The organism is Bacillus sp. BF2-3, assembly GCF_008368795.1.
GTDB classification, from domain to species: domain Bacteria; phylum Bacillota; class Bacilli; order Bacillales; family Bacillaceae_G; genus Bacillus_A; species Bacillus_A cereus.
The window spans coordinates 1-57671 of the sequence record NZ_QOSA01000007.1 but is presented as its reverse complement, the minus strand read 5'-3'; the positions used below and the strand labels follow the sequence as shown (position 1 = coordinate 57671).

Below are 57671 nucleotides of genomic sequence, written 5' to 3'. Positions count from 1 at the left end.
GTTCGATTTAAAATACTTAATAATTAATGCAATGAACTCGAAGTATAAGAAATAGACGATGATACTTTCAACCAATTTATAAGACGTATACTTCTTCGCTGAAAATATGTATTGAATAAAAGTAATCGTCTCATTAATTAAAAAGATAGATAAGACAATGGATAATATAATTAGCGCTATATTTAATATCCACTGTAAAACACTCGCGATAAAATGATCAATATTGAATGATTTCATTTTCTCATTAAACTCCCCTTCGTATAAGTACATATTTATTATAGCAAAATTATAATTGAAGGTGCGTTAAATCATATTTTCGTCCTTTATTAGTGCCGGTGTGTGGGATGTTCATTGTTTTAAGGAGTCTATGAACTGTTGCACTCGATTGAACGTGGAGAAATTCCTTTAACTGCATATTTGTACAAGTCCTACTAATAAGAAGTACATAATCATGTATCGCATCCTCATGTGCTACCTTAGAGATAGCTTTACAATTTGAACAATACCACCCTTTTTTTATTTTCAACATCGGCATTATAGAACAGACCTCACATCGTACGCCGTTTAACAATTCTCCTTTTTTAATTTTAAATTGTTCGAGGATATTTTGCTGTAATGGAGTATGATTCCTTACTATTTGACAAATAAGATCGTCTACATTTTTTATAGTTTTTTTCTTATATTTGCTCTCAAACCATTTTATTTTATGAGGTAAATTTGCACTGTGTATAATTTTATTGGGGAGATTATCGTCTGAAGATTTAATAATAGTTCGTGGATTACTAATAACAACGAGTGATTCAATCGGAAAACGAGAAAACCCATTTAACCTTAACCATTTTCTAAACTGTTCCTCTTGTCTTTTCACTTGTAAAATTGGATCTGGAAACCCTTCTGGATTCCCCTCTGATATTCTAATAAGCTGGTTAAACTTTGAATCAAATAGTAACGTACCTGCTATATTTTTTATTTCGAGGAAAAGAAGAAAATATGCTGAAATGATAATCGTATCAATTTGAAAATGGTGATTTTGATCAGACAACCTTATATCGTGCAAAATACTATATGTTTCTTCTGGCAAAAAACTTAATGGATAATTGATAGCTTGTTCACCTTTGTAACCCGCTTTATGCTTCGCTAAACTTTCTGCAACCATATCCCGTTTCGGATGGTGAGCAGGTAATCTTCTAGATAACGCTTCTAATTGTCGTAAATACATCGGCATTTGTCGTTCTTTCACAATCATTTTTAGCCCTCCTCAAAATATATCAACGATTTTTCAAATATATCTATCATAACTCACAATATATCAACGATTCGACATAGAATATCGACTTACCGACAAAAACCGACACAACATACACCCATAAAATCCTATACACAGTATAACATCACATCTAAAATCGCACTGTAAGCATAATATGAATCCGCCCATTTAATTACGTCGTTTTCAAAATGAGAAATTTACATTCACCCCATGTAAAAGACCTTTTTATAAATATGAACAAATTTTAGGAATTAGTTTATCTTTTTTTAATGTTTTATTTAGAGGCAGTTTATAGTCAGGTATTAACATAAGAAACGTAGCAACTAAGTTCATATATGACGCACTGCTACTATAATCGCTAACCGTACTACTTGAAATCATAAAATAAGGAGACGATAAAACATGAACAAAAAAGCAAAAGCACTATCATCCGTACTGCTCGGATTCACATTAGCATTAACAGGGTGTGCTGGTACTAAAGCTGAAGAAAATCATGGGAAACAAAAACAAGAACAAGTTGCTAAAGAAACAAAAAAGGAAAATAAATTAACTAAAGGGCAAAAAATGGCTAATATTCTTAGCGAGACAAATTGGCAAGGTACACGAGTGTATGACAAAGATAAGAATGACTTAACAAAAGAGAATGCAAACTTCATTGGTCTTGCAAAATATGATGCGAAATCCGGCAGATATGAATTTTTTGATGCTAAAACAGGTGCAAGTCGTGGCGATAAAGGCACTTTCTTTGTCACAAATGATGGGAAGAAGAGAATATTGATTTCAGAATCAATGAAGTATCAAGCTGTCGTTGACATGACAAAACTAAATAAAAATGTATTTACTTATAAACGAATGGGGAAAGACGCTAACGGTAAAGATGTAGAAGTTTTCGTTGAACATGTTCCATATAAAGAAAAAGAACTTTCTTTCACTGATCCGGACAAGCAGCTGAACACGACTACAGGAGATATTATTAAAAACGTTGATGGAGATAAAATTTTAGGCGGTACCCTTTGGCACGGAACAAAGGTATTAGACGAAGCTGGTAACGATGTAACACAGTTTAATTCGAATTTTATAAGTTTAGCAAAATTTGATGACAAATCTAATAAATATGAGTTTTTCAATAGTGAAACAGGTCAAAGCCGCGGTGATTATGGCTACTTCGATGTTGTACACGAAAATAAAATAAGAGCCCATGTTTCAATTGGAAATAACAAATACGGTGCTGCTCTTGAACTTACTGAACTAAATAAGAATAAATTTACGTATAAAAGAACTGGTAAAGACCAAGCTGGTAAGGATATAACTATATTCGTTGAACATGAACCTTATAAAGGTGATATGAAACCACAATTTAGTTTTTAAATACGTTTGATTAAAGATCCTGTACTGAGTTGCAGGATCTTTCTTATTAAGCAAGAGAACGAAAAGACGAAAAACATGTAGCTTTTCGTCTTCACAATATTCCCACCTTATAGTTGATGATTTACAAACCCTAAAAACATACCGATACAAAATAAAATAAATCCAATTAGAATTAAGGGAAGAGTGAAGCCACCCCAAGTTGGTTTATTAGCAAACGCCCTTATTTTAAAATTAATCCTTGCTAAAGACATGATAACGATACCCGCTATTGATAAAATTGTAGTTACATAAGTCATCTATAATAATACTCCTCTTCTATATTGATTTTATATCTCTGCAAACCATCTACATAAGTGTTACAGTCCACTATTCATACATGTCATCCCAATTGTAGCAATCCAGCTTTGTGCCACATCATTTGTAAAATTCATTCTTCATTCCTAAAAAAAGACAGAACCAGACGGTTCGGTCTTTTTTGTTTTATAATAACCTCTTTTATTTTTGCTACAATACCTTTTTCTTATAAATCTTACGCTAACACAGCTTTTGATTAACTTATCCTGAAATATTATGAATTTGCGTTCAACTTATCTAAAATACCTTTATCTATTTTTGCTTGATTCACTTTAGCTATTTTAGAAACAATCCCACGGCGATCTTCCCAATCAATCAAATAATATTGATTTTTTTCCAATTCATTTTGCAAGGAAATTTTCAGTTCTCTTTCTTCCCCTTTTTTATCGTACACCTTCTCATCGTAAACATGATACGTAAGAACTTCTCCATTACTCAATTTTTCGTTTTCTACTTTAGAATCAGTCGTTACTTTTACATAATATTGTTTAGTCAAATAGTATCCATTCCCTGACTTCATATAGTAGAAAGCACCTCCTACTATAGCTAATAATACAAAAATTCTCATGATCCATTTCATATGGTAATACCTAACCTTTCTATTCTACTTGTAAGATTTATACCCGTTAAAATATAAATCTTCCTTACCTTAAGTATGCTTTAACCATAAAGATGGTACAATCCAGTTTCCTTACACCCACATTACATTTTTGTAATCCTATCATTTTACAAAAGTTTCTTAAGTTGGCCCAAAACAAAGGAACATAAAGTTTTATTCCTCCAATTGCCACACTTTTAGCAACACTTGTCCAAGTAATAGGAATTTCATTTCAATCCATTTTACGTGAAGAAGTAAATCAACGCCGATTAACTATATTAGGAATTACATTATTAATCAGCCCTCATCAATCGGGCTGCCCGGCAAATAGAGGAATAAAATTTATGACTAAGTAAAAAAGCGCCCTACTTATAGGGCGCTTTTTTTATACTTAATGACTAATACTAGCTGTTGGATATAATGTTGTTCCTCCAATTGAAACTTTTATTTCATTTGTTAATGGAACGTTTTGTTCATTAATAATTGTTCTCCACCATTCCCATGCAAGACCTGTACATTCTCTTGCTACAATTTTTATATTTTTTGAGTTCGGTGGAAGAGGGATAACTGTAGAGTAATGAGCCGTTTTGTCTTTTCCGCTACCATCCCATGTTTTATGTGTTAGTACTTCGTTACCCTTTTGGTCAAATGTGAATTCATCCCAAGATACATCAAATTGAGCAACGTAAGCACCATAATGATCAAGTGTCATTTTAGCACTTGAATATTCTGTAGTTGTCGTCTCAATATAATCTGTATTGTTATGAACAGCAGCAGTTGCATTATCTTTTAAGAAAGTACTTGTATATGAAATTGGGTATGCTGGATTTTTAAGACTTAATTCAGCATTATCTTTAATAATATTTCGGATTTCATTGAAATCTTTAGTAACAACCTTGTTATGCTCTTTCGCATCTCCGCCTAATACTACAGCAGTAAAGGTACTTTCTTCAAAAATATCTTTATACTGTCCACTTGTTTCAACGCTGTTATCCTTAAGTAAGGCTTTAAAAGCAGCTTGTACATCTTTGCTCTTAGATGTTGTTTCTAATTTTACATAAATCGTTCTACCATAAGCTACATTTGAAACCATAACAGGTGGAGCCGAATTACTTACGCCTTTTCGAGTTAACTCATCAAAAGTAACGCTATTATCAAAAAGGTCGGATGGATTGTTAGGTAGTTCAGCACTTACCGTATAAAATATTTGCTTATACGCCGCTACCATCACTTTTTTCTCTCCATTTGCAACCGCATTAAAATCAATGTTTAGACTGTTATCAAGATATTTAGCGTTAACATTAAGAGCGCTTGCGATTTGCGATTTACTATAAACCATGGATTCCGTATACTGCATTCTTGCAGGCAACGTATGTGTTGTAGAATACTTTTCATTCCAAGTAGATACTAAATCGTCTACTGCTCCAGCTACATTACCATATGTCGGATTTTGGACAGTGATTGTATTTTCTTTTCTCATGCCCGGTAAGTCTATACTAATATTCAAAGGCTTTCTCTTAGCCACTAATAAACTCGGTTGATTGTCTGCAAAAGCTTTATTTGCAAGTTGTACAGCTCCTGGATACGTGCGATTCACTACAGAATCAATAATTGAAATATCGACTGGTGACGTTGTAAGTGATTTTTTTTCGCGTTCTACTACTACAAATTTACCATTTGAATTGATACTTTCTTTCGGAACAAAACTCTCTACTTTATCACCATTTACAGCTAAAACCTCTTGATTATTATATTTAAGATTTGCTATACCAGTATCAATGCCACTAGCATTTTTGGTTACATCAGTTGCATTACTTGCTTGTGTTTCTGCGAAGGAAATAGATGAATAATTAATAGTGCATAGACTAACTAATAAACATGCAAGGAACTTTCTTCTTTTAGTGTTTTTCTTAATATTCAGAAAAATCACCCCGTTCTTTTTTTAGTAAAGTATGATAATGATTGATAAATGATTGCTAACTAATAAATTTACATAAATGCTTTTAAAAGTTCTTGAATTAACGGGATTACGCCACCTACAAATTTTAAAACTGCCATTGCGATTTCCATATTATTTCCTCCTTTTTATTGCTACGAAAATATGATTTATCTTTATGCCCTCATTATAGTGACCCCTTACACTTTTATCAATACACTCTGATATGCAATATTACATATAAAAAAAACAAGCTGAATTCTTTTAAAAAATTATACAGAGATATTTTTTCCACTTGGTACATACTTGAAAAGGTGAAGCATTCTTTTGCATTTTATGAGTAATCACATAAAAAAAGCTGCTGCCTATAAAATACAGACAGCAACTTCAACTAGAGTGTCTTGCATAATCTACGCAAGACATTTTATAACTAATAAACTGCTATTGGCCCATAAGGACCATTAATAATTTCTATTTTTGTTTCAAAAATATCTGTCAAAAGTGTTGAGTCCATAACCTCTTCTACTGTTCCAAAAGCAGCAATTTGTCCATCTTTCATAGCACAAATTTTATCCGAGTATTTAGCTGCAAAATTTATGTCATGCATAACCGTCAAAATTGTTCTTCCAAATTCATTAGCTGCACGTCTTAAATGCTCCATCATTTGAACAGAACGAGCAACATCAAGGTTGTTCAAAGGTTCGTCCAAAAGTACATATTCCGTCTCTTGGCACAGTACCATCGCTACATATGCCCTTTGTCTTTGACCACCAGAAAGCTCATCTAAATATCTATTCTCTAAACTAGTTAAATCTAAGAAATCGATATATTTAGAAATGATAACCTCATCTTCTTTAGTCAACCTTCCCTTTGAATAAGGAAAGCGCCCAAATCCAACTAATTGTCTAACTGTAAGCCTAGTTACAAAATGATTTTCTTGTCGCAATATAGTCAAAACTTTTGCTAAGTCTTTTGATTTGGATTCAGAAACATCCATATTTGCTACCTGAATTTGGCCTTCATCCATATCTAAAAGTCTGCCAATCATCAAAAGTGTCGTTGACTTTCCAGCACCATTTGGTCCAATTAAAGAAGTAAAGCCTGCTTTTGGTATTTCAATATCCAAAGGTCCTATTTTTACCTTATCAGTATAGAACTTTTTAACATTATCAATTTTTATCATAAAGCCCTCTTCCTTAAAACTATAGTTAAGAATATGATTCCACCAAATAATTCAATAATAACTGAAACTACACCTTGAGCATGGAATACATGATACATTAAAAAGTATGCGCTCGTCATTATTAAAAATCCTATAGCAAAAGCCATCGGAAAAATATATCTATGATCATAAGTTGACGCTGCCTGATAACTCAAAGTTGCCACTAAAAAGCCGTAGAAAGTAAGTGGCCCAATTAGAGCTGTTGAAATGGACATTAAAATAGCTACTAATACAAGCGTATAAATTACACTAGGTTGGTATTTAACTCCAAAAGAAGTAGCAACATCTTTTCCTAGTGATAAAACATTCAAATTCTTAGAATGAGCAAAAATTAATACCGCTACAATTATGATCATAGGAATTACAATAGGAAAATATGCAGGATCTGCATGATTAACAGAACCAAATAGTCTTGCTTGTAAAATATCAAATTCTGAAGGCGCAAGTAGTTTTCTCATGAAAGTTGACACAGAATTTAGCCCGGTACCAATAATAATTCCAACTAAAAGCATAAGTTGTAAATTCCCGTATTTACCGGAAAGTAACCATCCATAAAGTATCAAACTCATGAAGACCATAACAACAACTTGGAATAAAAATGATCCAATTCCATTAAAATTTATTAACGCACTAGCACCAAAGAAGAATACTGTACTCGTTTGAATTGCTGAATAAAGTGATTCGAAACCTAAAAGCGATGGAGTAATAATTTTATTATTCGTAATAGATTGGAAGGCAACTGTCGACAAGCTATGGCAAACCGCAGCAATAATCATTGCAACAATAGCTACTATCCTTCTCTTAACGACTGGGATAAAAGAAGGTGAATCTATCGGAACTGGATTGTTATAAACTAAAAGTCCATATGAAGAAAGAAGACCTAAAGCAATCAATGTTATCAGTAAAATCCAATAACGTCTTGCTTCCTTCTTAGACCGAAAAGCGCTAGCTGATCTACTTTCATTATGAAGGCTAGAATCGATTTCGACATTTTCTTTTTTTCTATATTCTAATGTGATCATCGTAGCCTCCTTGGTTTTCTTTGTCTCAATAAAATAGTAATAAACACGACTGCTCCCACTGTTGCAAGTATTAAAGAAACAGGTAATTCAAAAGGCTGTATAATTGTTCGAGAAATGATGTCACAGGCAGTTATTGATCCCATTCCGATCACACAAACCCAAGGTAAATTACTCCTAAGATCATCACCTCTAAACATTGAAACGATATTTGGCACAATTAATCCTAAGAAAGGTAAGTGTCCAATAACAGCTGCAACAATTCCAACTGCAACAGAGATAAGAGCAGTCCCAAAAAGAACAATTCTATTGTAATTAACTCCAAGACTTGTTGCGACATCTTCTCCTAGTCCAGCTAAAGTCAATCTATTAGCATACATAAAAATAAGAAAAGTAATGATAACAATCAGCCATAAATATTCATATCTTCCCACCTGAATGTTAGCAAATGAACCTACAAACCAAGTTTCAATACTTTGCGTCTTTTGAAAAAGGAGTCCTAAAAAAGTAGACACTGCAGAAATTACTGCTCCAAGCATCAATCCAATAATCGGAACAATTAAAGACGAACGAAGCTTAACTCTTCTTAAAAATAGAAAGAAAATCATAGTTCCTATAAAAGAAAAAATGATTGCACCAGTCATTCTTTGAACTAAAGTCGGGGCAGGAAATAATAAATACACAAAAAGCAGGCCTAAGCCTGACCATTCAATAGTCCCCGTTGTAGTAGGTTCAACAAAGCGATTCTGTGTAATGAGTTGCATGACGAGCCCTGCCATCGCCATCGCAGCTCCAGTAAGCATTAATGCAGCTGTTCTCGGAACACGAGTTATGAAAAACATCTCTGTCCCGTCCTCTTGTCCACGTATATCATAAACTCCAGTAAACAGTGATATAATCCCTAAAATTATAACAACTATAACTGCTATTATAAAAGGTTTTGTCCATATTTTATTTTGATTATAAAACTGGGGTTGAGAAATATTCTCAACCCTAGAAATCATATTTTTTGACACTGTTTCGTACTCCTTTACACTACTTAGCTAAAGTTTTTGCCATATTTCCAAATAACTCTATATAAGTTTGAATTGATTCATTCGTGTAAGTATCTTCTGGTGCATAAATAACTTGTTTTTTAGAAACAGCAGTTGTGTTTTGAAGAGCAGGTGATTTAGAAATAACATCCTTAGCAGGTGTTGACTTAGCTGCATCAGATGTTGCAGCATCACGATCTAATACGAAAATCCAATCAGGATTTGTTTGTGCAATAGCTTCAACAGAAACGTCATCACCTTTATGACCTGCAGTAGAATTTGAAACTTCTAACGCTGGAGTCCAACCGAAAATTTCATACATTGGTCCCCAAACACGACCAGAATGTGGAGCAGCAAAACCAATATTACCACCAGTAACGATAACACTCATAACTTTATCTTTTCCGTTATAAGCAGATTTTGCTTTTTCAATAGATTTATCAAAATCAGCTACTAATTGTTTAGCTTCTTTATCTTTATTAAAGATTTTTCCTAAAGTAATTGTAGAATCTTTAAGTCCTTTTACTAAGTTTTCGCCAGGCTTAGTAGCTTTCTCAGAAACATCAAAATTAAGATCAATAACTGCTGCATTTGGTACTAATTTTTTGATTTCTTCGTAATGGTCAGCAAATCTTTGACCAACAATTACAAGTTCAGGATTTGCCGCTGCAATAATTTCTAGATTTGGTTCACGGTGATTCCCAATATTTTGAACTTTTTCATCCTTTTTATATGCTGAATCAGCAGGCATGATATCCTTTGGAGCAGCCGCTAATTTAATTCCCCAATCAGATAAAGTTTCAAACGTTCTGTTATCCAAAGCAACTACATTCTTTGGGTTTACAGGGACTTTAACAGTTCCATGAGCATCAGTGATTTCAACCGTTTTTGGCTTATCACTACCATTATCTTTATTATTAGCCTTCGAAGTTTCTTTACTTGAATCTGAGCAAGCTACTAACATTAAAGTGAAAACTGCTAGAATACTCACTAATTTTAAAAGCATAGATTTTTTCATATGTATACTCCTTATAGTGTGATTTATTTCGAAAATGATGACATCCATAGATTGAATTAGAAGGTAACTTTTATTCAATTGAATCGCTATTGATAATCATTTTCATTTGAACATCCTGTTAATTAGTATAGTCATTAATTCTGTGAAAATCTTGTGAATGGTGTGAATTCATAAAATCAGGCATAGAAAGTAATATGTGACGTCGGGCGTATTGATTAGCCATAATTTCCTCTACAAAACACGCCCATTAATAGCTAATATTTTTATAATCCATTTTTTTACATCTTTTAATACTTCTCAGAAACTATTTGATTATCACATTTAACAAAAAAACGAGTAAAACTGAATGAAATAGTTTTACTCGTTTTCTATTACCTTATTTTATCATTCAATCATTGAATAGCCTCTGCCGTGTATCGTTTGAATATATCTCTCTTTCTTCTCGCACTTTAACTTTTTTCTTACATACCCAATATATAAGTCTACTACATTTGGATTTACTACTATATTATATCCCCATACTTGATTCAAAATCATTTCACGGCTCAATATTGTGTTTTTATTCTTGATTAAAAATACAAGTAAATCGTACTCCCGCTTAGTAAGCGAGAGGTTTTTGCCACCTTTTTTCACAATATTGCTAGATGCATCAACAAAGAGATCTTTAAACTGAAAAAAGTTTATCTCCTTTTGCTGGTTACAATCACTTCTCCTTAAAATTGCTTGAACCCTTGCTACTAATTCTTCTTTCGCAAATGGTTTTCTTATATAATCATCTGCTCCTGCTTGTAACCCTGCTACGCAATCCTTACTAGAAATATTGTCGGTCACAATAATAATCGGTGTCGTTTTAACAAGTCGTATTTGTCTACAAATTTCTGGTCCCGGTATACTTAATGAATCCCAATCCAATATGATAATATCCCAATCTTGTTCATATATTATATTTAAACCTTCGTTTTCATTGTGAAGTTTTAAAATGAAATAGCCTTCTTGCGTTAAACCGCTTACGATTTTCTTTGCTGAAGACCGTTCATTTTTAATCACCAACACCTGCTTCACCGATGGTTCACCTCTACTTCAATATAAATTATTTAGATAAAAAAATTATCCCGAAAAAATAATTTAAGATTTATAAATTTAAAACCCCTAAATAATCCATTAAAACAGTTTATTAGGAGAACTCTATATAATCTTACAATAGGTATGGATAAAAACACAAAACATATGAAGATTCGAATAAAGTGAAAAAATAATAAGAACTCAACAATTGGGCGTTTACTAGCAGCTATATTATCTACCTGCTTATCGTCAATAACCATTTCTTCATTTTCTATTTCAGGGATATCGTCCCATCAACTTCAGCATTCTATAAAACCACAAACAAAAAGAACCATAACCTCGCCAACCTGGCAAAGTTATGGTTCATATCATACAAAATAAAAAAACCACCAAATATGTATTGGTGGAGACGGTGGGAGTCGAACCCACGTCCAAAAATATCGGCACTTAAGCTTCTACGAGTGTAGTCGATATATTAGCATTTCGCGAACTCTTCGGCCTATCGACAGGCTTCCAAGTTGCTAGTCTGGTTGTTCTCTTCCTTTGTCCTCAGACGGCGAACTCCGGCGTAGTCCACTTAGTTTGAGTCCCTTACCCTACCACATGGACGATGGAGGGAGGAACCTTTAGTGCAATTAAGCAGCTAAAGAAAGATTGTTTTGTTTGCCAATTATAGGCTTTGACGTTTTAACGAGGCCGATCCCCTCGACTCGCAACCTAAGCTCGAACTATCCCTGTCGAATCCGTAACGTCCCCATGATAAAAATGGAGCATACGAAGAAAATATCGTGATAGCTACTAAGAGCTGTTTTTCAATGTGCAACAACCTTACATAAATTATTATAACATACGCGCTCCATTTTACAAATGTAAATATCTGTATTACATCTTTTGGCGATCACGGAACGCGCGTGCAATTTCACGTTTAGCTTCTTTCTCTTTTAAATCGTGACGTTTATCGTATTGCTTCTTACCTTTTGCTAAACCAAGTGCCATCTTTGCAAATCCATTTTTCAAATAAATTCTAAGTGGAACTAATGCGTAACCTGTTTCTTTCGCAGCGCCCGCTAGTTTATCAATTTCTTTTTTATGCAGAAGTAATTTTCTCGTACGAAGTGGATCATGGTTGAAACGATTCCCTTGTTCGTACGTATTAATGTGCATATTATGAACCCATACTTCACCATTATGTACACGTGCAAACGCATCTTTCAAGTTTACGCGTCCAGCGCGAATCGACTTAATTTCCGTTCCTTGAAGGACAAGCCCTGCTTCGTATGTTTCTTCGATGAAATAATCATGAAATGCTTTTTTATTCTGTGCAATAACCTTACCTGTACCCTTTGGCATATAACGTCCCTCCTCTATTTTTACTATTGTAACAAATGTTACTAAAAAGCGAAAGTGGCTCGCTCAGAATCTTTGGACATTGGAACTCCCGACAGAGAAGCGCTTTTTGCTTCGTCCGAGGGAGTGAAATGGCCAACAGATTCTAGCCACTGTAGCTAGATTCCATCAAAAAGCGAAAGTGGCTCGTTCAGAATGTGAGATGGATGGAGCTTCTGACCTTGAGGCGCTCTTTGCCTCTCGGGAAGAAGTGAAGCCGCCGAACATTCTAGCCACTGTAGCTGGATTCCGATAAAAAGCGAAAGTGGCTCGCTCTCAAGCCACGAAGAAAAAAGAAAACGGCCCCGCTTTTCATCAAAGCGAAGCCACTCTTTTCTTACTTACGCTTTTTCTTTTTCTTCTTGAATCCTGGTACGTTTTCGAAGAATGCTTTTTTCTTCTTACCGTTACCATCTTTTTTTCCCGGCTGGCTAGCAGAAGCGGATGCAGATGCAGATCCTCTTCCTTTTCCTTTACCACCACGGTCAAATTTTCTACCTGTGCCACGTTCACCGCCGCGCTCATTACTGCGCTCGCTACGTCCACCGCGTTTCTTTCTGCCTGTTCTTGGCTGCTCGATAACGACTGGACGATCTTTGAACTTACGGCGAGGTGTGCCTTTCATGCCAACGATTTCAAAGTCGATTGCACGCTCGTCTTTGTTTACGTTAATAACGCGAATTGTAATTTCGTCACCGATGCGGAATACGTTTCCTGTACGTTCTCCGATCATAGCGAAATGTTGCTCGTCATAACGGTAGTAATCATCCGTTAAATAACTAACGTGTACAAGACCTTCAATTGTATTTGGAAGCTCTACGAATAAACCGAAGTTTGTTACAGAGCTAATCATACCGTCATACTCTTCACCGATCTTATCAACCATATACTCTGCTTTTTTCATCTCATCTGTTTCACGCTCTGCTTCAACAGCACGACGTTCCATATTAGAAGAATGCTCTGCAATCTCAGGTAATTTTTCACGCCATTTTGCTTGCGTTTCGTTGTCGACTTTACCGTTAATAATGTATTCACGAATTAATCTATGAACGATTGTATCTGGGTAACGACGAATTGGTGATGTGAAGTGTGTGTAGAACTCAGTTGATAAACCGAAATGTCCTAAACTATCCGCATCGTAACGAGCTTGCTTCATAGAACGAAGCATAACTGTTGAAATAACTACTTCTTCTGGCTGTCCTTGAACCATTTCAAGAATTTGTTGTAGCGCGCGAGGATGCACTTCATTCGCACGTCCTTTTACGGCATATCCGAAGTTCGTTACAAACTCGAAGAAACGCTCTAGCTTATCTTCTTTCGGATCTTCATGGACACGGTACATAAACGGTACGTTCATCCAGTGGAAGTGCTCTGCTACTGTTTCATTCGCAACAAGCATAAATTCTTCAATTAACTTCTCTGATACAGAACGATCGCGCATAACAACATCAGTCGGTTTTCCTTCTTCATCTACTAATACTTTCGCTTCTTTAAAGTCAAAGTCAATTGCACCACGGCGCATACGTTTTTCACGTAGAATTTGTGCCAATTGCCCCATCTCTTTAAACATCGGTACTAATGGCTCATAACGCTTAATTAACTCTTCGTCCTCATCTTCTAAAATGCTTCTTACGTCAGCATACGTCATACGCTCTGTCGTTTTAATCACACTTTGGAAAATCTCGTGTTTAACAACATCACCTAAGTTGTTGATTTCCATTTCACAAGATAATGTCAGACGGTCTACTTTCGGATTTAATGAACAAATACCGTTAGATAGACGGTGTGGAATCATCGGAATTACACGGTCAACAAGATACACACTCGTCGCTCTTTCCGCTGCTTCAACATCAATTGGAGAACCTTCTTGAACGTAATGACTTACGTCCGCAATGTGAACGCCAAGCTTGTAGTTACCGTTCTCGAGCTTCGTTACTGTAACAGCATCATCTAAATCTTTCGCGTCTGCACCGTCAATTGTTACGATCATTTGATCACGTAGGTCACGGCGATCTTTTAAATCTTCTTCTGAAATCGTTTCTGGTACACTGTTTGCATGTTCCATCACTTCTTCAGGGAACGCTAAAGGCAAGTGATGTTTATGAATGACAGATAAAATATCTACTCCTGGATCATTTTTATGACCTAGAATTTGAATAACTTCACCTTCTGCACTTAAACGATTCTCTGGATAGCTCGTAATTTTCACAACTACTTTATGACCTTCTACAGCGCCCATAGATGCACTTTTCAATACGAAAATGTCACTCGTCCAGCGCTTATTGTCAGGTATAACAAATCCAAAGTTTTTCGATTCTGTATATGTACCAACTAGCTCTTTCGTTCCACGTTCTAAAATGCGTACAATTGAACCTTCTTGACGCGAACCACTCGATTGAGAACTAAGGCGTGCTAATACTGTATCGCCATGAAGTGCACCGTTTAATTCTGTAGGCGGGATGAAAAGATCATCGTCTCCTGTTTTCTTCTCATCTGGTACAACGAATGCAAAACCACGTGCATGTCCAATTAACTTACCGCGTATTAAATTCATCTTTTCAGGAAGACCGTAACGGTTGCTACGAGTACGAATAACAAGTCCCTTTTCTTCCATCGTTACAAGTGCCTTTACGAAATCTTTAAAGCCCTCAGAACCTTCAATCCCAAATGCCTCTTCTAACTCTTGTATCGTTAGCGGTTTATACGCTTCTTCTCTCATAAATAATAACAACTTATCAATATGTTCTTGTATGATTTCTTCCAAGCAAAAATACCTCCTTTAAAACCTTATATTATTTAGTGTATCCGAAAGATAGGGGATGTATAAAGTGAAACTTCAATACTCCCCTTATGATTTTTACAGTTTTCACAAAAAATTCCTTATGAAAAAAAGAGGCAACTAGATCTTACCAATCTAGTTGCTCCAAGAAGTTATATACATCCTCATGTAGCTCGTCACGTTGTTTATCAAGTGTAATGACATGCGTAGAGTCTTCATACCATTTAATGTCTTTTAACGTAGATTCTACACCGTTATAAATAATGTTAGCACTATCTGTATTAATCATTTCGTCATGACGTGCTTGTACAACAAATGTTGGTGCATAAATCATATCCACATTGTTACGTACGTCAGCAATTAATTGTTGTAATGCTTTTAATGTATTCATCGGTGTCTTTTGGAATTCCAACATTTCTTGTTCAATTTGTTCTGGTGATTTTTGCTCACGTTTTTTATATTCGCGGGCATATGCCAATATACCTTGGTACATCGTTTCTTCGCTCTTAATATACATCGGTGCACACATTGGTACTACACCTAAAACCGGTACTGTATAACCTAATTTTAAAGAAAATACGCCGCCAAGTGACAATCCAACAACAGCAATTTTCTCAAAACCTTTATCTTTTAAAAGCTGATATGCCTCCGTTACATCTTGCCACCAATCTGTAGGCCCTGTATGAACAAGCTCTTCTGGTGGTACACCGTGCCCTTTATAAATTGGCGCATGACAAGTATAGCCCTTCTTTTCTAAGAAACGCCCTAACATACGTACATCAGCTGAGTTCCCTGTGAATCCATGTAGTAATAAAACAGCGCGGTCTCCACCCTCAAATGTAAATGGTTTCGGAGATGCTAATTTCATCATGTATTTCTCCTCTTTCTCTTCTGTAATCTAGTCGTATTCTTTCTATATCTAGTGTACCATATTTGTATTTCTATAATCTAATTAGAAACATCTTTCAAATAGCAAAACAAAAAAAGAAGAACCATTAGTACCATTCACTAACGCTTCTTCTTTCAATTCTATAAATTGAAGTACGTAACACCAATTGTTAATACAAAGAACAATACAGCTAAAACAATTGTAATACGGTTTAATACCGCTTCAATTCCACGTGCCTTTTGCTTACCAAATAATTGCTCCGCACCGCCTGAAATTGCACCTGAAAGGCCTGAGCTATTACTAGATTGCATAAGTACCATAACAATCATTAAAATCGATACAATAATAAGTAAAACTGATAATAACGTATGCACTTGGCGTACCTCCTACAAAGATTCAGTTATTGTAACTGTAGCATAAATTCTATAGAAAAGCGAGAGCTATAGAGGCGCTCTCGCTTTTCTTCTATTACATAAACATCATCGCAAATAACGGTCCAAGTAAACATGTCAAAATTGCTGTTAATGTCATTGTTACCGATCCAATAACACCTTCATGTTCGTTATTTTTCATCGCTCTCATCACGCCCATAATATGAGAAGCACATCCAAATCCGATACCTTTACCAACTGAGTTTGTAACACGGCTCCATTTTAATAAAAGGGGTCCTGTAATCGTTCCAGTAATACCTGCGATAACAACGAAAGCTGCTGTTAAGGAAGGTACACCACCGACTTGCTCTGAAACACTCATCGCAACTGGCATTGTCACCGATTTTGGTAATGACGATAAGATTAAGCTTTTATCCGTTCCCATAAGTGAAGCAATCGCAAAATCACTAGCGATTGCAACTGTTGTACCTACTAATACCCCGCCAGCAATCGGTACAACATATTTTTGCAGAACATGACGTTGTTTATAAAGAGGAATTGCAAATGCTACAACACCGGGTCCAAGTAGCTTTGCAATCCAGCCACCACCACTTTCCATATAATGTTGATATGGTATATCAAGCACGATAAATAGGAAAGCCATTAATCCAGTTGCTACAAGCATTGGAATGGTGAATGGTGTTGGAAATAATTTATAGATTTTTTTAGATAATTGATATAATAGCACCGTAAAAAGAACCCAACCGACTCCGATTAATATTTGGCTCATCGCGACTCTCTTTCCTTCCTATTCGCAAGATATTGTCCTGTATGTCCTGCGACAATAATAATTAAAAATGTACTCGCTACAACTGTAATGAAAAGAGAAATTCCTTTACTCATAAAAAAAGCACCGTAATTCATTAGGCCAAGCGTTGGCGGAATTAATAAAAACGGCATAATAGCAACGAGTGTTTCTGCTCCTAAATCGAACCATTTCACTGGAAGAACTTTTAGGCTAAGTAAAACAAGTAAGAGGAACATCCCAATCAAACTTCCTGGAATTGGAATATTTAACATTTCTTGCACCCAAGTTCCAACCATATAAAACACGTAAAGAGCAGCAATTTGGACAAGAATCTTTGTAAATTTCATGTTCATCATCCCTCATGTTTATACGATCTTCTGTTAATATCTTTATCATAGTATAAATTGTAAAAAGCTGCAATTTATCAACTTGACAGCAAAAACAGCCTATGTTATACGCTTACAACCTTGATACGACTGCATTTCTAAACGAAAATTATGTCAAAAACCTTGACCTAATATAAAAAGTTTTTATTTTCTGAATTTAAAAGACTATTATTTCAATAAAATAATCTTTTTATTCTTAAACTTACATATATATAAAGTGAAACTTTAATCAATGAGATTCCCCTCATCCTTATTGATTATTAGCCCTCACCAAGCTGGTTTGTACGGGATAAACAAGATAGGTGGTGAACATATGCCCAAAAAAGTTCTCATTTTTTGTGATCCTGGGATTGATGATACGATGGCTCTCCTCTTAGCATTCTTTATCGATGAAATAGAAATCGTCGGTATCGTTGCTGATTACGGCAATGTTCCAAAAAAAATGGCCGTAGAAAATGCTCATTTTTTTAATAACGAAACAAAGAATAGAAATATCAAGATATTCGGTGGTTCAGAACGTCCCCTTACTGGTGCCCCACCTGCGTTTTTTACGGATGTACATGGGAAACAGGGGCTTGGGCCAATTATTCCAAAGGTGAATGTGACTAACGGAGAAATGGAGAATTTTTTTGAAGTCATTCCTCTTATTGAACAGTATAAAGATGAATTAATTATTGTGAGTTTAGGAAGACTTACCTCCCTAGCAATTTTGTTTATCATGTGCAAACAGTTAATGAAACAAATTAAATCTTACTATGTAATGGGCGGTGCCTTTTTACATCCTGGTAATGTTACCCCTATTTCCGAAGCAAACTTTTATGGCGATCCTACTGCCGCTAATATAGTCCTTCAATCCACAGCTAACATGTACATATACCCATTAAACGTCACTCAATACTCCATCATTACACCAGAAATGGCAGAGTACATTGAGGCAAAAGGAAAAGCTCCACTTGTCAAAACGTTATTTGATCATTATTACTACGGATATTATAAAGACGCCCTACCACATTTAAAGGGGAGCCCCTTCCATGACACAATACCAATACTCGCTTTACTTGATAACTCTATGTTTACCTATCACAAGTCACCTATCGTTGTCATGACAGAATCTTATGCACAGGGGGCAAGCATTGGAGAATTTCGCTCTTTAGGAGAATCTAAACCATTTATTGATTGGCCGAGTCATCAAATAGCAATTGATTTTGATTATAACCGCTTCTTCAAACATTTCATGTCACTTATGACGGGTGAACAATTTTAGCATAAAAAAACAGACCGTGATTTCTCACGGTCTGTCGTTTATTTTCTACAATTATCGTTTGATGTTATAGAAAGATTTTACACCATCGTAAACAGCTACTTCGCCTAGCTCGTCTTCGATACGTAATAATTGGTTGTACTTAGCAATACGGTCAGTACGGCTCATAGAACCAGTTTTGATTTGGCCAGCGTTAGTTGCTACTGCGATGTCAGCGATTGTAGCATCTTCAGTTTCACCAGAACGGTGAGATACAACTGCTGTGTAACCAGCACGTTTAGCCATTTCGATAGCTTCGAAAGTCTCAGTTAAAGTACCGATTTGGTTAACTTTAATTAAGATTGAGTTAGAGATACCTTTTTCGATACCTTCAGCAAGTTTTTGAGTGTTAGTTACGAATAAATCGTCACCAACTAATTGTACTTTATCACCGATACGCTCAGTTAATAATTTGTGACCATCCCAGTCGTTTTCGTCTAAACCATCTTCGATAGAGATGATTGGGAAGTCTTTGCAAAGCTCTTCATAGAAATCAACCATTTCTGCAGAAGTTAAGCCAGTACGGCCTTCGCCTGCAAGGTCATATTTACCAGTTTCTTTGTTATAGAACTCAGAAGAAGCAACGTCCATTCCTAAGAATACGTTCTCGCCAGCTTTGTAACCAGCTTTTTCGATAGCTTCGATGATTACTTCTAGAGCTTCACGGTTAGAACCAAGGTTTGGAGCGAATCCACCTTCGTCACCTACTGCAGTGTTAAGACCTTTGTCATGTAATACAGCTTTAAGTGCATGGAATACTTCAGCACCCATACGGATTGATTCTTTGAATGTTGGAGCACCAACTGGTAAGATCATGAACTCTTGGAAGTCAACGTTGTTATCAGCGTGAGAACCACCGTTGATGATGTTCATCATTGGAGTTGGTAATTGTTTTGCATTGAATCCACCAAGGTAACGGTATAATGGAAGACCTACGAAGTCAGCTGCTGCGTGAGCTACTGCCATAGATACACCAAGGATAGCGTTAGCGCCTAGTTTACCTTTGTTTGGAGTGCCATCTAATTCGATCATAGCACGGTCAATACCAGCTTGGTCAGTTACATCGAAACCAGCGATTTCTGGAGCGATAATTTCGTTAACGTTGTTTACTGCGTTAACAACACCTTTACCAAGGTAACGAGATTTGTCACCGTCACGTAATTCTACTGCTTCGTGCTCACCAGTAGATGCACCACTTGGTACGATAGCGCGTCCGAAAGCGCCGCTTTCTGTGTAAACTTCTACTTCTACAGTTGGGTTACCACGAGAGTCAAGGACTTCGCGAGCATAAACATCAATAATTGTTGACATAATAAATTCTCTCCTTTTTATATAAGCAAATTATTTAATAATTGTTTTACCTGTCATTTCTTTCGGTTGCTCAACACCAAGAAGTGTAAGCATTGTTGGAGCGATATCACCTAAGATACCATCTTCACGTAATTCTACGTCGTTCTTAGTAACGATGAAAGGAACCGGGTTAGTTGTATGAGCTGTCATTGGCTCTCCTTCAGAAGTTAATTCTTCATCCGCATTACCATGGTCAGCAGTAATAAGTGCTACACCATCTTTTGCAAGAATCGCTTCTACAACTTTTCCTAAACATTCGTCAGTTGCTTCTACTGCTTTAATTGTTGGTTCCATCATCCCAGAATGGCCAACCATATCACAGTTCGCAAAGTTAAGAATGATAACATCATGTTTATCATTTTCGATTTCATTTACTAAAGCGTCCGTTACTTCGTAAATGCTCATTTCAGGTTTCAAGTCATACGTTGCAACCTTTGGTGAGTTAATTAAGATACGCTCTTCTCCTGGGAATTCAGCCTCACGACCACCGCTAAAGAAGAATGTAACGTGCGGATACTTTTCAGTTTCCGCGATGCGAAGTTGCTTTAATCCCGCTTGCGCAACAACTTCACCTAAAGTGTTATCAAGGTTCATTGGCTTGAATGCCACGTAACCATCTACAGTTTCACTGAAGTGTGTCATACATACGAATTCTGGAATGTGAGGTACTTTTTCACCACGATCGAACTCACGGAAGTCTTCGTTTGTAAATACACGAGCAATTTGAATTGCACGGTCTGGACGGAAGTTATAGAAGATAACTGCATCATCATCATTGATTGTTGCAACTGGCGTGTTATCTTCGTTAACAATTACAGACGGCAATACGAATTCATCATAGATACCGTTCGCATAAGAGTCTTCTACACACTCTTCTGCTGATTTATAAGTAGGGCCTTCACCATTCACCATAGCACGGTAACATTTTTCTACGCGATCCCAACGCTTGTCACGGTCCATGGAGTAATAACGACCAGAGATAGTCGCGAATTGTCCTACTCGTGTTTCTTTAATTACTTCATTTGTTGCATCGATATAGCTTTGTGCTGTTTTTGGTCCAACATCGCGGCCATCTAAGAATGCATGAATGTATACTTTCTCAACGCCTTCTTTAGCTGCTAAGCGAAGAAGAGCAAACATATGGTTCATGTGACTGTGCACACCACCGTCAGAAAGTAAACCGAATAAATGAAGTGCAGTACCTTTTTCTTTTACGCTTTTAATTGCACTTTGGAACGTTTCGTTCTTATCGAACTCACCTTCACGAATTGCAACGTTAACGCGTGTTAAGCTTTGATATACAATGCGGCCAGCACCGATATTTAAGTGACCAACCTCAGAGTTACCCATTTGACCTTCTGGAAGACCTACTGCCTCGCCACAAGCTGTAAGCGTTGTGTGAGGGAATTTGTTCCAGTAACCATCAAAATTAGGTTTCTTAGCTTGTGCTACAGCATTCCCGTAAGTTTCTTCACGAAGTCCGAAACCGTCAAGAATGATTAAAGCTGTTGGCTTTCTCATTTTACCGCCCCCAGAAGACCTAAGAACGAAGCAGGCTCTAAGCTAGCACCGCCAACTAAAGCGCCGTCGATGTCAGATTGTGCCATATACTCTTTAATGTTTTCTGGTTTTACGCTACCGCCGTATTGGATACGAACAGCTTCTGCAGCTTCTGGAGAAACAGCTTCTGCAACAACTTTACGGATGTGCGCACATACTTCGTTTGCATCTGCAGAAGAAGAAGATTTACCTGTACCGATAGCCCAGATTGGCTCATAAGCGATAACAGTTGCTTTAACTTGCTCTTCTGTTAAACCTGCAAGTGCTTTTGTCACTTGACCTGCTACTAGATCAAATGTTTTTCCGCTTTCGCGCTCTTCTAAAGTCTCACCACAACATACGATTGGTGTTAAACCATGTTCAAATGCTGCGATAGTCTTTTTGTTTACTGACTCATCTGTTTCAGCAAACATTTCACGACGCTCAGAGTGGCCAAGTACTACATAGCCAACTTTTAAGTCGCTAAGTGCTACTGGGCTAATTTCGCCAGTGAATGCACCATTTTTTTCGAAGTGCATGTTTTGTGCACCTACTTGTAAGTCAGTTCCTTCAGTTGCTGCTACAAGGCGCTCTAAGAATAGAGCTGGAGAGCAAACTACTGCATCAACAGCTGAAGCTGCTGGGATTTGACCTTTAACTTCCTCTACGAAGCTAACTGCTTCTGATAGAGTTTTATTCATTTTCCAGTTACCTGCGATAATTGGTTTACGCATGCTTTGCACCGTCCTTTTTCTTTGGCTGCTACTTATTTGTCGTTAAGACAAACTACACCTGGAAGCTCTTTACCTTCCATGAATTCTAATGACGCACCGCCGCCAGTAGAAATGTGGCTCATTTTATCAGCCATACCGAATTTTTCAACAGCTGCTGCAGAGTCACCACCGCCGATAACAGAGTATGTATCTTCTGCATCTGCTAATGCTTGTCCTACTGCTTTTGTACCTTCTGCGAATGGAGTCATTTCGAATACACCCATTGGTCCATTCCATACAACAAGCTTAGAATTTTTAATTACATCTGCATAAATTTCACGTGTTTTAGGACCGATGTCCACGCCTTCCCAGTTAGAAGGGATAGAGTCGATACCAACGATTTTAGTTGTTGCAGTTTCAGAGAATTCCTCAGTGATTACAACATCAACTGGCATGTAGAAGTTTACGCCTTTTTCTTTTGCAAGTTGCATAAATTCTTTAGCTAGTTCGATCTTGTCGTCTTCACATAGAGATAGACCAATTTCATGACCTAAAGCTTTAACGAATGTGTAAGCAAGTCCACCACCGATGATTAAGTTATCTACTTTGTCTAATAGATGACGAATTACACCGATTTTATCTTTTACTTTCGCACCACCGATAATAGCTGTAAATGGACGTTCTGGGTTAGAAAGTGCTTTACCAAGTACATCTAACTCTTTTTCCATTAATAGACCAGATACTGCTGGTAGGTAGTCTGCGATACCTGCTGTAGAAGCGTGAGCACGGTGAGCTGCACCGAATGCATCGTTTACGAAGATGTCAGCAAGTGCTGCAAATTCTTTCGCAAGTTCTGCATCGTTCTTTTCTTCGCCCGCATAGAAACGTACGTTTTCAAGAACTAATACGTCGCCTTCGTTCATTGCTGCAACCATTTCTTGTGCAACTGGTCCGAATGCTTCGTCCGCTTTTTTAACGTCTTTACCAAGAAGCTCACCTAAACGTGCTGCTACTGGAGTTAAACGCATTTCTTCTACTACTTGACCTTTTGGACGGCCTAAGTGACTTGCTAAAATAACTTTCGCACCTTGCTCTACTAAATATTGAATTGTAGGAAGAGCTGCACGGATACGAGTTTCATCTGTAATTTTGCCTTCTTTCATAGGTACGTTGAAATCAACGCGGCAAAATACACGCTTACCTTTTAAATCTACGTCACGAATTGATTTTTTGTTCATTGGATTTCCCTCCGACTACTAGTTAGGATTGACAAAACCCACTCAAAAGCTTAACACATTTGCTTTTAAAACGAAAGAAGAGAGAGAGGGAACAAACCCTCTCCCTCGTTTTGTCATTGATAACTTATATAATTAAGAATTAAAGACCTTTTGAAGTCATGTAAGCTGCTAGGTCTACTACGCGGTTAGAGTAACCAGTTTCGTTATCGTACCAAGAAAGTACTTTAACCATGTTACCTTCCATTACCATTGTAGATAATGCATCGATTGTAGAAGAAGCTGTACATCCGTTATAGTCGATAGATACTAATGGCTCTTCGCTGTATCCAAGGATACCTTTTAATTCGCCTTCAGCTGCTGCTTTGAATGCTGCATTTACTTCTTCAACTGTTACTTCTTTGTCAAGTTCAACAACTAGGTCAACTAGAGAAACGTTAGCAGTTGGAACACGTACAGCGCCACCGTTTAATTTGCCTTTAAGTTCTGGTAATACTAATGCTACAGCTTTAGCTGCACCAGTAGATGTTGGGATCATGTTTTCAGCTGCTGCACGAGCACGACGTAAATCTTTGTGTGGTAAGTCTAAGATTTGTTGGTCGTTAGTGTAAGAGTGAATTGTTGTCATCATTCCGCGTTTTACGCCGAATTTTTCGTTTAATACTTTAGCGAATGGAGCTAGACAGTTTGTAGTACAAGAAGCGTTAGATACTACGTTGTGGTTAGCTGCATCGTATTGTTCGTGGTTAACACCCATAACTACAGTGATATCTTCGTCAGAAGCTGGAGCTGAGATGATAACTTTCTTAACTGATCCACCTAAGTGTTTCTCAGCGTCTGATTTTTTAGTGAAACGGCCAGTAGATTCTACTACTACTTCTACTCCGTAGTCGCTCCATGGTAATTGAGCTGGGTCACGCTCAGCGATAACTTTAATTTCTTTACCGTTAACAACGATGCTGTTTTCGTTAGCAGATACTTCTGCATTTAAAGTTCCGTGAACTGTGTCATATTTTAAAAGGTGAGCTAATGTTTTAGCATCTGTTAAGTCGTTGATTGCTACTACTTCTACCTCAGAGTTGTTAAGAGCTGCGCGGAATACGTTACGTCCGATACGTCCAAATCCATTAATACCAATTTTAGTCATTTGAATTTCCTCCTTGGGGGATTATATTAAAGGGTAAAACCCTTTGTTAACTGTTTTGCTGCACCTTCATCTGTAATTAGAATTGAAGTGTGCCCTTGTTTAATTACAGCCTGTATTGCTTTTGCCTTTGAAGAACCTCCAGCGACTGCAACAACGTGAGATACATTTTGTAAATCCTCTAGTTGCATACCAACTGTTCTTACTTTATGAACAACATTTCCTTCTTCATTAAAGTAGTAACCGAAAGCTTCGCCAACTGCTTCGCTTGCCTGAATCTTTAACCAATCTGCTTCTGAAGTACTTCTGCGACGTGCCATTGTTAACGCATCACCTATTCCATGAATGACGATATTGGAAGATCGAATCAACTCAAGAACTTCTTTCACGGAAGGCTCTGTCACAATAGACGCATATGCTTCGCTACTAACATGGTCTGGAACATACAATAAGCGATAATTACTCATCGTATTTTGTGCCATCTTGGCACAAATGGTATTGGCTTCTAATTCGACGCCTTCTCCAATTCCACCACGTGCTGGGACAAATAGCATATGTAAATCTTTGCAATCAAGTTGCATCATGTCCGCAGCAGCAGCTAGCGTAGTTCCTCCAGCCACAGCAACGATATTATTCGCTGTCAGACGGTCTTTTATACAAGTCACACAAGCACGGCCCATCTCCAGTTTGACCCAAGGTGATTCATCACTATCACCAGGGACAACGAAAACTTCATCCAAGTCTAATGTTTCCTTAAGTTGCTTTTCTAAAACCTTTAACCCGGAAATTTCTTTCATAAAGTCTTCCAAAGCAAGAACTAAAGCTGTTCCTTCTTCTGTCAAAGTCATTCCAGAAGAAGCGACGTGAACTAAGTTTTGTTCTTTCAAAACTTGAACTTCACTTCGCAATACTCGTTCTGTCATACCGAGACTTGCTGATAAGTTTCTTCTTCCAATCGGCTGCATGAGCCTAATGTATTGAAGAATTTGCATTCTCGTTTGCATAACAGGTAGCAGATCAGGTAATAATTTTTTTGTGTTCTGAATCCATGAGCGCATATCTTTTCTCCTCACTACATCGGTTCATTTTTCCTTCGTGGTCACTTTACGTCCCGTAGTGACATTTTGTGTCCCACATAGGTTAAAAAAATAATCCCTGCTACGTGTATTATTGTAACAGGAGATAGAAACTTATTCAACTCTTAACTGCATTCTTTATATAGTTTATTATGACACCTTTGTGAATGTTACCATATTCTACTTGTTTTCCGTCCATTTCTACAACCGGAATCATTAAGTGATATTTTTCTAAAAGGTCATTATCTTCATATATATCTATTTCCTCGATTTGAAAAGAATATTCACATTGTACTTCCTTTAAAACTTGTTTCGCCTTCACGCAAAGGCCACAATCTTTTTTAGTATACAGTACAACTTTCATCTTCTTCACCTATCCGATCGTTTTTCGTAATGACGAAGCTGGGATATGCATTTGTTCTCTATACTTCGCCACTGTTCTTCGAGAAATAACAATTTCATGCTCTTCTTCTAATAATTTTGAAATCTTTTGATCTGAAAGTGGCTTTTTCTTATCCTCTGCCCCAATTAGCGTTTGAATAAATTGTTTTACACGTTTTGTAGAAACTGCTTCATCTTCAGTCGTCGAAACGGCATTGCTAAAGAACGATTTCATCTCAAATAAACCGTGTGGTGTTTGAACATATTTATTTCGCGTCGCACGACTAATTGTCGATTCATGCACACTTAACTCTTCCGCTACCTCTTTTAAAGCGAGAGGTCTTAAATACTCTGGACCTTTCCAGAAGAAATCACGTTGTTTTTCCATAATAATAGTCATTACTTGCAGCAATGTCTGTTTTCTCTGCTTCAAACTACGCATAATCCACTGCACATGCTGATACTTTTCTGATACGTAAGATGCTACTTCACTTTCACTATTATTAAGAAGCGCACTATATTCAGAATGAATTTCAATTCTCGGCATATTTCTCTCATTCATTTGTAAAACGAGGCGATCGCCATCTTTTTTCACCGCCATATCAGGCACAATATAAAGTGGTTTATCTGAAGAAAACGCAAGACCTGGTTTTGGTTGTAATGACGTTATACAATTTACCGCACTCTGTAATTCCTCATTACTACATTTCAACACTTGAACGAGCTTTCGCCAATCTTTCTTCACAAAATAAGCGAAATGATCTTCTACAACCTCTTCTGCTAATCCATTCCGTCTTTGTAAGCGCTTCAATTGCAAGGTTAAACATTCCTGAATATTACGCGCCCCTACCCCTGCTGGTTCCAGTGATTGGACAAGCTCTACAGAGCGGTCGACTACATGAATATGCGCAGAAAGGAGCTCTGCTAACTCTTCATTCGTTTCTTGTAAATATCCATTTCCATCCATGTTCATAATAATGAAAGAAGCTACTTTTCGCTCTTCTTCATCTATTTTATAATACTGTATTTGATTTAATAAATGTTGCTGAATCGTTGTAGAATCCACACTGTAGATCTCCATCTGATTCTCGACTTGTTTGCTGGTACTTTTACTGTTGTTAGAGCTCTTTTTCTTCTCCCTCTCAAAACCACCTAACTCAATAAGGGGATTCTCTAACGATTGCTCATACAAAAACTCCGATAATTCTTGTACATTATACTGGAGCATTGTAATCGCTTGCCTTAACTCTTGTGTCATTGCCAAACGTAAGCTTTGTTCTTGTAAAAGACTTGCCTTCAAACTAATCTCCCCCTTGTTTCTATTGTACAATAAGTTTGGTAAAAGGAGAATCCTCACGCAGACACCCATTCCAAAATATTATTAATTTATATGTATTAATGAGATTTACAACTTACAACCGAAATTTGAATAATATTGAAAGAAAATAATAAGGTTAAAAATTATCATCAAGTACTAATAGTAAATCTTATTACCAGATATAACAAGAGGGAAATAAAAAAAGTCCTAACCTACAAAACGTAAGTTAGGACTTTTTGACGCGCCCAGAGGGATTCGAACCCCCGGCAGACGTGGTACCGGAAACCACCGCTCTATCCGACTGAGCTATGGGCGCATGATTATAGAAAACACTTCATTTTCTTCTCATAATAATAGCAATAAAATCCATCTAAATCAATAAAAATATCCCCATAATACCTTATACACCTTAGCTAAAAGCATATAAAATCTATTCCACCCCTAAATTTTCCAATCATAAATTCAGCCCAACTCACAAATTATAATCTTTGAATTGATATTCCAAAGGGGGCTTCATTCAATGACTGTAATTACAAAATTAAAGCAAACTGTCTCTGGATTAAAAAGTGCACAAGCTAGCTTAGAGGGATTCGCTCTTGATACGGATAACCAACAAGCGAAGCAACTTTTCCAAACAGCTGCGCAGCAAACACAAACGATTATCGATTCTTTAAACCCACGCGTTGAAGAAGTCCAACAAGAAGAACCACAATACTCACAGCAATAACAAATCAGTCTTGCTGTGAAATAGAAAAAGGATGATATGCAGTCATCCTTTTTCTATCACATTACATATTGTAATAGAAATGGAATGATAATTATGCGAAAACTCGGCCTCATAACCGCATTATTTGCACTTCTATTTAGCTCTTTTACCGGATGTGATAATAGTCCTTTAGATAAAAAAGTGAAAGAAGAAGCAAAACGAACGGAGAAAGAAAAAGGTCCAAAGTTAACAAAGACGAGTACGGAATCCTTTAATCAATCTATATCACAAGGAGCGAAAAAAAGAGCTCTCGCTATGGATGAAATTATAAAAAGCACAGCAGTGAATTCAAATTTAGATCTCTACATAGCAGTTACACCTGAGCATCACGAAAGGTTTGGATTAAAACCTCTTCGTAAAAAGCTTCAAAAGCAGCTAAGTGATGAGCATCCTACTTTCGATGTTCGTGTCAGTACAGATAAAAAAATCTTTATGTTACTCGAAAAACTCGAAAGAAAAATTAAGGAAAAAGAAGTATCTAAAGATGAAATTAATAAACAATTAAAATTCATTGGTAAAAAAATGGAGTCTAACACTTAACGCTTTTTAAAAGAAAAGGAAGGATTGCAATGGCTAGTAAAGATAAAAACTTAACCCCTGTACAACAGGAGTATAAAAAATTCGAACAAGAACGCGAACCGAAACGACCTGTCTTAAAAAATTGTATAAAAGCCTTTTTCGTCGGTGGTTTTATTTGCTTCATCGGACAACTCATTTCTACTTTTTATATCACATATTTTGATTTCACTGAACGCTCAGCAGGCAATCCAACAGTCGCAACTCTCATTTTCATCTCCATGTTACTAACTGGATTTGGTATATACGATCGTTTTGGACAGTTTGCCGGAGCAGGTACAGCTGTACCTGTTACTGGATTTGGTAACTCTGTTATTGCCGCATGTATTGAGCATCGAACGGAAGGATTTGTCCTTGGCGTTGGCGGCAATATGTTTAAACTAGCTGGTTCTGTTATTTTATTTGGTGTATTTTCCGCTTTCGTCATCGCACTTATTAAAACTATTCTCGTTCAATGGGGAGGGCTATAAATGTTACAAGGACACCGAACGTGGGTATTTGAAAACAAACCAGTCATTATCTCAACAGGGGTTGTCGGTGGACCATTTGAAGCAAAGGGGAACATCCCAGAAGACTTCGATATCCTTCATGAAGATTTATGGCTTGGACAAGATTCCTATGAAAAAGCACATAAAATTTTATTCGAAGAAGCTTGTAGCCGCGCTACTGAAAAAGCAGAACTTCGTAAAGACGATATTCAATTCGTACTCGCAGGAGATTTAATTAATCAAATCACTCCAACAAGCTTTGCTTGCCGCACACTTGGCACTCCTTATCTCGGACTATTCGGGGCTTGCTCTACTTCTATGGAAGGTTTAGCACTTGGGGCAAGTATCGTAAATGCAAAAGGTGCAAAATATTTATTAACTGGAGCTTCAAGCCATAATACGGCTGTAGAAAAACAATTCCGCTACCCTACCGAATACGGCGGACAAAAGCCGCCTACTGCACAGTGGACAGTAACCGGAGCAGGAGCCGCTATTTTAAGCGATACTGGACACGGTCCAAGAGTAACCTCTGCAACAATCGGACGAGTGATTGATATGGGATTAACGGATCCGTTTAATATGGGAGGCGCAATGGCTCCAGCTGCAGTTGATACAATTGAAGCCCATTTACGTGAACGCCAAATTGATGCCTCTTACTACGATTTAATCGTAACAGGCGATCTCGGACATGTAGGACGCGAAATTGCTTATGACTTACTACATAAACACGGAACGAAAGTAACGAGCGAACAATTTCAAGATTGCGGAATTATCATTTACAGAGAAGGACAACCTGTCATAGCTGGTGCTAGCGGGCCTGGATGTTCCGCAACAGTCGTGTATGGTCATTTATTAAACCGAATGAAAAGAGGAGAGTTCAAAAAAATACTTGTCGTTGCGACAGGCGCTTTACTATCTCCACTTACATTCCAACAAGAAGAAACAATTCCATGTATCGCTCATGCCGTTTCGATTGAATTTGGAGGTGCAACGCAATGATTTTTTTCTGGGCTTTCGTCATTGGCGGACTCATATGTGTAATCGGCCAACTTATGTTTGATGTCGGCAAACTAACACCCGCTCATACAATGGCAACACTCGTTGTTGCTGGAGCTATATTAGATGGATTTAATTTGTATGAGCCATTAATTGATTTCGCTGGAGCCGGGGCAACTGTACCTATTACAAGCTTTGGTAATGCCCTCGTTCATGGCGCAATGGAAGAAGCTGCAAAACATGGCATCGTTGGCGTTATTACCGGCATGTTTAAAGTAACGAGCGCCGGTGTATCAGCAGCTATTATTTTCGGCTTCATTGGAGCATTATTATTCAAACCGAAAGGATAAGAGGTGTTTATATGACTGTTATCGCTAGCGTAAAAACTTGCCTTGCTAGTGTAAGGGGCGCTCAAGCAAGTTTAAGCTCCCTTTCATTAAATTCACAAGACGAAGAATCAAAACGCGTATTTCATGAATGTATGTTAGAAATGGACAGCGTCATCGCTGATTTAAAGGATAGAATTTCAGTATTAGAACGTGAAGAACCTCAATATAAAGGGTTTTAAGTAGACTGGAGGAAACGACTATGTCTCACCTGCCGGAATGGACACTTGTCATTCTTCGCTCTGTATTCATATTAATTATTTTATTCGCTATTACGAAATGGTTAGGGAAAAGACAAATCTCTCAGCTTTCCTTTTTTGAATACATAGCCGGAATGACGATTGGTGACATCGCTGCCCAAGTATCTACAGGGCTCGATTCAAAATTTTTTCACGGTGTCTTTGCAATACTCATTTTCGCTGTGGTACCTTTTTTAACAGGAATCCTCTCTTTAAAGAACAAAACAGCTCGGGACTTCTTTGAAGGAAAATCTACCGTATTAATAAAAGACGGAAAGATACTCGAAGATAATTTAAAGAAAGAAAAATATACGAGTGACGAATTACTGGAACTTCTCCGTGGAAAAAGTGCGTTCAGCGTAGCTGAAGTCGAATTTGCTGTCTTAGAACCGAGCGGAGAATTAAATGTATTATTAAAGAAAGATTCTCAGCCACTTACAGCAAAAGACATCGGTTTAAAAGTACCAAACGAGAAAGAACCACAAACTGTTATTATGGATGGAAATGTACTAGATGAACCTCTTTCAGCAAGCGGACATAACCGCGCTTGGCTACATTCAGAATTAGAAAAAATCGGTGTTGTTATTGAAAATGTCTTCCTCGGTCAAGTGGATTCATACGGACAACTTACTATCGACATTTACAATGACAAACTCCAAATGCCTTCTCCTCAAAATAAACCTTTATTATTAGCATCTTTAAAAAAATGTCATGCTGATCTTGAACTATTTTCCCTAGAAACAAAGTCGAAGTCAGCAAGCGAAATGTATAGTAAAAACGCGAAACAAATCGAAAAGATTTTAAATAAAGTAACCTATCTTTTAAAAGACTAATTATCGAAAGAACGCTTAAGTTAAAAGGCGTTCTTTTCTTTTTTCTCCAGTTTTCGTAACGTTTAAATTTATGTAATTCGGTTATGATGTTGAAGATACATAAGCAGGGAATTTCGAAAACATAGCGAATATTTCATGGTACAACTACATATTTTTTTGATTTAAAGTGGTTTCGTTTGACCTTTATTGACCATAATTGTATTATAAGACTAAGAAAGCTTTATAAGGAGGAAATAACAGATGAATTTAATTCCTACAGTAATTGAACAAACAAATCGTGGAGAACGCGCTTACGATATTTACTCTCGACTATTAAAAGACCGCATCATTATGCTTGGTAGTGCAATTGATGACAACGTAGCTAACTCAATCGTTTCCCAGCTTTTATTCTTGGAATCTCAAGATCCAGAAAAAGATATTCACATCTACATCAACAGCCCTGGTGGTTCTATCACAGCGGGTATGGCAATCTATGATACAATGCAGTTTATTAAACCACAAGTATCAACAATCTGTATCGGTATGGCTGCATCTATGGGTGCATTCTTACTTGCAGCAGGTGAAAAAGGAAAACGTTATGCACTTCCAAACAGTGAAGTAATGATTCACCAACCACTTGGTGGAGCACAAGGTCAAGCGACTGAAATCGAAATCGCTGCAAAACGTATCCTATTCTTACGTGAAAAACTAAACCAAATTCTTGCTGACCGCACTGGTCAACCACTTGAAGTACTACAACGCGACACAGACCGCGACAACTTCATGACAGCAGAAAAAGCTTTAGAATACGGTTTAATCGATAAGATCTTTACAAATCGTTAATACTTAAAAGCGAAAGCGGCTCGTTCAGAATCGCAGGGCGATGGAGCCCTGATTCCGAGGCGCTTTTTGCCTCGAATGAAGGGGCGAAACAACCGGAGATTCTAGCCGCTGGAGCTGGATATAACTAAAAGCGGAAGCGCCCTATAATTGGGCGCTTCTTTTATATATTGTTCCCCGCTCACATACCCCATCCAGTATCCCTCTAAATATATCAACGATTTTTCAATTATATCGAACAAAACTTAAATTATATCAACGATTTTTTTAATATATCAACGGTTCGACACAACATATCGATTTACCGACAATCTCCGACAAGGACAAACCAGCTAAATACCCCTCCCCGCTAATCCGCACAAACAACAAAACAAAAAGCTATCGCATATACGCGATAGCTTCTTATTGTACATATGCAGCTAATGCTTCTAAAGCCTCTTCTGCATCTGAACCTTCTGTTGTAATTGTTATCATGCTTCCAGTTCCAATTGCTAAGCTCATAATCCCCATTATGCTCTTTGCATTTACTGTCTTTCCATCTTTCTCGATGAAGATATCTGCATGAAAGCGATTTGCCTCTTGTACAAACAACGCAGCCGGACGTGCTTGTAAACCGTTTTTTAATGAAACCTGAACTCGTTTTTGAACCACAGCTCCATTTCCCCTTTAACCTCTTATTTTTTTACTAACGTTTCCCCCGCGCGTAATTTCTCTGCGATTTCATCGATTTTACGCAAACGATGATTAATACCCGACTTACTAATCTTCCCCCCGGATACCATCTCACCTAACTCTTTCAATGTTACATCTTGATAATCTCTTCGTAATTGTGCAATCTCTTGTAATTTATCCGGCAAAATATCAAGACCAACTGTCTCATCAATATAACGAATATTTTCAATCTGTCTTAGTGCTGCACCAATTGTTTTATTTAAATTAGCTGTTTCGCAGTTCACTAAACGATTTACAGAATTACGCATATCACGTACGATTCGAATATCTTCAAATCTTAAAAGTGCATTATGAGCACCTATAATATTTAAAAACTCTGTAATTTTTTCTGCTTCTTTCAAATACGTAATGTACCCTTTTCTTCTTTCCAACGTCTTACTATTTAAATCAAATCCGTTCATCAGTTCACATATAGCATCATTATGTTCCTTATATAACGAAAAGATTTCTAAATGATAAGATGATGTTTCTGGGTTATTTACTGAACCACCTGCTAAAAATGCGCCACGTAAGTACGATCGTTTACAACATTTCTTCTCAATCAATTCTTGTGATATATTTCGAATAAATGAAAAGTCATCTCGAACGATATGAAGATCAGCTAATATTTCGCGAGACTTCTCAACAAGCCGCACAATATATACATTATTTTTCTTCAAGCGCATTTTTTTACGGACAAGCAATTCTACCGTCACGTCATATCCTTTTTTCAAAAGCGTATAAATCCTTCTTGCAATTGCCGCATTTTCCGTTTGAATATCGATAGATAGACGACGGTTTGAAAAAGAAAGCGACCCGTTCATTCGAAGTAACGCTGATAATTCTGCTTTCTCACAGCATTCCTTCATCTCAAGATTCGTCAACTCTTTCTTTGTTTCTGATGCAAATGACACAGTCAACACCTCCTTATACGATTATTATGGAACAAAATTCTTGTCCTATATGAATGAGGAGCGCTACCTCAAACGAGGCAACGCATATTTATAACAATGAATATAAAATGGACGCTAACTTTAACGTATCATGCCTTACAACATGATCATCATACTTCGCTAATCCCTCTTGAATAACATCAATATTATTTTCAACAAAACGTTCTTCATCCACTACAACTGGTGTAGACATTTCTTCCTCATATGACTTGCGTAATTCACAAGGAATCTCACGGTTATTTACAATTGCAGTATTGATAAATGGTTGCCCTAAATGATCGTGTAACGCCTGTACATGATCAAAAGCAGTATATCCCATCGTTTCACCCGCTTGTGTCATAACGTTACATACATATACCTTCTTCGCCTTTGCAGCAAGAACAGCGTCTCCAATTTTGTTAACAACTAAATTGGGCAATATACTCGTATACAAACTTCCAGGACCGAAAACAAGTAAATCAGCTCGTTTAATCTCAGCCAACGTTTCATGCAATGGCTCTACATCTTCTGGAGTTAAAAAGACACGATTAATCTTCTTTCCGTAATAAGGAATCTTTGATTCACCTGTTACAATTTCCCCATCTTCAAGTTCCGCATGAAGTACCGCACTTTGATTCGCTGCTGGTAATACACGTCCTCTGACATTTAATACTTTACTTGTTTCTGTAATTGCATGGAAAAAGTCTCCTGTAATCGAGGTCATACCTGCCAACAATAGATTTCCTAACGCATGACCTTTCAGTCCGTCTCCTGTTGTGAAACGGTGCTGAAATAAAGCTTCCACCAGTGGCTCTACATCCGATAACGCAACAAGTACGTTACGGATGTCACCTGGAGGTGGAATTTCTAGCTCATCACGTAATCTACCCGAACTGCCACCATCATCAGCAATTGTAACAACTGCTGTAATATCAACAGGATATTGCTTTAATCCCCTTAATAAAACAGAGAGTCCAGTTCCGCCTCCCATGATGACAATTTTAGGCTTTCTCTCTTTTTTCATCCCTTAATGGCCCTTTCTCTTCTCCACATCACGATGAGATACATGAACACTATACTCTGGTTTCAAATGTTTCCCAAGGTATTCTGTAAGCGTAACAGAACGATGCTGTCCACCTGTACATCCAATTGCAATTACAAGTTGACTTTTGCCTTCTCTTTTATAATGAGGCAGCATGAAAGTAATCAGATCCGTCAACTTCTCTAAAAACTTATGTGTCTCATTAAATTTCAGTACATACGAAGAAACTTCTTCATCTAGTCCTGTTAATGGCTTCATATGTGGAATGTAATATGGATTTGGTAAAAAACGAACATCAAATACTAAATCTGCATCAATTGGAATACCGTACTTAAATCCAAATGACATAACATTTACACGAAATGCTTGCTCAGTTTCTGTTGAGAACAAGTGAACAATTTTTTCACGTAATTCTTTCGGTTTTAAATCCGATGTATCAAGCACAATATTCGCTCGTGCCTTCATATCTGTTAATAAATTACGCTCTGCTTCGATTCCCTTTAACGGCAAACCAGTTGGTGCAAGTGGATGCGAACGTCTCGTTTCTTTATAACGAGTTACAAGCGTACTATCTTTCGCATCTAAAAATAAAATATGAGGAATAATCCATGTACGTTCTGATAAATCATCAAGTGCTCCCCATAAATGTTCGAAAAACTCGCGGCCACGTAAATCAATACCAAGTGCCACTTTATTCATTTTCCCTTTTGAATCCGCCATAAGCTCAATAAACTTTGGCAATAACATCGGTGGTAAATTATCCACACAAAAATATCCTAAATCTTCAAAACTTTGTAAAGCTACTGTTTTTCCGGCTCCAGACATCCCTGTAATAATTACCATTTTTATATCATTATTCTCTGTCATTGTATCCTCTCCTTGACGGTTTAACTCGGATCTAATCGATATGAAAGCAACTCAAAATCTGGGGTATATACAAATGTACCGTAGATTATGCCATTTCCTTTAATTAAATAATCAATAATGTGATAATCTCCTGGCGCCATTGCTAAATCATCAATTTTATCAAATGTATGCCAACCAATGATGCCTTCTTCGCTCTCTAGTTTGTTTTCTCCTGCAAAATCTGTCGCTAAAAAGGAGAACATCATCCATTCAGAAACAACTTTATCACCTTCTTGGATGACAAAGGTGAAGACCCCCTTTAACGCTGGGTTTTTCAAATAAATACCTGTTTCTTCACGATACTCGCGAACAACGGAATCTCTTACAGTCTCACCACGCTCCATTTTCCCGCCTGGTGCAACCCACCAATTTCGGCGAGGTTTTTGGAGTAAGAGTACTTCATTATCTCTAATTAACACACAGTTTGTCACTCTTTGCATGTTTCTTCACCTCAGCTACTTGCAGTAAAATTTCTCACTGCATACTTCTTTCATTATACTATCAAAAACAGTTTGCTACAACGAAGGAGCCAGTCCTCTTTCGCTAAGCATATGCTACTCAGCAATTTTAAAAAAGCTTTCTATAACAAGCAATGTAAATGCTTATACTTTGAATGAATAGCATGAAAAATCCCCTTAACGATTTTTATCGCCAAGGGGATTAAAGCCCTTATTTCTTACCGAAATAAGTAACAATCGCAAATCCTAAAATAAAGGTAATGATTGAACTTATAATTGAAAATCCACCAGTCGGAATCCCAGGGAATACAATTACAATCGAACCGATTACAAGTCCAATAATTGCCGCAAATGTCATACTTTTATAACGATCTAATAAAAAACTAATGCCTTTACTACTTACAACAAATCCAACCATAACACCAGCACCGATAACCACGATTAAAGGTAAGTTAAGTGTAGTTAAAGCGTTAATTGCTGTTGGATACACACCAATAATTAATAAAATAAACGATCCACTAATTCCAGGAAGCAGCATGGCCATGCTAGCCATCCATCCTGCGAAAAATAAACCAATTGCATTTAAAATTGTTAACGTCGTAATTGGATCTGCTGCCTTATCTGGTTTAAAGAAAGCTGTAATCGCAACAAGAATTGCTGCAACTATTAATAAAACGATGTGCTTACCTTTAAACGACGACTTTGCATCAGCTTCCCTCATTAACATCGGTAATATACTAATAATTAAACCGAGGAAGAAAAATTGAGTCGGTTCATAATGATTTGCAAGTAAATATTTAATAACGTGACTTAACGTTAAAAATGCCGCTGCCACACCAGCTGCAAGTGGAATTAAAAATCCTAAATGTTTTTTCCATTCACGACTAAAGAATCCACTAATTGCCGCAAGCAATTGTTCATAAATCCCTAACACAACAGCGATTGTACCGCCGCTCACACCAGGAATTAAATCACTAACGCCCATACAAAATCCACGATATATATTACGCCATTCCATACTGAATAAATTCCTCATTTCTTATAGTGATTTTTTCCGTAAAGTCCAGTATATCAATAAGAAAGCTTATAATCCTTATATTTTTTGACAAAACTTTTACATTTTCACACAAAAAAAGAAGAAAGCTCCTGTCGGTAGCTTTCTTCTCACAAGGTATATTATCCCTTATTTTTCTGATACAGTTTTTAATTCCTCTAATAATTCTTCTACGTAATGTTGTGCACTTTGCGCTGCAATACTACCGTCACCTGTTGCAGTTACAATTTGACGAAGCATTTTTTCACGAACATCACCAGCTGCGAAAATACCAGGAATTTTCGTTTCCATACGCTCGTTCGTTTCAAGGTAACCATTTTCATTTGTAATACCTAGTTCAACAAATGGTTTTGATAAAGGTAACATACCGATGTATACGAATACGCCGTCAGTTTTGACTTCTTTCTCTTCTCCACTATTTACGTCCACAAGTGTTACACTTCCTACTTTACCACTTGCTTCGTTGATTTCTTTTATCGTGTGGTTCCAAATGAAATCTACTTTTTCGTTTTGGAAAGCACGGTCTTGTAAAATTTTCTGTGCACGAAGCGTGTCACGACGGTGAACGATCGTTACTTTTGATGCGAAGCGCGTTAAGAACACACCCTCTTCAACAGCAGAATCTCCGCCGCCAATTACGATAAGTTCTTTTCCTTTAAAGAATGCTCCGTCACATACTGCACAATATGATACACCGCGGCCGCCAAGTTCTGTTTCACCCGGTACACCAATTTTTTTATACTCTGCACCGCTTGCAACGATAATTGCACGTGCTTTATATTCTTTTTTACCAGCAATAATTGTTTTGTATTCCTTACCATCGATGACTTCTTTCACATCACCGTATGCATATTCAGCACCAAATTTCTTCGCATGCTCGAACATTTTATTTGATAAATCTGGTCCTAAAATAGACTCATAACCTGGGTAGTTTTCTACATCTTCCGTGTTTGCCATTTGGCCACCTGGAATACCACGCTCAAGCATTAATGTGCTTAAATTTGCACGAGATGTATATACTGCAGCTGTCATACCAGCTGGTCCTGCACCAATAATAACGACATCATAAATTTTTTCTTCTGACACACTATTCACTCCTATCCATTCCTACACAATTAAGTTACCCTCATTATACTGTTAGCATCATTTTTTTCCCAATGATTTGCTTATCTTATGTGTGCGTACGCTTAACAGCTTGCACATACTTTCGGACAGTCGCTACAGATACATTATATACATCTCCAAGCTCCGACTGTGTCATTTTATTTCCTTGTTCGCCGCGTACAATGTATTCAATCGCAGCTGACCAGCCGTACACATTTGTAAATATGTCTCCAGATGTATATAAACGTATGAACGTACAAAACCAAAAGTGTAAACACTCTTCAATTAATTCATCATCTTTTTTCGTATAATTGTATAATGCATCCGCGATTCTCGCGCACTGCTCAAATTGCTGTAAATCAGCTGGAATACTCTTATGACTATTAAGTAAAAAGAAGTACTTTGCAAGTTGTGATACGATGGGAACACCGTTCTTCGCTTGCGTTATATCAAAGAAGAATCCCACCTTCTCCGGCGTTGACAATTCATTCATTAAATATAAAGCTAGCATTTGTTCTTCTAGCGTCGCACTTTGCTGAAATGATTTTCGTAATTCTTCAAATAACACGTTTTGTCCTTCATCTGCTAAATTCAGCGCATTCCACGGTTCTTTTCCCTTTTTATCAGGATGCAATTCCACGACATATTGCCACATTTTTTCAGCTAGTTGCTGATCTTTCACCATATAAGCAGAATATGCAAACCAATAATAAAAACTAACGTCTCCCTCATATCCTTGACGCTTTAATAGTTTGAACCATTTATATGCATGCTCGAAATAACCAATTGTTGCAAGTGTAGTTCCCAGTTTCAAACGATGTTCAAATGAAATTGGATATACTGAAACTAGCTGTCCCGCTAATGCTTCTACTTGTTTATGCTCTCCAATTGAATATAGAAAAATAAGTGTATTACAAAGCGCATGTATATTACCAGGATTTTTCTCTAAAATCATTTCTGTTAACTTCAGCGCTTTGTCTACATTACCCGATTGAAAATGTGCAATGGCTAAATTATTATGACCTGACCAAAATTCCGGATAATCTTTCGTAACAATTTCTAATGTAGCAATTGCTTCTTCTAATTGTCCATTACGAATATAACGATTCGCTTCTTCCTGCATAACAATTAAATCATCTTCATCTTCAATCTCTTCCGCACCCATTGCTTCTTCTTCCATAATCTCTAGAAGTTCTAATGTATCTTCTACGAATTCCTTCTCTTTTGCAACTTCTAAATAGCGATCCGCATATTTCTTCGCCTGTTGAAATAACCCCATATATGCATAATTATTTGCAATAAAATAATAGCACTGTTCAAGTTCAGGATTAGATCTAACTAACTTTAAGAAGGTTTGATTCGACTCTTGATATTCACCAGCCTCAGATAATACTGTTGCTAATTGACATAAAATAAACGGCTCCTTCTCACTTTGTGCCGCTCTTCGAAAATATTTAATTGCATCTTGCAATTTTTGTCCTTTGTAAGCTCTCATCCCTTTTTTATAAAAGAAGTCCGCTAATTGATTAAAAGAGATAACTTGTCCGTTCTCCTTATATATCCTTTGATTTTTCCCCATATATCCTCCAGTTTTTTGTTTTCTTCGTTCACACATTCTTCTATCTATAAGTATAAACGATTCCGTAAAAAACAAAACAGTATATTATACTCAATTATTTCCTTTTTATTCATAAAAAAAGAGGAGAAATGTTACATTTTCACCATGAACCTTCTCTGGCGGTCATTTGCTCTTTCGTATAAATAATACGCATTGGATTTCCACCTACGAAAGCACCGCTCGGTACATCTCTATGAACAAGTGTGCCAGCTGAAACAGTCGCACCGTCTCCAATTTTCACACCTGGTAATATTGTTACATTCGCTCCAATCATCACTTCATTTCCAATGACGATTTCTCCAAGTCGATATTCACGAATTAAATATTCATGTGCTAAAAGCGTTGTGTTATAGCCAATAATCGAATTCTCTCCCACAGTTATCTTTTCTGGGAACATAATATCCGGCATTACCATAAGCGCAAATGATGTTTTCTTTCCTACTTTCATCCGTAAAAAAGTGCGGTACAACCAATTCTTCACAGATAAACATGGCGTGTAACGTGCAATTTGGATAATAATAAAGTTTTTCATTACCTTCCAAAAAGACACTGTTTTATACACATTCCATAATGAATTTTCTCCTGAAACAGGATAGCGCGTTGTCCGTCGCACTTAGCTCGCTCCTCTACTAACTTACTTGGACCTTTATGAACGGTTCATATTAGACAAAATCGGTAGCAAATCACTCATTTTATCTAGCATAAAGTCCGGCTTGTAAGCCTCTAAATACGCTCTACCTTTCAACGTCCATGAAACCGCAGCTGTTTTCGTCCCCGCATTTTGACCACCGACAATATCATGATGATTATCCCCAACCATCAATGCTTCTTCTGGTTTTGCATCTAATAATTCAAGCGCTTTTTGAAGTGGCTCTGGATGTGGTTTCACATGCTCTACATCATCAATTGTCACGACAACATCAAAAAATTCATCAAGCTTTGACAACTGTAATCCCATCTCAACGGTTTGTCTCGCTTTCGTTGTAACAATACCAACTTTATAACCTTGCTTCTTCAACTCTCGAACTGTTTCATATACAGTTTCATATTCTTCTACTAATTCATCATGATGATCATGGTTAAATTCGCGATAACTTGTAATCATCTCTTCAACCTTACTTTCATCAATCTTACTGAAAGTATCATGCAAAGATGGACCGATAAATGGCAATACATCTTCACGCTTATATTGATTTGGATAATATGTATTTAAAGTATGTAAAAAAGAAGAAATAATAAGTTCGTTTGTATTAATTAAAGTTCCATCTAAATCAAATAAAACTGTATTTATTCTCATCGCCTTAGTCCTTTCGCCTTCCTGAATATGAAAGAAGCAGCATCTTATAATAAGATGCTACTTGTCTCTAATTTTCTAAATATCTTTTATCAGCTTGCCCCATTTTTCGTCTCACAATAATGAAAATAATAGAAATAACAACAAGTCCAATTGACATTACTTGTGCAATACGAAGTGGTCCTAGCATTAAACTATCTGTACGTAAGCCTTCTACGAAGAAGCGTCCTACTGAATACCAAATTAAATATGTGAAGAATAACTCCCCGCGACGTAAATTCACTTTTCTTAATGCAAGTAGTAAAATTACGCCTGCAAAATTCCATAATGATTCATATAAAAACGTCGGATGATAGTACACACCCTCAATATACATTTGATTAATAATAAAATCCGGTAAATGAAGACCTTCTAAAAACTGTCTCGTTACTTCATCACCATGCGCCTCTTGGTTCATAAAGTTTCCCCATCGGCCAATTGCTTGTCCTAGTAAAATACTTGGTGCAGCAATATCAGCCAACTTCCAGAAAGAAAGTCCGCGTCGTTTCGCAAAAAGAACACCTGTAATAACAGCCCCGATTAAACCACCATGAATCGCCAAACCACCTTGACGAATATTAATAATTTGACTCGGGTTTTGTGCGTAATATTCCCATTCAAAAATAACATAGTACATTCTCGCAAAAAGAATAGCGATCGGTACTGCAATTAATACAAGGTCAACAAATGTATCTTTTGGAATACCTAGCCTTTCTCCCTCGCGAGTTGCCAGCCAAAGACCTAATAGCACACCTGTACCGATAATAATCCCGTACCAATACACAGGAAACGGCCCAAGTTGGATAGCTACACGGTCAAGCTGTGGTACAGAAGCTAACAGCATATGTATATGACCTCCCTCTCCAAAGTTTACTCCTGATTTCCTAACTCAATTGCACTCATTAATCGTTCAGAGAACTGCTGTGCTGCATTGACTCCCATACGTTTTAAACGGAAGTTCATCGCTGCTACTTCAATAATAACAGCCAAGTTTCGACCAGGACGAACTGGAAGTGTAATCTTCGTAAGCTCTGTATCAATAATTTTCATCTTCTCTTCATCAAGACCTAAGCGATCGTAATTTTTCTTTTGATCCCAAATTTCAAGATTAATAACAAGTGTAATACGCTTATAATTTCGTACTGCCCCTGCACCGAATAACGTCATAACGTTAATAATACCTAGACCACGAATTTCTAATAAATGCTCGATTAAATCTGGTGAGCTTCCGACTAACATGTCTTCATCTTCTTGACGAATTTCTACACTATCATCCGCAACAAGACGGTGACCACGCTTTACAAGCTCAAGAGCTGTCTCACTTTTACCAACACCACTTTGACCTGTAATTAAAACACCAACACCGTAAATATCTACTAACACACCATGAACAGCAGTTGTTGGTGCTAACTTACCTTCTAAATAGTTGGTTAAACGACTTGATAATCTAGTTGTCGTTTGAGAAGAACGTAATAAAGGCATACCTGATTCACGTGATGCTTGTAATAACTCATCTGGTACATCTTGATTACGAGTTACAATAATACATGGCGTCTCCTCAGTACAAAGCGCTTTCATTCTCTCTTGTTTTTGCTCTGACGTTAACGTGTCAAAGAACGTAAGCTCCGTCTTTCCAAGAAGCTGCACACGATCTGCTGGATAATATGTAAAAAATCCTGCCATTTCAATTCCAGGTCGTGATAAATCACTTGTATCAATCGGACGATGAATGCCTTCTTCACCACTGATTAACTCCAATTGAAATTGTTCAATTAAATCTTTTGTCCTTACTTTCGGCATATGTATAAACCTCCACTCCGCTGCGGGTTCAGTCTCGTTTGATGTAAAATTCCATTCTATCGGATATTGTACCATTTTTTTCTGGAAACAAGAAATACGGTTTCTAATAAATAGAAAAAAACATTTCATACGAATAATGAAATGTTTTTCTTTTTGTCACTTTCTCTTTTTTCCATATAGAGGTTCAACAATTGCCTTTTCAATTATCATATTAAAAATTGAAATACAAATTGCCGCAACAATCGCTACACCAAATCCTGATATATTAAAAGCATCTCCTAATAATGAATCTGCTATTTTTAACGTAATCGCATTAATAACAATTAAGAAGAAGCCGAAAGTTACAACAGTAATTGGTAGCGTAATTAAAATTAAAAATGGCTTTACGAACACATTTAAAACCGCCAATATAATACTCGCAATAATTGCAGTTTGTATATTTGCTACGTAAAATGCATCTGGTGCAATCCCTTTTAAAAGTCCCGATACAGCGATTAACACAACGCTATTTACAAGAAGTGATACAATCCATCTCATTTCGTCACACATCCTTTTAAACATATATATTTCATCATACGCTAATAGATAATAAACGCAAGTATGATACAAACACTTATATCAACTTATTCTATCTTTCATGCTTGTATACCTACTAACACTTCCTCACAAAATAAGGACCACACCACCTATGTTCATGAGTTTTTACAAAGGTCCAAGTGAAATCTTTATCTACGATATAGATATCACCTTTATACGCATCGTCTGTCTCACACAATATATCATCCATATGTAATAAACTCGCATCCTTTATTAACAGTACCTCATCACAGTGTTGATAGAAAATGTAGCAATCCTTTTTCACTTCATTATGAAACGCGTTTTCTCCTTCTTTACCCTCTAAACACTTCTTTTTCTCATAACTAAATATGTGCCATAGATAACCACATGCATACTTATCTCCATAAAGAAAAATATCTTCTTTTTCTTTATCACTTAAATGATTTGCAAAGTGATCCTCCCAGCACTTTCGAAAATATACACCCCAACTTTGAAACTCTCTTACCTTCATATGTTTCTTCCTTAACACCTCTAAAAACTCCATCTTCTCCCCCTATACAATAAAAACCGAGCGTCATTTCCACTCGGTTTTCATCAATAAACTTATTGCGATAACTCTACTTCTTTTATTTTCTCTTTCATTCTTGCTTTATCACGATTTAAAATCTCTTTTAAATACTTACCTGTGTATGAGCGTTCTTCTTTCACTACTTGCTCTGGCGTTCCGGAAGCAACGATTTGTCCACCTTTATCTCCGCCCTCTGGTCCAAGGTCAACGATATAATCAGCTGTTTTAATTACATCTAAATTATGTTCAATTACAAGTACCGTCTCACCGCTCTCAACCAGACGTTGCAGCACTTCTAGAAGACGTGCAATATCATGCGCATGCAAACCAGTCGTTGGCTCATCTAAAATGTATAACGTACGACCTGTAGAACGACGGTGTAATTCAGAAGCTAATTTCACACGCTGTGCTTCCCCACCAGATAATGTTGTTGCTGGTTGACCTAATTTCATATAACCAAGCCCAACATCTACAAGCGTTTGAAGTTTACGCTTAATTTTAGGAATATTGGCGAAGAATTCTACTCCATCTTCAATTGTCATCCCTAACACTTCAGAAATATTCTTATCTTTATATTTCACTTCTAACGTTTCACGATTATATCGTTTACCATGACAAACTTCACACGGAACATACACATCTGGTAGGAAATGCATTTCGATTTTAATAATTCCATCACCACGGCACGCTTCACAACGGCCACCTTTTACATTAAAGCTGAAACGTCCTTTTTGATATCCGCGCACTTTCGCTTCATTCGTTTGTGCAAACACATCACGAATATCATCGAATACACCTGTGTACGTCGCTGGATTAGAACGTGGTGTACGACCAATTGGTGATTGATCAATATCAATTACCTTATCTAAATGTTCAAGACCTTTAATCTCTTTATGAGTACCTGGCTTCGCTTTCGCTTTATATAACTTTTGAGCTAGCGATTTATATAGTACTTCATTAATCATCGTACTTTTACCAGAACCAGATACCCCTGTTACCGCTACAAACGTACCGAGTGGGAATGACATTTTCGCATTCTTTAAGTTATTCTCTTTTGCGCCGACAATCTCTACTTTACGTCCATCACCTTTACGTCTTTCAAGTGGAACTGGAATAAACTCTTTACCACTTAAATACTTCCCTGTTAATGAATTCTCATCTTGCATAACTTCAGCCGGCGTCCCCGCTGAAACGACCTGTCCACCGTGAATACCTGCACCAGGCCCTATATCAAGTAAATAGTCAGCAGCCATCATCGTATCTTCATCATGTTCAACAACGATTAACGTATTACCTAAATCGCGCATTTCTTGCAATGTACGAATAAGACGATCGTTATCACGCTGGTGTAAACCAATTGAAGGCTCATCAAGAATATAAAGTACGCCAGTTAGACGAGAACCAATTTGCGTCGCTAAACGAATACGCTGCGCCTCACCACCTGATAAAGTTCCTGCGGCACGACTTAACGTTAAATAATCTAAACCAACGTTCACTAAGAACCCAACGCGCTCCTGAATTTCTCTTAAAATTAAATGAGCTATTTTTTGTTGCTTCTCCGTTAGCTCTACATTCGAGAAGAATTCTTGTACTTCTTGAACTGAATACTTCGTTACGTCAGCAATCGTTTTATTGCCAACAAATACAGCTAAACTCTCAGGCTTTAAGCGTCCACCTTTACACTTTGGACAAGCTTGTTCTGCCATATACTTTTCCATTTGCTCACGAATGTAATCGGAACTCGTTTCACGATAACGACGTTCAATGTTTGGAATAACACCTTCAAATAAAATCTCATTTTCCTTTACTTGACCAAATTCATTTACATAGCGGAAATAAACTTTCTCTTCCCCGCTTCCGTACAACACTTTATCAAATAAATCTTTCGGTATATTTTTTACAGGCACATCCATATCAACGCCGTAATGATTACATACAGATTGTAAAAGTTGTGGGTAATATTGTGAACTTGTTGGTTCCCAAGGCGCAATCGCATGTTCATTTAATGATAAATCCCAGTTAGGAATAACAAGCTCTAAATCTACCTCTAGCTTTGAACCAAGTCCATCACAAGAAGGACATGCTCCGAACGGACTATTGAATGAGAACATACGCGGCTCTAATTCTCCAATTGAAAAACCACAATGCGGACAAGCGTGATGTTCGCTAAACAGAAGTTCCTCTTCTCCCATAACATCGATTAACACTCGTCCCCCGCCAAGCTTTAATGCACTTTCAAGTGAATCAGCAAGACGGCTTGCGATTCCTTCTTTTACAACAATACGGTCAATTACAACTTCAATGGAATGCTTCTTGTTTTTATCTAACGCAATATCTTCAGATACATCAAGCATTTCACCGTCAACGCGAACACGAACATATCCTTGCTTCTTAATATCTTCAAGTACTTTTACATGCGCACCTTTACGCCCAGAAACGATAGGCGCTAACACTTGTAATTTCGTACGTTCAGGATATTCAAGAACGCGGTCTACCATCTGCTCTACTGTTTGTGACGTAATTTCAATGCCATGATTCGGACAAATTGGCGTACCAATTCGTGCAAATAATAAACGTAAGTAATCATAAATCTCCGTTACCGTTCCGACAGTTGAACGTGGGTTACGACTCGTCGTTTTTTGATCGATTGAAATTGCTGGTGACAATCCTTCAATCGTGTCCACATCCGGCTTATCCATTTGTCCTAAAAACTGGCGCGCATACGCAGATAACGATTCTACGTATCTGCGCTGCCCTTCTGCATAAATCGTATCAAATGCTAATGATGATTTCCCCGAACCAGACAATCCCGTTACAACGACAAGCTGATTTCTCGGAATGGTTACATCAATATTTTTTAAGTTATGTGCTCTAGCACCTTTTACAACGATAAAATCCTTGCTCTTACTCACTTTTTTCACCCTTCCGCTTTTAATTCTAATAGTAAATCTCTTAGTTCAGCTGCACGCTCGAAGTCTAACGCTTTTGCTGCTTCTTTCATCTCTGCTTCCATCTTCGCAATTGTCTTTTCGCGCTCTTTTTTCGTCATTTTCTTAGCAGGAGTTGCTTCGTATGTTTCTGTCTCTTCAGCAGCTGTCGTTGCACGGATAACATCACGAACGCCTTTTTGAATCGTTTTCGGCGTAATACCATGCTCTTCATTGTAAGCTTCTTGTATACTACGACGACGCTTCGTTTCTTCAATCGCAATTCCCATAGATTTCGTTATACGATCTGCATACATAATAACGCGGCCGTTTTCATTACGCGCGGCACGACCGATTGTTTGAATTAATGAACGTTCTGAACGCAAGAACCCTTCCTTATCAGCATCTAAAATAGCTACAAGTGATACTTCCGGAATATCTAATCCTTCTCGCAATAAGTTAATGCCGACAAGTACATCAAATTTACCGAGGCGAAGATCGCGGATAATTTCAATACGTTCTAACGTTTTAATTTCAGAGTGAAGATAGTTAACTTTAATTCCTACATCTTTTAAGTAATCCGTTAAATCCTCTGACATTTTCTTCGTTAAAGTCGTAATTAATACACGTTCATTTTTTGCAATACGATCTTGAATCTCTCCTAATAAATCGTCAATTTGCCCTTCAATTGGTCGTATATCAATTGGTGGATCTAAAAGCCCTGTTGGACGAATAATTTGTTCTATTACTTCTGGCGACTGCTCTAACTCATACGGTCCTGGCGTTGCTGAAACATAAATAACTTGATTCGTTTTCTCTTCAAACTCATCGAATGTGAGCGGTCTATTATCTAAAGCTGACGGCAGACGGAATCCATGATCCACAAGCACTTGCTTACGCGCTTGGTCCCCGTTATACATCGCTCTTACTTGCGGTACTGATACGTGCGATTCATCCATAACGATTAAGAAATCTTTCGGGAAATAGTCTAATAGCGTATACGGCGTTGCCCCCGCTGGACGAAGTGTTAAATGACGGGAGTAGTTTTCAATACCTGAACAAAATCCCATCTCGCGCATCATTTCTAAATCATAACGTGTACGCTGTTCTATACGCTGCGCTTCTAACAACTTGCCGTTTTCATTTAATTCCTTTAAACGCTCTTCTAATTCTTTTTCGATATTTTCAATAGCGACCTTCATCTTTTCTTCACGTGTAACGAAGTGAGATGCTGGGAAGATTGCTACATGCTCACGTTCTGCTAATACTTCACCTGTTAACGCATTTACTTCACGAATACGATCTATTTCATCACCGAAAAATTCGATTCGAATACAATGCTCATCAAGTGATGCCGGGAAGATTTCAACTACATCTCCTCGCACACGGAATGTACCACGCTTGAAATCAATATCATTACGTCCATACTGTACATCAACAAGTTCACGAAGCAATTGATTACGGTCTTTTTCCATACCAACTCGAAGCGAAACAACTAGCTCGCGGTATTCTTCTGGAGAACCTAAGCCATATATACAAGAAACACTCGCAACAATAATTACATCGTCCCGTTCAAATAATGCAGACGTTGCCGAGTGACGCAATTTATCAATTTCATCATTAACCTGCGCATCTTTTTCAATAAACGTATCTGTTTGTGGTACATACGCTTCTGGCTGATAATAATCGTAGTAACTAACAAAATATTCAACTGCATTATTCGGGAAAAAGTCTTTCAACTCACTATATAACTGCCCTGCTAACGTTTTATTATGAGCCATAACAAGTGTTGGCTTTTGCACTTCTTTAATGACATTTGAAATCGTAAATGTCTTACCCGTTCCTGTTGCTCCAAGCAACACTTGCTTTTTCTTTCCACTATTAATTCCCTCTACAAGCTTCTCTATAGCTACCGGCTGATCACCTTGCGGGGAATACGCTGAGACAATTTCAAATTGACATTCCAAAAAAATCCGACCTCCTCATAAAAAATCTGTATTATTATTTTACCACGAATACCTATAAAAAACCTAAAAAAACGAACAGATATTCGGTAAAGTTTTCGACAATATACACATAGAAAAAGGAAGGAGTAAATACTGCCTTCCTCTACTAACTCTATTTTTTTGATACATATAATAAGTCATATCCATTGCGTCCATCTTCATTCGTACAATCTGTTAACCGATAAGTACTTTCTGATTCGCGCTGCTCTTTAACAATACTTTTACAACTATCTTTATGTAATCCTTTATGGTCACCAGCAAACTTGTCTTGTCTACTATCTAACACATAAAGGATATCTTTCCCACTATGCTCTAACGTTTGAAAAACCGGGTCACCTTCATCGGTATACTGTACAATTCTTATTTTATCAACTTCCCCTTGATCAACGTTCATAACGAACTGTTCGAATTTATCTAGATTGGAAGTTCCTACTCCCTTTACAATGACATCATTCTTCTTATCAATTGTAGTGCTAGATGGTGAACATGCTACTAAACTAAAGAGAAATAGACATATACAGCTGATTCTTTTTTCTATTGTCATCCTCTCCTATAAAAATTATTTGTATACCAGAAAAGCTACTTTCAACTATGAAAGTAGCTTTTCTTTTCCTTTCTCCTTCTTCGGAAAAATCACATATGAAAATGAAATTGCTGTATCAACTAAAAATACAATCGCCCACACTTGGCTCACGCGACTTGCAGCTTTATTTAAAACGATTCCCGATTCTAACCAATTACCCCATTGTTCAAATGGAATAAATCCATACGCGAAGAAAAAGAATATGTGCACACCAACGAATAAAACAAGATGTAATACCCAATTTTTTATTTCCTGCTTTGCATAGGCCATGCCTGTTAATTCTACCTGTTCTTCAATAATAGGCGCCGGTTCATTACGCCATTTCGCAACTGATTTTTGTGCAAATATATCAAGCTTCTTCAAATCCTTTTTCCCGTAGAAAACTGCATACAATAAAATAATTACAGTAATAATTTGAAAGTTAGAGAACTTTCCTGTTTGATAATAGTCCACTACTCCTAAAGTTAAAATAAACACTTCATTTACGAGGAGTACAATTCCCATAATAAAACTCGCCTTTTTCAAACGGAATCCGTAGCGAAGTAAAAAGAAACCGATAGCTGATAACCAAAATACAATTTCTGCCCCAATTAAAAAATACCAACGATATTCTGCGAGTATGCTCATTTATCCTTCTCCCTTTCATCATAAATACGAAAAGCCTCATCCATATACACTAAAAGTTCTTCTTCAATTGGATACATGCTCATTTTCTGTGAATCTTCCTTCGATTTTCTAACTTCCCATAACTTATCTAAAAACGCTTCATCACCATTGGCCATTTCTAAACACTTCTGCATTAATCTCTTCATTGCCCCTTGTACCTCATCACTAGCAGCTTCTTTACCGTCTTTCATAAAAGTGCGTAATTGCTTTAATAAATCTACCCATTCTAAAACATTCGGATCTTCCTTACTCATGTTTGGTAAATTATGAAGCAATTTTTGTTCTTCCTTTGAAAATACTTCATTTTGAAATATTTCACGTATACGAGGAGACTGCTTCGAAAGCTGAATCAGTTCAAACATAACTTTCCAATCGAGTTCTCCCTCCACATCTACCGAATAAACAACTGCTTGTAAAACACTCTCCATTCGATTAAATTTCTTTTGTTCTTCCTGTACAAACCGAAGTTGTTTTTCAAGCGAATTTTTTAAATCCAGCTCACCTTTTACTAACATATTCGCAGTTTCTTTTAATGAAAATCCCATTTCTTTTAAAAATAAAATTTGTTGCAAACGAATAACGTCATTTTCACTATATAACCGATGTCCACCCTCTGTTTTTCCGCTCGGCTTTAATAAATCTATTTGATCATAATAACGTAGTGTACGTACTGTAACCCCTGTTTCTCTCGTCAATTCTTGTATTGAAATCACTACCATCACCTCTTCCCTTTCATTATAAAAGATGACGTTACGTAACTTTCAAGCTTTTTGTAAAAAAAATACAAAAAGCTGTTTATACAAAATGTATAAACAGCTTTTATGGAAATAACCCCTTTTGTATGGCGCGCCCACAAAATAAAATAAGTGCTCCAACAACAACACTCGTTGCCGTTTTATGATAATGGGCTAATAATAATAAATAATACGATAAACCTACAGTACCAATCATAATACAAATACTCGGCACTGGATTACGAGAAAAGTTTTGCATTCCCCAAAGAAGCGAAAATATAGCTGTAGCGACACATAACACCGGTAATCCCATCCCAGTTCCCCTTTTTCTATCTATTATTCCTTGTTGCTAACACGCTCGTTGATGCGATACTAATTAATAAATCAAAACCAATCCTTATATATTTAAACGTTTACTCTAATTGAAATCTCTCAAGCTTATCATTTATTTTCTTTCTCCTTACTCCAGCGTAAATATTTCCTCCACCTTCACTCCAAAATATTTGGCAATTTTTAAAGATAACTCTAGACTCGGATTGTAATGATGATTTTCAATCGCCACTATCGTCTGCCGCGTCACCTGCATCACCTTTGCCATTTCAACTTGTGTTATATGATTTTGCTTTCTTAACTCTTTTATTTTATTTTTCACACCCATAGGATCCACCTTCAAAAGTAAAGATATCTTTACTTAAATTATAAATATTTTCCAGTTATAAGTAAAGATATCTTTACAAATTTTAGAAAAATGTTTCATTGAACATCTACTCTAACAAAGTACAAGAGTAATTCAATTTATATCAGCGATTTTCTAAATATATCAGTGCAACTTGAAATATATCAGCGATTTCCCAAATATATCAGCGCAACTCCATTTATATCGGCGATTTTCCAAATATATCGACATCCGTAGCGCTACTATAATCATAAGAAAAAGCTGTCCCCAAATACCTTCGGGAACAGCTTTCTCCTCTACTACATAAATCCTAACGCATATACAAGAACGTATCCAAGAACCGATAAGCAAACCGAGCCAATCAGCCCCGCCACAAATGCTTTACTTCCTAATTTACGGAACGTTTTAAACTCTACATTTAAACCGAGCCCTGCCATCGCCATTGCGATAAGCATGTAAGCAAGAACAACAATGTATCCCGCAACAACTTCTGGAATAATCCCGAGCGAATGCACTGCACTCATCGCTAAGAACCCGAAAATGAACCATGGTATTGGAAGTTCGCGCCATGATCTTTTTCCCTCGCTACCTTCACTCTTACCAAACCATAATCCGATTAAAATCGCTACTGGTACAAGCATTGCAACGCGCGTTAGTTTCACGATAACTGCGATATCTACAGCCGTGCTTCCTCCTGGCGCCGCAGCCGCAATTACGTGAGCAATTTCATGCAGTGTCGCCCCTGAGAACACTCCATATCCGTATGGAGATAGGCCAAGCACTGGATATAATAACGTATAAATAAGCGTAAATATTGTACCTAAAATTGCAATGATCGCCGCTCCAACTGCTGTTTCGTCATCTTTTGCTTTCACTTGCGGTGCAATTGCCACAACCGCGGCCGCGCCGCAAATTGCCGTACCGCATGCTGTTAAAATCCCAAGTTTCTTTTCTACTTTAAATACTTTCGTTAGTCCGTATACAACAAAAATAGTAAATGTAATAACAACCGCCGCGATGACCAATACTTTCGGCCCCGCCTTCGCAATATCAACAAGATTTAATCGCATTCCAAGTAAGATGATCCCAAAGCGCAGTAACTTCTTGCTCGCAAAGTTCGTTCCTGCAATCGCATCATGAGGAACTCCAATTGCAGCGCGCCAAACCATCCCAATTAGAATAGCAATTACTAATTGTCCCATAATATTTAAAAATGGAAGCTCTGCTAAATATTTCGCGGCAATTGCGATTAATAATGTAATCCCAATTCCTTGCGAAAATCCAAAGCCCTTCTTCTTTTGTATAACAAGTGTTTGTTCCACCTTGTACCACCCCAATAATCGTATTGGAACATGCATGTTCTTTCTACTTACATTATAAGAGAGTTTCTATAATAAGTTTAATACCAATACCAAATCTCTATCATCAGAAATACTTATGATAAGATGAAAGAAAAACGAAAGGAGCTTTGCAAATGAACGTAGACATTTTAAAAATTTTTGTTACTGTCGTTGAACAGAAACACTTCTCTCGTGCAGCGGAATTATTAAATCTTTCACAGCCTGGCGTAAGTATGCATATACGCAACTTAGAAAACGAATTTGGAACTACACTCATTCAGCGATCTCCGAAACATGTCCAAGTCACGGAAGCTGGAAATATATTATATATTCATGCAAAGCAAATGCTCTCTCTTTACGAAGATGCTAAGCAAGAAATTAATGAACTACATAACGTTGTAACAGGAACACTTCGCATCGGTGCTAGTTTTACAATTGGCGAATACTTACTTCCAAAAATACTCGCTAACTATGCGAATGAAAATCCACGCGTCGAAGTGCATACCTTTATCTCAAATACAGAAGAAGTTTTGCAAAGTCTTCGCTCTAATCAAATTGATATCGGCTTAGTGGAAGGGCAAGTCGTATACGCTGATGTTAACGTTGAAACATTTATGCAAGATGAAATGAAGCTCGTCGTTCCGCCAAATCATCCACTACTCCGCACAAAGGAAATAAATGAAAGCACACTCCAAGATCAAGTATGGGTACTAAGAGAAAGTGGTTCTGGTACACGCGCTTATAGTGACCGCTTTATTCATCAACACCATTTAAAAATGAAACGATTCTTTACATTCAGTAGTATCCAAAGTGTAAAGGAAGCTGTTAGTGCCGGTCTTGGCATCGCTATACTTTCTGATTGGACTGTACGGAAAGAGCTACTAGCAAAAGAACTATTCCACGTCGAAGTTCCAAATGAACAACTAATCCGTCCGTTTTCCATCGTACGCGGTAAATATTTCATTCCATCTAAAGCCATTCAAGTGTTCTTAAATCATGTAGATTCTTTTGCGAAAAAACAGAGTTGACCCTCACATTAGTGTGAAGGTTTACAATACATGTAGAAGGAGTGAAACGCATTGCGAATTGGAGAATTATCAAAAGAAACTGGCGTTAGTGAAAGATCACTAAGACATTACGAAGAAAAGGGCTTACTCCCTTCTAAGCGCCTCGCAAATGGTTACCGTGATTTTGATGAAAGTGCCATCGAAAAAGTGGAGCTTATTCAAATGTACTTACAAATTGGCTTAAATTTAGAAGAGACGGCAAGGATGCTGCGCTGCCTTGAAATTGAACCGCACCTGTACGACAATCCGTGTAGCAGTATCCTTACGCTTTACGAAGATAAACTCAATGAAGTAACAAAGCAAATCACATTACTTTCCAACATCCAAGCGAATTTGCAAAAACACGTTTCACTCCTAAAACAAGCAAAAGAAAAGGAATGATTACATGTTTGTTATACATGGCAGTTCAAGACAAAACGGAAATACAGAAGCTTTAACACATATGATGATAGAGGACATTGAAACAGAACAAATTTATTTGCGTGATCATACCGTCTATCCTATTACAGACCAACGTCATGATGCAGAAGGATTCCAATCCGTAAATGATGACTATGAGCAGTTAACCAAACGCATGCTAGAGCACGACACGATTATCTTTGCTACACCATTATATTGGTACGGAATGAGTGGACATATGAAAAACTTTGTTGATCGCTGGTCACAAAGCTTGCGCGATACATCTCTTCATTTCAAAGAAAAAATGAAAGGCAAAAAAATGTATGTTGTCATCGTTGGCGGGGATAATCCAAAGCTAAAAGCATTACCGCTTATTGCTCAATTCCAATATATCTTTGATTTTGTTGGTTCTTCATTTGAAGGTTATGTTATTGGAGATGCGAATGGACTGGATGAAATTAAAAACGATGCTGAGGCGCTGGCAAAAGCAAAATTGTATAATAATAAATTCAAAAATAGCGAACAGAAATAAGTTTGACAAACCCTTTTGTATGCGCATACAATAAAAGTAATATTATGAAAGGAAGGTACTTTGACCAATGAAGTTCTAATTCTCTTATTTATTTCATCCATCACAAATAGTGAACAAAAATGATGAAAACTAGCAGGGGATTAGTCTGTCCATTTGTCGATACTTTCTTTCGAAACGATCATGTAAAAAATCGTTTATTTATGTACGATTTTTTACATACAAGGGCGACATTTATCCTCTCTAGTGAAACTAGGGAGGTTTTTTTATGACTATTTTATTCGCACGTAATATTGAAAAGAGCTTTGGTGATCGCACACTATTTACATTACCATCACTGGAAATTCAAGCACAGGATCGCATAGGAATTGTCGGAGTCAACGGAGCTGGTAAATCTACGTTATTGCAAATATTAAGTAAAGAAATAGAAGCTGATAGAGGCATAGTAACTCATCATAGTTCTATCGCCATCATTCCTCAGCTCAGCGAAGAACTACCGGAAACCGCTTCTTCTCTCGCAAAAGGAAAATGGAGTATTTCAAACGTTACCGACGCAATGAGCGGCGGTGAACGAATGCGACTAAAGATTGCGCATGCTCTCGAACAAAATGCAGGCATTTTATTCGCTGATGAACCAACAAGCCACTTAGATATGGTCGGTACAGAGCAATTAGAAAAGGCACTTTCATCTTATAAAGGGGCACTTGTTTTAATATCGCATGACCGTGAATTTCTAGATAATATATGTACCAAAATTATTGAAATTGAAGACGGTATTATTCAAGAGTACAAAGGTAATTATTCAAACTATCGAAAACAAAAAGAACGTGAACGAATACAAAAACAAGCAGAATATGAGCAATATATACAAGAAAAAAATCGTTTAGAACAGTCCATTCTACAAAGAAAGCAACGTGCTTCTAACATGAAAAAAATCCCAACACGGTTCAGTTCATCTGAATCTAGACTTTATAGGTTAAGTGGGGCTCATGGCCAAGAACAGGTTAGTAAAGCAGCGAAAGCATTAGAGACACGTCTCGAAAAACTAGAAAAGAAGGAAAAGCCAAAGGATCTTTCTCAAGCTCAATTTGACGTGCAATACCATACACCCATTCATAGTAAGGTGGCAGTACAATTCAATAAAGCAACAAAGAAAATAGGCGACCGTATACTATTTAAAAATATGAATGGAACTATTGCCCCTGGTGCAAAGCTTGCCGTTTTAGGGGCAAATGGTAGCGGCAAAACCACTTTGTTCAACATGCTTCTCACAAACGAGCGTGGCATGCAGCTATCGAAAAGTTGTAAAATTGGATACTTCGAACAAACATTATCTATTTTAAAAACAGATAAAACCATTTTAGAAAATGTTCTAGAAGAAACAAACTATACAGAAGCATTCGTTCGCACAATACTTGCACGACTTCTATTCCGCCGTGAGGATGTTCATAAACCTGTGCACGTTCTAAGCGGGGGTGAACGAATGAAGGTTGCACTCGCAAAAGTATTTTTAGGAAACTATAATATGCTTCTGCTAGATGAACCGACAAACTATTTAGACTTAGCAACGCAAGAAGAATTAGAAACCATGTTACAAGAATATCCTGGCACAATACTTTTCATTAGCCATGACCGTGCCTTTATTCGCTCTGTTGCAGACCATATTCTACAAGTAGATGAGAGTGAACCTAGAGTATTCCACGGTAATTACGAGCAACACACAAAAAGAACCACCGGAGATTCTGTAAACGTTACTGAGCAAGAGTTGTTACGATTACAAACAAAATTAACAGAAGTCATCGGCCGAATTTCCATACCAAATCATCACAATGATATCTCATCTCTCGAACAAGAATACGAAACATTATTAGTTAAAATCCGGAAATGTAAAGAAGCACTCTAATGTCTTCCCTATATATCGACGGGACCTTCCGCATTTCCCAAGAAATATGGAATCTTCGACATAGAATACAAAAAGCCGTGCATTGAAGTGACCCCTAAAAG

General features: G+C 37.2%; 60 protein-coding genes, 1 tRNA gene and 1 other RNA gene (1 of these 62 running past the window's edge). 14 read left to right on the top strand and 48 right to left on the bottom strand.

The window, feature by feature from the left end; all coding sequences use genetic code 11:
* Both psiE and DN401_RS07770 read right to left on the bottom strand, forming a co-directional pair.
* Positions 1 to 237 carry the 5' portion of a phosphate-starvation-inducible protein PsiE gene (gene psiE, locus DN401_RS07775; RefSeq protein ID WP_000834704.1) on the bottom strand. It extends 168 nt beyond the left edge of the window, so the window shows 237 of its 405 coding nt (coding positions 1-237); it begins with the start codon at positions 235 to 237; its stop codon lies off the left edge, out of view.
* Positions 238 to 286: 49 nt separating this feature from the next.
* A complete protein-coding gene (locus DN401_RS07770) occupies positions 287 to 1246 on the bottom strand; it encodes a nuclease-related domain-containing protein (protein WP_000635763.1) in 960 nt (319 codons plus the stop codon).
* A gap of 423 nt (positions 1247 to 1669) precedes the next feature.
* Between DN401_RS07770 and DN401_RS07765 the strand changes: the two genes are divergently transcribed.
* Positions 1670 to 2635, top strand: coding sequence for a DUF4822 domain-containing protein (locus DN401_RS07765; protein WP_001034141.1), 966 nt, complete (start codon positions 1670 to 1672; stop codon positions 2633 to 2635).
* A 107-nt stretch (positions 2636 to 2742) separates the two neighbouring features.
* On the opposite strand, the gene DN401_RS07760 is transcribed toward DN401_RS07765, so the two are convergent.
* The 15 genes from DN401_RS07760 to DN401_RS07685 all read right to left on the bottom strand — a co-directional run bounded on the left by DN401_RS07760 (position 2743) and on the right by DN401_RS07685 (position 17458).
* The gene (locus tag DN401_RS07760) at positions 2743 to 2931 is read right to left on the bottom strand and encodes a hypothetical protein (protein WP_149287650.1); all 189 of its coding nucleotides are present in this window, start codon (positions 2929 to 2931) and stop codon (positions 2743 to 2745) included.
* Between the two features lie 272 nt (positions 2932 to 3203).
* Entirely contained in the window at positions 3204 to 3569 is a 366-nt protein-coding gene (locus DN401_RS07755; RefSeq protein WP_002164645.1) for a YxeA family protein, read from the bottom strand.
* A 409-nt stretch (positions 3570 to 3978) separates the two neighbouring features.
* Positions 3979 to 5517, bottom strand: coding sequence for an anthrolysin O/cereolysin O family cholesterol-dependent cytolysin Alo (gene alo, locus DN401_RS07750; RefSeq protein ID WP_000576727.1), 1539 nt, complete (start codon positions 5515 to 5517; stop codon positions 3979 to 3981).
* Positions 5518 to 5953: 436 nt separating this feature from the next.
* Positions 5954 to 6706: an iron ABC transporter ATP-binding protein gene (locus DN401_RS07745; RefSeq protein WP_000590071.1), complete on the bottom strand. Its 753-nt coding sequence runs from the start codon at positions 6704 to 6706 to the stop codon at positions 5954 to 5956.
* Complete coding sequence (locus DN401_RS07740) at positions 6703 to 7767, bottom strand: iron chelate uptake ABC transporter family permease subunit (protein WP_000631245.1); 1065 nt, start codon at positions 7765 to 7767, stop codon at positions 6703 to 6705. The genes DN401_RS07745 and DN401_RS07740 overlap by 4 nt, the downstream gene beginning before the upstream one ends.
* On the bottom strand, positions 7764 to 8780 hold the full coding sequence (locus tag DN401_RS07735; protein WP_000042077.1) for an ABC transporter permease: 1017 nt from the start codon (positions 8778 to 8780) through the stop codon (positions 7764 to 7766). Before DN401_RS07735 ends, DN401_RS07740 begins: the two co-directional genes overlap by 4 nt.
* A 19-nt stretch (positions 8781 to 8799) precedes the next feature.
* Positions 8800 to 9816 carry a siderophore ABC transporter substrate-binding protein gene (locus DN401_RS07730; RefSeq protein WP_000749448.1) on the bottom strand — a complete coding sequence of 339 codons (1017 nt, stop codon included), beginning with the start codon at positions 9814 to 9816 and terminating at the stop codon, positions 8800 to 8802.
* Positions 9817 to 10200: 384 nt separating this feature from the next.
* Positions 10201 to 10878 (bottom strand): response regulator transcription factor, encoded by a 678-nt coding sequence (locus tag DN401_RS07725; RefSeq protein WP_000815812.1) that lies wholly within the window; start codon positions 10876 to 10878, stop codon positions 10201 to 10203.
* Positions 10879 to 11279: 401 nt separating this feature from the next.
* Positions 11280 to 11634: a transfer-messenger RNA gene (ssrA, locus tag DN401_RS07720) on the bottom strand.
* A 126-nt stretch (positions 11635 to 11760) separates the two neighbouring features.
* Positions 11761 to 12228 carry an SsrA-binding protein gene (gene smpB / locus DN401_RS07715; RefSeq protein WP_001123919.1) on the bottom strand — a complete coding sequence of 156 codons (468 nt, stop codon included), beginning with the start codon at positions 12226 to 12228 and terminating at the stop codon, positions 11761 to 11763.
* A gap of 373 nt (positions 12229 to 12601) precedes the next feature.
* Entirely contained in the window at positions 12602 to 15028 is a 2427-nt protein-coding gene (gene rnr / locus DN401_RS07705; protein WP_000391087.1) for a ribonuclease R, read from the bottom strand.
* A gap of 142 nt (positions 15029 to 15170) precedes the next feature.
* Positions 15171 to 15911 (bottom strand): carboxylesterase, encoded by a 741-nt coding sequence (estA, locus tag DN401_RS07700; RefSeq protein WP_000761986.1) that lies wholly within the window; start codon positions 15909 to 15911, stop codon positions 15171 to 15173.
* Between the two features lie 161 nt (positions 15912 to 16072).
* Positions 16073 to 16306, bottom strand: coding sequence for a preprotein translocase subunit SecG (gene secG / locus DN401_RS07695; protein WP_000557264.1), 234 nt, complete (start codon positions 16304 to 16306; stop codon positions 16073 to 16075).
* Positions 16307 to 16400: 94 nt separating this feature from the next.
* Positions 16401 to 17093: an LrgB family protein gene (locus DN401_RS07690; protein ID WP_000078309.1), complete on the bottom strand. Its 693-nt coding sequence runs from the start codon at positions 17091 to 17093 to the stop codon at positions 16401 to 16403.
* The gene (locus tag DN401_RS07685) at positions 17090 to 17458 is read right to left on the bottom strand and encodes a CidA/LrgA family holin-like protein (protein ID WP_000673222.1); all 369 of its coding nucleotides are present in this window, start codon (positions 17456 to 17458) and stop codon (positions 17090 to 17092) included. The genes DN401_RS07690 and DN401_RS07685 overlap by 4 nt, the downstream gene beginning before the upstream one ends.
* Positions 17459 to 17810: 352 nt before the next feature.
* Here DN401_RS07685 and DN401_RS07680 point away from each other — a divergent pair, with 352 nt between their 5' ends.
* The gene (locus DN401_RS07680) at positions 17811 to 18761 is read left to right on the top strand and encodes a nucleoside hydrolase (RefSeq protein ID WP_001125051.1); all 951 of its coding nucleotides are present in this window, start codon (positions 17811 to 17813) and stop codon (positions 18759 to 18761) included.
* A gap of 51 nt (positions 18762 to 18812) precedes the next feature.
* On the opposite strand, the gene eno is transcribed toward DN401_RS07680, so the two are convergent.
* The 9 genes from eno to DN401_RS07635 all read right to left on the bottom strand — a co-directional run bounded on the left by eno (position 18813) and on the right by DN401_RS07635 (position 27869).
* The gene (eno, locus tag DN401_RS07675; protein WP_000103955.1) at positions 18813 to 20108 is read right to left on the bottom strand and encodes a phosphopyruvate hydratase; all 1296 of its coding nucleotides are present in this window, start codon (positions 20106 to 20108) and stop codon (positions 18813 to 18815) included.
* Between the two features lie 30 nt (positions 20109 to 20138).
* Positions 20139 to 21668 (bottom strand): 2,3-bisphosphoglycerate-independent phosphoglycerate mutase, encoded by a 1530-nt coding sequence (gene gpmI, locus DN401_RS07670; RefSeq protein ID WP_149287649.1) that lies wholly within the window; start codon positions 21666 to 21668, stop codon positions 20139 to 20141.
* The gene (tpiA, locus tag DN401_RS07665; RefSeq protein ID WP_001231038.1) at positions 21665 to 22420 is read right to left on the bottom strand and encodes a triose-phosphate isomerase; all 756 of its coding nucleotides are present in this window, start codon (positions 22418 to 22420) and stop codon (positions 21665 to 21667) included. Before tpiA ends, gpmI begins: the two co-directional genes overlap by 4 nt.
* Positions 22421 to 22452: 32 nt before the next feature.
* Entirely contained in the window at positions 22453 to 23637 is a 1185-nt protein-coding gene (locus DN401_RS07660; protein WP_001036350.1) for a phosphoglycerate kinase, read from the bottom strand.
* Positions 23638 to 23776: 139 nt separating this feature from the next.
* The gene (gene gap, locus DN401_RS07655) at positions 23777 to 24781 is read right to left on the bottom strand and encodes a type I glyceraldehyde-3-phosphate dehydrogenase (RefSeq protein WP_000161236.1); all 1005 of its coding nucleotides are present in this window, start codon (positions 24779 to 24781) and stop codon (positions 23777 to 23779) included.
* 26 nt (positions 24782 to 24807) lie between these two features.
* Positions 24808 to 25836 carry a gapA transcriptional regulator CggR gene (cggR, locus tag DN401_RS07650; RefSeq protein WP_001258185.1) on the bottom strand — a complete coding sequence of 343 codons (1029 nt, stop codon included), beginning with the start codon at positions 25834 to 25836 and terminating at the stop codon, positions 24808 to 24810.
* A gap of 136 nt (positions 25837 to 25972) precedes the next feature.
* Positions 25973 to 26218 carry a glutaredoxin family protein gene (locus DN401_RS07645; protein ID WP_000869726.1) on the bottom strand — a complete coding sequence of 82 codons (246 nt, stop codon included), beginning with the start codon at positions 26216 to 26218 and terminating at the stop codon, positions 25973 to 25975.
* Between the two features lie 9 nt (positions 26219 to 26227).
* The gene (gene rpoN, locus DN401_RS07640) at positions 26228 to 27535 is read right to left on the bottom strand and encodes an RNA polymerase factor sigma-54 (protein ID WP_000647955.1); all 1308 of its coding nucleotides are present in this window, start codon (positions 27533 to 27535) and stop codon (positions 26228 to 26230) included.
* A 258-nt stretch (positions 27536 to 27793) separates the two neighbouring features.
* Positions 27794 to 27869: transfer RNA gene (locus DN401_RS07635), tRNA-Arg, on the bottom strand.
* A 204-nt stretch (positions 27870 to 28073) separates the two neighbouring features.
* On the opposite strand from DN401_RS07635, the gene DN401_RS07630 reads away from it, so the two are divergent.
* The 8 genes from DN401_RS07630 to clpP all read left to right on the top strand — a co-directional run bounded on the left by DN401_RS07630 (position 28074) and on the right by clpP (position 32659).
* A complete protein-coding gene (locus DN401_RS07630) occupies positions 28074 to 28280 on the top strand; it encodes a DUF1657 domain-containing protein (RefSeq protein ID WP_000216166.1) in 207 nt (68 codons plus the stop codon).
* Between the two features lie 93 nt (positions 28281 to 28373).
* Entirely contained in the window at positions 28374 to 28859 is a 486-nt protein-coding gene (locus DN401_RS07625) for a YhcN/YlaJ family sporulation lipoprotein (protein WP_001228545.1), read from the top strand.
* A 29-nt stretch (positions 28860 to 28888) separates the two neighbouring features.
* Positions 28889 to 29365 (top strand): stage V sporulation protein AC, encoded by a 477-nt coding sequence (gene spoVAC, locus DN401_RS07620; protein ID WP_000146953.1) that lies wholly within the window; start codon positions 28889 to 28891, stop codon positions 29363 to 29365.
* On the top strand, positions 29366 to 30382 hold the full coding sequence (spoVAD, locus tag DN401_RS07615) for a stage V sporulation protein AD (RefSeq protein ID WP_000938970.1): 1017 nt from the start codon (positions 29366 to 29368) through the stop codon (positions 30380 to 30382).
* Positions 30379 to 30729, top strand: coding sequence for a stage V sporulation protein AE (gene spoVAE, locus DN401_RS07610; RefSeq protein WP_000575919.1), 351 nt, complete (start codon positions 30379 to 30381; stop codon positions 30727 to 30729). The genes spoVAD and spoVAE overlap by 4 nt, the downstream gene beginning before the upstream one ends.
* A gap of 11 nt (positions 30730 to 30740) precedes the next feature.
* On the top strand, positions 30741 to 30947 hold the full coding sequence (locus DN401_RS07605) for a DUF1657 domain-containing protein (protein WP_000215909.1): 207 nt from the start codon (positions 30741 to 30743) through the stop codon (positions 30945 to 30947).
* Positions 30948 to 30967: 20 nt separating this feature from the next.
* On the top strand, positions 30968 to 31837 hold the full coding sequence (locus tag DN401_RS07600; protein WP_000018922.1) for a DUF421 domain-containing protein: 870 nt from the start codon (positions 30968 to 30970) through the stop codon (positions 31835 to 31837).
* Positions 31838 to 32077: 240 nt separating this feature from the next.
* A complete protein-coding gene (clpP, locus tag DN401_RS07595) occupies positions 32078 to 32659 on the top strand; it encodes an ATP-dependent Clp endopeptidase proteolytic subunit ClpP (RefSeq protein ID WP_001049162.1) in 582 nt (193 codons plus the stop codon).
* A gap of 399 nt (positions 32660 to 33058) precedes the next feature.
* On the opposite strand, the gene DN401_RS07590 is transcribed toward clpP, so the two are convergent.
* The 22 genes from DN401_RS07590 to DN401_RS07485 form a co-directional block, all read right to left on the bottom strand.
* Positions 33059 to 33307, bottom strand: coding sequence for an HPr family phosphocarrier protein (locus DN401_RS07590; RefSeq protein WP_000250307.1), 249 nt, complete (start codon positions 33305 to 33307; stop codon positions 33059 to 33061).
* A 23-nt stretch (positions 33308 to 33330) separates the two neighbouring features.
* Entirely contained in the window at positions 33331 to 34281 is a 951-nt protein-coding gene (gene whiA / locus DN401_RS07585) for a DNA-binding protein WhiA (RefSeq protein WP_000006558.1), read from the bottom strand.
* A gap of 88 nt (positions 34282 to 34369) precedes the next feature.
* Positions 34370 to 35323 (bottom strand): gluconeogenesis factor YvcK family protein, encoded by a 954-nt coding sequence (locus DN401_RS07580; protein ID WP_000712188.1) that lies wholly within the window; start codon positions 35321 to 35323, stop codon positions 34370 to 34372.
* Positions 35324 to 35326: 3 nt separating this feature from the next.
* Entirely contained in the window at positions 35327 to 36208 is an 882-nt protein-coding gene (gene rapZ, locus DN401_RS07575; RefSeq protein WP_000138459.1) for an RNase adapter RapZ, read from the bottom strand.
* 20 nt (positions 36209 to 36228) lie between these two features.
* Positions 36229 to 36687 (bottom strand): NUDIX hydrolase, encoded by a 459-nt coding sequence (locus tag DN401_RS07570; RefSeq protein ID WP_001190080.1) that lies wholly within the window; start codon positions 36685 to 36687, stop codon positions 36229 to 36231.
* Between the two features lie 229 nt (positions 36688 to 36916).
* Positions 36917 to 37723, bottom strand: a complete 807-nt coding sequence (locus tag DN401_RS07565) for a DUF368 domain-containing protein (protein WP_000455196.1) — start codon at positions 37721 to 37723, stop codon at positions 36917 to 36919.
* A gap of 165 nt (positions 37724 to 37888) precedes the next feature.
* Entirely contained in the window at positions 37889 to 38845 is a 957-nt protein-coding gene (trxB, locus tag DN401_RS07560; protein ID WP_001288078.1) for a thioredoxin-disulfide reductase, read from the bottom strand.
* An 85-nt stretch (positions 38846 to 38930) separates the two neighbouring features.
* Positions 38931 to 40442, bottom strand: coding sequence for a tetratricopeptide repeat protein (locus tag DN401_RS07555; protein ID WP_000517741.1), 1512 nt, complete (start codon positions 40440 to 40442; stop codon positions 38931 to 38933).
* A 139-nt stretch (positions 40443 to 40581) separates the two neighbouring features.
* On the bottom strand, positions 40582 to 41094 hold the full coding sequence (locus DN401_RS07550) for an acyltransferase (protein ID WP_001255055.1): 513 nt from the start codon (positions 41092 to 41094) through the stop codon (positions 40582 to 40584).
* Positions 41095 to 41127: 33 nt separating this feature from the next.
* Positions 41128 to 41778 carry a pyrophosphatase PpaX gene (ppaX, locus tag DN401_RS07545; protein WP_001222403.1) on the bottom strand — a complete coding sequence of 217 codons (651 nt, stop codon included), beginning with the start codon at positions 41776 to 41778 and terminating at the stop codon, positions 41128 to 41130.
* Between the two features lie 67 nt (positions 41779 to 41845).
* On the bottom strand, positions 41846 to 42658 hold the full coding sequence (gene lgt, locus DN401_RS07540) for a prolipoprotein diacylglyceryl transferase (protein ID WP_000922849.1): 813 nt from the start codon (positions 42656 to 42658) through the stop codon (positions 41846 to 41848).
* 26 nt (positions 42659 to 42684) lie between these two features.
* Positions 42685 to 43614: an HPr(Ser) kinase/phosphatase gene (gene hprK / locus DN401_RS07535; protein ID WP_001127250.1), complete on the bottom strand. Its 930-nt coding sequence runs from the start codon at positions 43612 to 43614 to the stop codon at positions 42685 to 42687.
* Between the two features lie 156 nt (positions 43615 to 43770).
* Positions 43771 to 44151, bottom strand: a complete 381-nt coding sequence (locus tag DN401_RS07530) for a phage holin family protein (protein ID WP_001267310.1) — start codon at positions 44149 to 44151, stop codon at positions 43771 to 43773.
* Positions 44152 to 44266: 115 nt separating this feature from the next.
* Complete coding sequence (locus tag DN401_RS07525) at positions 44267 to 44716, bottom strand: DUF4275 family protein (RefSeq protein WP_000394736.1); 450 nt, start codon at positions 44714 to 44716, stop codon at positions 44267 to 44269.
* A 59-nt stretch (positions 44717 to 44775) separates the two neighbouring features.
* Positions 44776 to 47652 (bottom strand): excinuclease ABC subunit UvrA, encoded by a 2877-nt coding sequence (uvrA, locus tag DN401_RS07520; protein ID WP_000045572.1) that lies wholly within the window; start codon positions 47650 to 47652, stop codon positions 44776 to 44778.
* Positions 47653 to 47657: 5 nt separating this feature from the next.
* Positions 47658 to 49634 (bottom strand): excinuclease ABC subunit B, encoded by a 1977-nt coding sequence (uvrB, locus tag DN401_RS07515; protein WP_149287648.1) that lies wholly within the window; start codon positions 49632 to 49634, stop codon positions 47658 to 47660.
* Positions 49635 to 49785: 151 nt separating this feature from the next.
* Entirely contained in the window at positions 49786 to 50217 is a 432-nt protein-coding gene (locus tag DN401_RS07510; protein ID WP_000151273.1) for a DUF4362 domain-containing protein, read from the bottom strand.
* 45 nt (positions 50218 to 50262) lie between these two features.
* Positions 50263 to 50883, bottom strand: a complete 621-nt coding sequence (locus DN401_RS07505) for a hypothetical protein (protein ID WP_000025211.1) — start codon at positions 50881 to 50883, stop codon at positions 50263 to 50265.
* On the bottom strand, positions 50880 to 51641 hold the full coding sequence (locus DN401_RS07500) for a MerR family transcriptional regulator (protein ID WP_000260344.1): 762 nt from the start codon (positions 51639 to 51641) through the stop codon (positions 50880 to 50882). The genes DN401_RS07505 and DN401_RS07500 overlap by 4 nt, the downstream gene beginning before the upstream one ends.
* A 100-nt stretch (positions 51642 to 51741) precedes the next feature.
* On the bottom strand, positions 51742 to 51969 hold the full coding sequence (locus tag DN401_RS07495; RefSeq protein WP_000524139.1) for a hypothetical protein: 228 nt from the start codon (positions 51967 to 51969) through the stop codon (positions 51742 to 51744).
* 147 nt (positions 51970 to 52116) lie between these two features.
* A complete protein-coding gene (locus DN401_RS07490) occupies positions 52117 to 52314 on the bottom strand; it encodes a helix-turn-helix transcriptional regulator (protein ID WP_000538370.1) in 198 nt (65 codons plus the stop codon).
* A 317-nt stretch (positions 52315 to 52631) separates the two neighbouring features.
* Positions 52632 to 53654: a YeiH family protein gene (locus tag DN401_RS07485; protein ID WP_000438415.1), complete on the bottom strand. Its 1023-nt coding sequence runs from the start codon at positions 53652 to 53654 to the stop codon at positions 52632 to 52634.
* Between the two features lie 152 nt (positions 53655 to 53806).
* Here DN401_RS07485 and DN401_RS07480 point away from each other — a divergent pair, with 152 nt between their 5' ends.
* The 4 genes from DN401_RS07480 to abc-f all read left to right on the top strand — a co-directional run bounded on the left by DN401_RS07480 (position 53807) and on the right by abc-f (position 57570).
* Positions 53807 to 54700, top strand: a complete 894-nt coding sequence (locus tag DN401_RS07480) for a LysR family transcriptional regulator (RefSeq protein WP_001100009.1) — start codon at positions 53807 to 53809, stop codon at positions 54698 to 54700.
* Positions 54701 to 54751: 51 nt separating this feature from the next.
* On the top strand, positions 54752 to 55120 hold the full coding sequence (locus DN401_RS07475; protein WP_001219204.1) for a MerR family transcriptional regulator: 369 nt from the start codon (positions 54752 to 54754) through the stop codon (positions 55118 to 55120).
* A gap of 4 nt (positions 55121 to 55124) precedes the next feature.
* Positions 55125 to 55670 carry a flavodoxin family protein gene (locus DN401_RS07470; protein ID WP_074553741.1) on the top strand — a complete coding sequence of 182 codons (546 nt, stop codon included), beginning with the start codon at positions 55125 to 55127 and terminating at the stop codon, positions 55668 to 55670.
* A 265-nt stretch (positions 55671 to 55935) separates the two neighbouring features.
* Positions 55936 to 57570 (top strand): ribosomal protection-like ABC-F family protein, encoded by a 1635-nt coding sequence (gene abc-f, locus DN401_RS07465; protein WP_149287647.1) that lies wholly within the window; start codon positions 55936 to 55938, stop codon positions 57568 to 57570.
* Positions 57571 to 57671: the final 101 nt, after the last annotated feature.

Excerpts from the sequence above, each read along its gene's own strand:
- DN401_RS07510 (WP_000151273.1), bottom strand. The coding sequence starts at position 50,217 with ATGACAATAGAAAAAAGAATCAGCTGTATATGTCTATTTCTCTTTAGT.
- DN401_RS07645 (WP_000869726.1), bottom strand. The coding sequence starts at position 26,218 with ATGAAAGTTGTACTGTATACTAAAAAAGATTGTGGCCTTTGCGTGAAG.
- DN401_RS07600 (WP_000018922.1), top strand. The coding sequence starts at position 30,968 with ATGTCTCACCTGCCGGAATGGACACTTGTCATTCTTCGCTCTGTATTC.
- DN401_RS07770 (WP_000635763.1), bottom strand. The coding sequence starts at position 1,246 with ATGATTGTGAAAGAACGACAAATGCCGATGTATTTACGACAATTAGAA.
- eno (WP_000103955.1), bottom strand. The coding sequence starts at position 20,108 with ATGTCAACAATTATTGATGTTTATGCTCGCGAAGTCCTTGACTCTCGT.
- DN401_RS07690 (WP_000078309.1), bottom strand. The coding sequence starts at position 17,093 with ATGAGCCAAATATTAATCGGAGTCGGTTGGGTTCTTTTTACGGTGCTA.
- spoVAD (WP_000938970.1), top strand. The coding sequence starts at position 29,366 with ATGTTACAAGGACACCGAACGTGGGTATTTGAAAACAAACCAGTCATT.
- spoVAC (WP_000146953.1), top strand. The coding sequence starts at position 28,889 with ATGGCTAGTAAAGATAAAAACTTAACCCCTGTACAACAGGAGTATAAA.
- DN401_RS07530 (WP_001267310.1), bottom strand. The coding sequence starts at position 44,151 with ATGAGATGGATTGTATCACTTCTTGTAAATAGCGTTGTGTTAATCGCT.
- DN401_RS07505 (WP_000025211.1), bottom strand. The coding sequence starts at position 50,883 with ATGAGCATACTCGCAGAATATCGTTGGTATTTTTTAATTGGGGCAGAA.
- DN401_RS07490 (WP_000538370.1), bottom strand. The coding sequence starts at position 52,314 with ATGGGTGTGAAAAATAAAATAAAAGAGTTAAGAAAGCAAAATCATATA.
- estA (WP_000761986.1), bottom strand. The coding sequence starts at position 15,911 with ATGAAATTAGCATCTCCGAAACCATTTACATTTGAGGGTGGAGACCGC.
- DN401_RS07495 (WP_000524139.1), bottom strand. The coding sequence starts at position 51,969 with ATGGGATTACCGGTGTTATGTGTCGCTACAGCTATATTTTCGCTTCTT.
- DN401_RS07525 (WP_000394736.1), bottom strand. The coding sequence starts at position 44,716 with ATGGAGTTTTTAGAGGTGTTAAGGAAGAAACATATGAAGGTAAGAGAG.
- DN401_RS07730 (WP_000749448.1), bottom strand. The coding sequence starts at position 9,816 with ATGAAAAAATCTATGCTTTTAAAATTAGTGAGTATTCTAGCAGTTTTC.
- DN401_RS07625 (WP_001228545.1), top strand. The coding sequence starts at position 28,374 with ATGCGAAAACTCGGCCTCATAACCGCATTATTTGCACTTCTATTTAGC.
- abc-f (WP_149287647.1), top strand. The coding sequence starts at position 55,936 with ATGACTATTTTATTCGCACGTAATATTGAAAAGAGCTTTGGTGATCGC.
- DN401_RS07480 (WP_001100009.1), top strand. The coding sequence starts at position 53,807 with ATGAACGTAGACATTTTAAAAATTTTTGTTACTGTCGTTGAACAGAAA.
- DN401_RS07755 (WP_002164645.1), bottom strand. The coding sequence starts at position 3,569 with ATGAAATGGATCATGAGAATTTTTGTATTATTAGCTATAGTAGGAGGT.
- DN401_RS07470 (WP_074553741.1), top strand. The coding sequence starts at position 55,125 with ATGTTTGTTATACATGGCAGTTCAAGACAAAACGGAAATACAGAAGCT.
- DN401_RS07765 (WP_001034141.1), top strand. The coding sequence starts at position 1,670 with ATGAACAAAAAAGCAAAAGCACTATCATCCGTACTGCTCGGATTCACA.
- DN401_RS07740 (WP_000631245.1), bottom strand. The coding sequence starts at position 7,767 with ATGATCACATTAGAATATAGAAAAAAAGAAAATGTCGAAATCGATTCT.
- DN401_RS07605 (WP_000215909.1), top strand. The coding sequence starts at position 30,741 with ATGACTGTTATCGCTAGCGTAAAAACTTGCCTTGCTAGTGTAAGGGGC.
- DN401_RS07570 (WP_001190080.1), bottom strand. The coding sequence starts at position 36,687 with ATGCAAAGAGTGACAAACTGTGTGTTAATTAGAGATAATGAAGTACTC.
- hprK (WP_001127250.1), bottom strand. The coding sequence starts at position 43,614 with ATGCCGAAAGTAAGGACAAAAGATTTAATTGAACAATTTCAATTGGAG.
- DN401_RS07565 (WP_000455196.1), bottom strand. The coding sequence starts at position 37,723 with ATGGAATGGCGTAATATATATCGTGGATTTTGTATGGGCGTTAGTGAT.
- tpiA (WP_001231038.1), bottom strand. The coding sequence starts at position 22,420 with ATGCGTAAACCAATTATCGCAGGTAACTGGAAAATGAATAAAACTCTA.
- gap (WP_000161236.1), bottom strand. The coding sequence starts at position 24,781 with ATGACTAAAATTGGTATTAATGGATTTGGACGTATCGGACGTAACGTA.
- smpB (WP_001123919.1), bottom strand. The coding sequence starts at position 12,228 with ATGCCAAAGGGTACAGGTAAGGTTATTGCACAGAATAAAAAAGCATTT.
- gpmI (WP_149287649.1), bottom strand. The coding sequence starts at position 21,668 with ATGAGAAAGCCAACAGCTTTAATCATTCTTGACGGTTTCGGACTTCGT.
- DN401_RS07760 (WP_149287650.1), bottom strand. The coding sequence starts at position 2,931 with ATGACTTATGTAACTACAATTTTATCAATAGCGGGTATCGTTATCATG.
- DN401_RS07685 (WP_000673222.1), bottom strand. The coding sequence starts at position 17,458 with ATGAAATTTACAAAGATTCTTGTCCAAATTGCTGCTCTTTACGTGTTT.
- DN401_RS07680 (WP_001125051.1), top strand. The coding sequence starts at position 17,811 with ATGCCCAAAAAAGTTCTCATTTTTTGTGATCCTGGGATTGATGATACG.
- DN401_RS07630 (WP_000216166.1), top strand. The coding sequence starts at position 28,074 with ATGACTGTAATTACAAAATTAAAGCAAACTGTCTCTGGATTAAAAAGT.
- clpP (WP_001049162.1), top strand. The coding sequence starts at position 32,078 with ATGAATTTAATTCCTACAGTAATTGAACAAACAAATCGTGGAGAACGC.
- DN401_RS07745 (WP_000590071.1), bottom strand. The coding sequence starts at position 6,706 with ATGATAAAAATTGATAATGTTAAAAAGTTCTATACTGATAAGGTAAAA.
- DN401_RS07500 (WP_000260344.1), bottom strand. The coding sequence starts at position 51,641 with ATGGTAGTGATTTCAATACAAGAATTGACGAGAGAAACAGGGGTTACA.
- cggR (WP_001258185.1), bottom strand. The coding sequence starts at position 25,836 with ATGCGCTCATGGATTCAGAACACAAAAAAATTATTACCTGATCTGCTA.
- DN401_RS07580 (WP_000712188.1), bottom strand. The coding sequence starts at position 35,323 with ATGAAAAAAGAGAGAAAGCCTAAAATTGTCATCATGGGAGGCGGAACT.
- DN401_RS07555 (WP_000517741.1), bottom strand. The coding sequence starts at position 40,442 with ATGGGGAAAAATCAAAGGATATATAAGGAGAACGGACAAGTTATCTCT.
- ppaX (WP_001222403.1), bottom strand. The coding sequence starts at position 41,778 with ATGAGAATAAATACAGTTTTATTTGATTTAGATGGAACTTTAATTAAT.
- DN401_RS07660 (WP_001036350.1), bottom strand. The coding sequence starts at position 23,637 with ATGAACAAAAAATCAATTCGTGACGTAGATTTAAAAGGTAAGCGTGTA.
- spoVAE (WP_000575919.1), top strand. The coding sequence starts at position 30,379 with ATGATTTTTTTCTGGGCTTTCGTCATTGGCGGACTCATATGTGTAATC.
- rapZ (WP_000138459.1), bottom strand. The coding sequence starts at position 36,208 with ATGACAGAGAATAATGATATAAAAATGGTAATTATTACAGGGATGTCT.
- lgt (WP_000922849.1), bottom strand. The coding sequence starts at position 42,658 with ATGCTGTTAGCTTCTGTACCACAGCTTGACCGTGTAGCTATCCAACTT.